At 59.9% G+C, this 56797-nt stretch carries 54 protein-coding genes and 2 pseudogenes (1 of these 56 cut by a window edge); 39 read left to right on the top strand and 17 right to left on the bottom strand.

Annotated elements, in window-relative coordinates; all coding sequences use genetic code 11:
• The 8 genes from ACODTZ_RS17430 to ACODTZ_RS17395 all read left to right on the top strand — a co-directional run.
• Positions 1-385: the 3' portion of a bifunctional transcriptional activator/DNA repair enzyme AdaA gene (locus ACODTZ_RS17430; RefSeq protein ID WP_489026975.1), read on the top strand. Its footprint begins 617 nt before the window's first position; 385 of the gene's 1002 nt are visible here — the last part of the coding sequence; the start codon falls outside the window, past its left edge; it ends in the stop codon at positions 383-385.
• Positions 386-579: 194 nt separating this feature from the next.
• The gene (locus ACODTZ_RS17425) at positions 580-927 is read left to right on the top strand and encodes a hypothetical protein (RefSeq protein WP_489026974.1); all 348 of its coding nucleotides are present in this window, start codon (positions 580-582) and stop codon (positions 925-927) included.
• The gene (locus ACODTZ_RS17420) at positions 887-1924 is read left to right on the top strand and encodes a LacI family DNA-binding transcriptional regulator (protein WP_489026973.1); all 1038 of its coding nucleotides are present in this window, start codon (positions 887-889) and stop codon (positions 1922-1924) included. The genes ACODTZ_RS17425 and ACODTZ_RS17420 overlap by 41 nt, the downstream gene beginning before the upstream one ends.
• Before the next feature lie 21 nt (positions 1925-1945).
• A complete protein-coding gene (locus ACODTZ_RS17415; protein ID WP_489026972.1) occupies positions 1946-2893 on the top strand; it encodes an ABC transporter substrate-binding protein in 948 nt (315 codons plus the stop codon).
• Positions 2890-3708 carry an ATP-binding cassette domain-containing protein gene (locus ACODTZ_RS17410; protein ID WP_489026971.1) on the top strand — a complete coding sequence of 273 codons (819 nt, stop codon included), beginning with the start codon at positions 2890-2892 and terminating at the stop codon, positions 3706-3708. Before ACODTZ_RS17415 ends, ACODTZ_RS17410 begins: the two co-directional genes overlap by 4 nt.
• Positions 3705-4706 (top strand): ABC transporter permease, encoded by a 1002-nt coding sequence (locus ACODTZ_RS17405; RefSeq protein WP_489026970.1) that lies wholly within the window; start codon positions 3705-3707, stop codon positions 4704-4706. The genes ACODTZ_RS17410 and ACODTZ_RS17405 overlap by 4 nt, the downstream gene beginning before the upstream one ends.
• A 7-nt stretch (positions 4707-4713) precedes the next feature.
• The gene (locus ACODTZ_RS17400) at positions 4714-5778 is read left to right on the top strand and encodes a phosphotriesterase family protein (protein ID WP_489026969.1); all 1065 of its coding nucleotides are present in this window, start codon (positions 4714-4716) and stop codon (positions 5776-5778) included.
• Positions 5779-5808: 30 nt separating this feature from the next.
• Positions 5809-6579 (top strand): glutamine amidotransferase, encoded by a 771-nt coding sequence (locus tag ACODTZ_RS17395; RefSeq protein WP_489026968.1) that lies wholly within the window; start codon positions 5809-5811, stop codon positions 6577-6579.
• A gap of 24 nt (positions 6580-6603) precedes the next feature.
• Here the strand turns inward: ACODTZ_RS17395 and ACODTZ_RS17390 are convergent, their stop codons facing one another.
• Positions 6604-7515: a ribokinase gene (locus tag ACODTZ_RS17390; RefSeq protein ID WP_489026967.1), complete on the bottom strand. Its 912-nt coding sequence runs from the start codon at positions 7513-7515 to the stop codon at positions 6604-6606.
• Positions 7516-7540: 25 nt separating this feature from the next.
• Between ACODTZ_RS17390 and ACODTZ_RS17385 the strand changes: the two genes are divergently transcribed.
• The 10 genes from ACODTZ_RS17385 to ACODTZ_RS17340 all read left to right on the top strand — a co-directional run bounded on the left by ACODTZ_RS17385 (position 7541) and on the right by ACODTZ_RS17340 (position 17537).
• Positions 7541-8383, top strand: coding sequence for a BtpA/SgcQ family protein (locus ACODTZ_RS17385; RefSeq protein WP_489026966.1), 843 nt, complete (start codon positions 7541-7543; stop codon positions 8381-8383).
• A gap of 1 nt (position 8384) precedes the next feature.
• Positions 8385-9029 (top strand): TenA family protein, encoded by a 645-nt coding sequence (locus ACODTZ_RS17380; protein ID WP_489026965.1) that lies wholly within the window; start codon positions 8385-8387, stop codon positions 9027-9029.
• 13 nt (positions 9030-9042) lie between these two features.
• The gene (locus ACODTZ_RS17375; RefSeq protein WP_489026964.1) at positions 9043-10296 is read left to right on the top strand and encodes a Zn-dependent hydrolase; all 1254 of its coding nucleotides are present in this window, start codon (positions 9043-9045) and stop codon (positions 10294-10296) included.
• Positions 10297-10464: 168 nt separating this feature from the next.
• Positions 10465-11643: a carbohydrate kinase family protein gene (locus ACODTZ_RS17370; RefSeq protein ID WP_489026963.1), complete on the top strand. Its 1179-nt coding sequence runs from the start codon at positions 10465-10467 to the stop codon at positions 11641-11643.
• Positions 11644-11682: 39 nt separating this feature from the next.
• Positions 11683-12456: a glutamine amidotransferase gene (locus ACODTZ_RS17365; RefSeq protein ID WP_489026962.1), complete on the top strand. Its 774-nt coding sequence runs from the start codon at positions 11683-11685 to the stop codon at positions 12454-12456.
• A gap of 22 nt (positions 12457-12478) precedes the next feature.
• Positions 12479-13252, top strand: coding sequence for an ATP-binding cassette domain-containing protein (locus tag ACODTZ_RS17360; protein ID WP_489026961.1), 774 nt, complete (start codon positions 12479-12481; stop codon positions 13250-13252).
• Between the two features lie 30 nt (positions 13253-13282).
• Positions 13283-14269, top strand: coding sequence for an autoinducer 2 ABC transporter substrate-binding protein (locus ACODTZ_RS17355; RefSeq protein ID WP_489026960.1), 987 nt, complete (start codon positions 13283-13285; stop codon positions 14267-14269).
• 18 nt (positions 14270-14287) lie between these two features.
• Positions 14288-15262, top strand: coding sequence for an ABC transporter permease (locus tag ACODTZ_RS17350; RefSeq protein WP_489026959.1), 975 nt, complete (start codon positions 14288-14290; stop codon positions 15260-15262).
• Positions 15262-16218: an ABC transporter permease gene (locus ACODTZ_RS17345; protein ID WP_489026958.1), complete on the top strand. Its 957-nt coding sequence runs from the start codon at positions 15262-15264 to the stop codon at positions 16216-16218. The genes ACODTZ_RS17350 and ACODTZ_RS17345 overlap by 1 nt, the downstream gene beginning before the upstream one ends.
• Positions 16219-16220: 2 nt before the next feature.
• A complete protein-coding gene (locus ACODTZ_RS17340; RefSeq protein WP_489026957.1) occupies positions 16221-17537 on the top strand; it encodes a M20 family metallopeptidase in 1317 nt (438 codons plus the stop codon).
• Between the two features lie 339 nt (positions 17538-17876).
• Here the strand turns inward: ACODTZ_RS17340 and ACODTZ_RS17335 are convergent, their stop codons facing one another.
• The 12 genes and pseudogenes from ACODTZ_RS17335 to ACODTZ_RS17280 all read right to left on the bottom strand — a co-directional run bounded on the left by ACODTZ_RS17335 (position 17877) and on the right by ACODTZ_RS17280 (position 28111).
• On the bottom strand, positions 17877-18146 hold the full coding sequence (locus ACODTZ_RS17335) for a hypothetical protein (protein ID WP_489026956.1): 270 nt from the start codon (positions 18144-18146) through the stop codon (positions 17877-17879).
• 163 nt (positions 18147-18309) lie between these two features.
• Positions 18310-19620 carry an adenylate/guanylate cyclase domain-containing protein gene (locus ACODTZ_RS17330; protein WP_489026955.1) on the bottom strand — a complete coding sequence of 437 codons (1311 nt, stop codon included), beginning with the start codon at positions 19618-19620 and terminating at the stop codon, positions 18310-18312.
• Positions 19621-19764: 144 nt separating this feature from the next.
• Positions 19765-20916, bottom strand: a complete 1152-nt coding sequence (locus ACODTZ_RS17325) for an aldo/keto reductase (RefSeq protein WP_489026954.1) — start codon at positions 20914-20916, stop codon at positions 19765-19767.
• 44 nt (positions 20917-20960) lie between these two features.
• Entirely contained in the window at positions 20961-21956 is a 996-nt protein-coding gene (locus ACODTZ_RS17320) for an alpha/beta hydrolase (protein WP_489026953.1), read from the bottom strand.
• 27 nt (positions 21957-21983) lie between these two features.
• Positions 21984-22688 (bottom strand): DUF4405 domain-containing protein, encoded by a 705-nt coding sequence (locus tag ACODTZ_RS17315; RefSeq protein WP_489026952.1) that lies wholly within the window; start codon positions 22686-22688, stop codon positions 21984-21986.
• A 1-nt stretch (position 22689) separates the two neighbouring features.
• Positions 22690-23163, bottom strand: a complete 474-nt coding sequence (locus ACODTZ_RS17310; protein WP_489026951.1) for a cytochrome P460 family protein — start codon at positions 23161-23163, stop codon at positions 22690-22692.
• Entirely contained in the window at positions 23163-23660 is a 498-nt protein-coding gene (locus ACODTZ_RS17305) for a (R)-mandelonitrile lyase (protein ID WP_489026950.1), read from the bottom strand. Before ACODTZ_RS17305 ends, ACODTZ_RS17310 begins: the two co-directional genes overlap by 1 nt.
• Positions 23657-24073, bottom strand: coding sequence for a carboxymuconolactone decarboxylase family protein (locus ACODTZ_RS17300; RefSeq protein WP_489026949.1), 417 nt, complete (start codon positions 24071-24073; stop codon positions 23657-23659). Before ACODTZ_RS17300 ends, ACODTZ_RS17305 begins: the two co-directional genes overlap by 4 nt.
• Before the next feature lie 9 nt (positions 24074-24082).
• The gene (locus tag ACODTZ_RS17295) at positions 24083-25093 is read right to left on the bottom strand and encodes an alpha/beta hydrolase (protein ID WP_489026948.1); all 1011 of its coding nucleotides are present in this window, start codon (positions 25091-25093) and stop codon (positions 24083-24085) included.
• Positions 25094-25368: 275 nt separating this feature from the next.
• Positions 25369-25866 (bottom strand): GNAT family N-acetyltransferase, encoded by a 498-nt coding sequence (locus tag ACODTZ_RS17290; RefSeq protein ID WP_489026947.1) that lies wholly within the window; start codon positions 25864-25866, stop codon positions 25369-25371.
• A 160-nt stretch (positions 25867-26026) separates the two neighbouring features.
• Positions 26027-27102: pseudogene (locus ACODTZ_RS17285) on the bottom strand (alpha/beta hydrolase).
• A gap of 115 nt (positions 27103-27217) precedes the next feature.
• Positions 27218-28111: a LysR family transcriptional regulator gene (locus ACODTZ_RS17280; protein ID WP_489026946.1), complete on the bottom strand. Its 894-nt coding sequence runs from the start codon at positions 28109-28111 to the stop codon at positions 27218-27220.
• Positions 28112-28242: 131 nt separating this feature from the next.
• Between ACODTZ_RS17280 and ACODTZ_RS17275 the strand changes: the two genes are divergently transcribed.
• The 17 genes and pseudogenes from ACODTZ_RS17275 to ACODTZ_RS17195 form a co-directional block, all read left to right on the top strand.
• The gene (locus ACODTZ_RS17275) at positions 28243-29682 is read left to right on the top strand and encodes an MFS transporter (RefSeq protein ID WP_489026945.1); all 1440 of its coding nucleotides are present in this window, start codon (positions 28243-28245) and stop codon (positions 29680-29682) included.
• Positions 29683-29697: 15 nt separating this feature from the next.
• Complete coding sequence (locus ACODTZ_RS17270) at positions 29698-30681, top strand: aldo/keto reductase (RefSeq protein ID WP_489026944.1); 984 nt, start codon at positions 29698-29700, stop codon at positions 30679-30681.
• 40 nt (positions 30682-30721) lie between these two features.
• Positions 30722-31579 carry an aldo/keto reductase gene (locus tag ACODTZ_RS17265; protein WP_489026943.1) on the top strand — a complete coding sequence of 286 codons (858 nt, stop codon included), beginning with the start codon at positions 30722-30724 and terminating at the stop codon, positions 31577-31579.
• A gap of 304 nt (positions 31580-31883) precedes the next feature.
• Positions 31884-32720: an oxidoreductase gene (locus tag ACODTZ_RS17260; protein WP_489026942.1), complete on the top strand. Its 837-nt coding sequence runs from the start codon at positions 31884-31886 to the stop codon at positions 32718-32720.
• A 15-nt stretch (positions 32721-32735) separates the two neighbouring features.
• Positions 32736-33470 (top strand): SDR family oxidoreductase, encoded by a 735-nt coding sequence (locus ACODTZ_RS17255; RefSeq protein ID WP_489026941.1) that lies wholly within the window; start codon positions 32736-32738, stop codon positions 33468-33470.
• A 41-nt stretch (positions 33471-33511) separates the two neighbouring features.
• Positions 33512-34501, top strand: coding sequence for an aldo/keto reductase (locus ACODTZ_RS17250; protein WP_489026940.1), 990 nt, complete (start codon positions 33512-33514; stop codon positions 34499-34501).
• A gap of 48 nt (positions 34502-34549) precedes the next feature.
• On the top strand, positions 34550-35431 hold the full coding sequence (locus ACODTZ_RS17245; RefSeq protein ID WP_489026939.1) for an FAD:protein FMN transferase: 882 nt from the start codon (positions 34550-34552) through the stop codon (positions 35429-35431).
• A 13-nt stretch (positions 35432-35444) separates the two neighbouring features.
• Complete coding sequence (locus ACODTZ_RS17240) at positions 35445-35867, top strand: hypothetical protein (protein WP_489026938.1); 423 nt, start codon at positions 35445-35447, stop codon at positions 35865-35867.
• Positions 35868-35908: 41 nt separating this feature from the next.
• Entirely contained in the window at positions 35909-36631 is a 723-nt protein-coding gene (locus ACODTZ_RS17235) for an SDR family oxidoreductase (RefSeq protein WP_489026937.1), read from the top strand.
• Positions 36628-37458, top strand: a complete 831-nt coding sequence (locus ACODTZ_RS17230; protein WP_489026936.1) for an XdhC family protein — start codon at positions 36628-36630, stop codon at positions 37456-37458. Before ACODTZ_RS17235 ends, ACODTZ_RS17230 begins: the two co-directional genes overlap by 4 nt.
• Positions 37409-37699, top strand: coding sequence for an XdhC family protein (locus tag ACODTZ_RS17225; protein ID WP_489027028.1), 291 nt, complete (start codon positions 37409-37411; stop codon positions 37697-37699). The genes ACODTZ_RS17230 and ACODTZ_RS17225 overlap by 50 nt, the downstream gene beginning before the upstream one ends.
• The gene (locus tag ACODTZ_RS17220; protein ID WP_489026935.1) at positions 37696-38157 is read left to right on the top strand and encodes a (2Fe-2S)-binding protein; all 462 of its coding nucleotides are present in this window, start codon (positions 37696-37698) and stop codon (positions 38155-38157) included. Before ACODTZ_RS17225 ends, ACODTZ_RS17220 begins: the two co-directional genes overlap by 4 nt.
• Complete coding sequence (locus ACODTZ_RS17215; RefSeq protein ID WP_489026934.1) at positions 38154-40397, top strand: xanthine dehydrogenase family protein molybdopterin-binding subunit; 2244 nt, start codon at positions 38154-38156, stop codon at positions 40395-40397. The genes ACODTZ_RS17220 and ACODTZ_RS17215 overlap by 4 nt, the downstream gene beginning before the upstream one ends.
• Positions 40398-40639: 242 nt before the next feature.
• Positions 40640-41101 carry a (2Fe-2S)-binding protein gene (locus ACODTZ_RS17210; protein ID WP_489026933.1) on the top strand — a complete coding sequence of 154 codons (462 nt, stop codon included), beginning with the start codon at positions 40640-40642 and terminating at the stop codon, positions 41099-41101.
• Positions 41098-43326: a xanthine dehydrogenase family protein molybdopterin-binding subunit gene (locus tag ACODTZ_RS17205; protein ID WP_489026932.1), complete on the top strand. Its 2229-nt coding sequence runs from the start codon at positions 41098-41100 to the stop codon at positions 43324-43326. Before ACODTZ_RS17210 ends, ACODTZ_RS17205 begins: the two co-directional genes overlap by 4 nt.
• Positions 43327-43429: 103 nt before the next feature.
• Entirely contained in the window at positions 43430-44779 is a 1350-nt protein-coding gene (locus ACODTZ_RS17200) for a c-type cytochrome (RefSeq protein ID WP_489026931.1), read from the top strand.
• Positions 44780-44802: 23 nt separating this feature from the next.
• Positions 44803-44925: pseudogene (locus tag ACODTZ_RS17195) on the top strand (damage-inducible mutagenesis protein); the annotation flags it as partial.
• Positions 44926-45139: 214 nt separating this feature from the next.
• On the opposite strand, the gene ACODTZ_RS17190 reads toward ACODTZ_RS17195, so the two are convergent.
• Genes ACODTZ_RS17190 through ACODTZ_RS17180 form a run of 3 tightly spaced genes read right to left on the bottom strand, consistent with a single transcriptional unit; the run spans position 45140 to position 48800 of the window.
• Positions 45140-46591, bottom strand: a complete 1452-nt coding sequence (locus tag ACODTZ_RS17190; protein ID WP_489026930.1) for a c-type cytochrome — start codon at positions 46589-46591, stop codon at positions 45140-45142.
• 2 nt (positions 46592-46593) lie between these two features.
• A complete protein-coding gene (locus ACODTZ_RS17185) occupies positions 46594-48240 on the bottom strand; it encodes a GMC family oxidoreductase (protein ID WP_489026929.1) in 1647 nt (548 codons plus the stop codon).
• Positions 48241-48242: 2 nt separating this feature from the next.
• Complete coding sequence (locus ACODTZ_RS17180; RefSeq protein WP_489026928.1) at positions 48243-48800, bottom strand: sugar dehydrogenase complex small subunit; 558 nt, start codon at positions 48798-48800, stop codon at positions 48243-48245.
• A 234-nt stretch (positions 48801-49034) separates the two neighbouring features.
• On the opposite strand from ACODTZ_RS17180, the gene ACODTZ_RS17175 reads away from it, so the two are divergent.
• From ACODTZ_RS17175 to ACODTZ_RS17165, 3 genes are all read left to right on the top strand, one after another.
• Positions 49035-50123: a LacI family DNA-binding transcriptional regulator gene (locus tag ACODTZ_RS17175; RefSeq protein WP_489026927.1), complete on the top strand. Its 1089-nt coding sequence runs from the start codon at positions 49035-49037 to the stop codon at positions 50121-50123.
• A 361-nt stretch (positions 50124-50484) separates the two neighbouring features.
• The gene (locus tag ACODTZ_RS17170) at positions 50485-51498 is read left to right on the top strand and encodes an IS30 family transposase (RefSeq protein ID WP_112983333.1); all 1014 of its coding nucleotides are present in this window, start codon (positions 50485-50487) and stop codon (positions 51496-51498) included.
• 970 nt (positions 51499-52468) lie between these two features.
• Complete coding sequence (locus ACODTZ_RS17165; protein ID WP_489026926.1) at positions 52469-54202, top strand: ParB/RepB/Spo0J family partition protein; 1734 nt, start codon at positions 52469-52471, stop codon at positions 54200-54202.
• A gap of 1228 nt (positions 54203-55430) precedes the next feature.
• Here the strand turns inward: ACODTZ_RS17165 and ACODTZ_RS17160 are convergent.
• On the bottom strand, positions 55431-55859 hold the full coding sequence (locus ACODTZ_RS17160; RefSeq protein WP_489026925.1) for a hypothetical protein: 429 nt from the start codon (positions 55857-55859) through the stop codon (positions 55431-55433).
• Positions 55860-56356: 497 nt separating this feature from the next.
• Between ACODTZ_RS17160 and ACODTZ_RS17155 the strand changes: the two genes are divergently transcribed.
• Positions 56357-56560, top strand: a complete 204-nt coding sequence (locus tag ACODTZ_RS17155) for a cold-shock protein (RefSeq protein WP_209234277.1) — start codon at positions 56357-56359, stop codon at positions 56558-56560.
• The last annotated feature ends 237 nt before the right edge of the window (positions 56561-56797 follow it).

Here is a 56797-nt window from a genome sequence, read left to right as displayed (position 1 = left end):
CGATCCGGCCGCTCTTCTTATCGATCTGCAGGAGCGGTTTTCGAGAGCCATTCTAGTCGGAGGCGACAACGACTACGAGCAGATCGTTGCTCGGGTCGTCGGAATTGTGGAGGCGCCGCAGGTGGGACTCGACCTTCCGCTTGATCTGCGAGGGACCGCTTTTCAACGGAGGGTCTGGCTTGCACTTCGAGAAGTCCCGCCCGGCCAGACGGTGAGCTACGAGGAGCTTGCCCGAAGGATCGGGAGCGGGAAGCGAGGCAAGGCCGTCGCCAGCGCCTGCGCCAGCAATCCTCTTGCCGTCGCAATCCCTTGCCATCGCGTAACAAAGACCGACGGCTCCTTCTTCCGTTACACTTGGGTCTGGAACGCAAGGGTGAACTTTTGAACAGGGAAGAAGCTGCGGCTAGGTTGGAGAGGTGAGCGAGGGGGCACCTGACATATTTAAAACCGCGTCAAAGCCGCTGAACTTGTGCGTTTCCTTGAAATGCCAGCACGTGAAATTGGCAAACCTGTCGCGCTTTTCTGCCGACTTGAAGCTTCGCATCGGTCCAACAGAGCAGCAGACGCCGAGAATGTCGCATGCAATCACTGTTCGCCTTACTCAAGTTCGGCCACATCGCGTTAGATATCAGCGTGATGAAGGATTTGGAAATGTGCAGGTCGCTGGTTCGTATCCGCTCAAGGCGACCGTTTGTTAGAGCGTGGAACTATCGCGACGAGCGAAATTTCCCTTCTGCTAAACCAGAAGACAACCACACCGAGGAGTCGCCTATTTTTTCGTCGTGCTTAATTTTCAAGCTTGACACAGTAAGCAAGCGTGACATTGTAAAGCGGTTTAGTAAAGCGCTTTACAAGACGATGGCGATTAAGCTGTCACGGGAAAATGATGTCTGGCAATCGAGCTACAAGCCTGAAGGACGTTGCTGAAGCCGCCGGCGTGTCGGTCACGACAGTGTCGCGGCTTTTGAATGGTTCGCTTCAGCTTCCTCTCGACACCAAGGAGCGCATCGAGAAGGCAATAAGGGATCTTCGGTACCAGCCTAACCCGCATGCTCGCCGTCTGAGTCGCGGTCGTTCGGAGACGATCGGGCTTGTGGTGCCTGATATCGCCAATCCATTTTTCGCGACGTTCGTAGCTGCCGTAGAGCAAGAGGCGGATAGGCGCGGCCTTGCCCTGTCGCTGCACGTAACGTTGAACCGTCCCGGCCGCGAGGTCTCATACGTGACAGCGCTTGCGCGCAACCATGTCGATGGCCTTATATTCGTGACCAATCACCCGGACGACGGAGAGCTGGGTGCGTTGATCAACCAGACCGGCAAGGTGGTTATCGTCGACGAAGATGTGCCGAGCGCCATGGTGCCAAAGCTTTTTTGCGACAACGAGGAGGGCGGTTATCTTGCTGGCCGGCATCTTGCGGACCACGGGCATCGACGCGTGGTCTATATCGGCGGCCCGAAAGACATGATCAGTACCCGCCGCCGCTCCTCGGGCTTGGAGCGGGCACTTATGGAGCGGGGGGGGGCGTTCGAAGTGACCCGCTACGAAGGCAGCTTCACGGTGGAATTCGGTCGGCAAGCTGCACACCGGTTTATCGATGAGGGCAAGCAGGCAACGGGAATCTTCGCCAGTTCGGACGAAATAGCGATTGGCTTGATCGAGGTGCTGCTTGCCGAGGGCGTCTCCATTCCCGGCGAGGTCTCGGTGATCGGCTTCGATGACGTGAGCCCCTTGCATCTTTTCGCACCGCCGCTCACCGCCATCCGCCAGCCCGTTCGGGCGCTTGGCGAGCGGGCGCTGGCGCTGCTTCTCGAAACAAACTGGCAGGAGCCGGAGAGCTTGCACTCCGAGGAACTGCTGCCTGTCGAAATCGTCGTGCGGAACTCCGTTGCACCGCCGGCGAAAAATAAAAAGCAACGAAGATGAACCTAACCAGAGGAACTAGACATGAGTATTCTGACACGCAGGACGTTTACGACTGCACTCGCAACCACCGTCCTTGCCGGCATCTCGTTCGGAAGTGCATTTGCCGCTGAGAAGACCTTTGCGCTTGTCCAGATCAACCAGCAGGCGCTGTTCTTCAACCAGATGAACGAAGGCGCGCAGAAGGCGGCCGATGCCGCTGGCGCCAAGCTGGTGATCTTCAACGCGAACAACGATCCGGCCGCGCAGAACAGCGCGATCGAGACCTATATCCAGCAGAAGGTCGATGGCCTTGCGGTCGTTGCCATCGACGTCAACGGCATCATGCCGGCCGTGCAGCAGGCCGCTGCGGCGGGCATCCCGGTCGTCGCCATCGATGCGATCCTTCCAGAGGGGCCGCAGAAGGCGCAGATCGGTGTAGACAACGCCAAGGCCGGCGCCGACATGGGCAAGTTCTTCCTCGATTACGTGAAGAGCGACATGGGCGGCAAGGTGAAGTATGGCGTTGTCGGCGCGTTGAATTCCTTCATCCAGAACGTCCGCCAGGAAGGCTTCGAAAAGACCGTCAAGGGTGCCGAGGGTGTAACTATCGCCGACGTTGTCGATGGCCAGAATATCCAGGACAACGCACTTGCCGCCGCTGAAAACCTGATCACTGGCAACCCCGACATGACCGCCGTCTACGCCACCGGCGAACCGGCTTTGATGGGCGCCATTGCCGCTGTCGAAAGCCAGGGCAAGCAGTCTTCCGTCAAGGTCTTCGGTTGGGATCTGACGGCGCAGGCGATCGCCGGGATCGACGCGGGCTATGTCACCGCCGTCATCCAGCAGGATCCGTCCGCCATGGGTGCGGCCGCCGTTGATGCCCTGAAGAAGGTGTCGGACGGCGGAACCGTCGAGAAGACGATCTCGGTGCCGATCACCATTGTCACCAAGGCGAACGTCGAACCCTACCGGGCTGTTTTCAAATGATGTCTGACCGACAGCACCCAACCGCTGTCGCAGGAGCCGGGGGCGGAGAGATCCTCCCCCGGCAGTCCGGCGAAAGCGGCATTCGCCAGCCCCGCATTTCATTGAAGGGCATCCGCAAGAATTTCGGCTCGCATCAGGCGCTGCGCGGCGTCGATCTCGACATCTATCCCGGCGAATGCCTGGGACTGGTTGGTGATAACGCAGCCGGCAAGTCAACGCTGACCAAGGTCATCTCCGGCACCTATATCCCGGATGACGGCACGATCGCCGTCGATGGTGAGGCTGTTCGCTTCGGCGGACCGGCCGATGCGCGCGACCGCAATATCGAAATGGTGTTCCAGGATCTCAGCCTGTGTGACCATGTCGACGTGGTCGGCAATCTGTTTCTCGGCCGGGAACTGACAAAGGGGCCGTTCCTCGACAGGCCTCGCATGCTGACCGAGGCCCGCGCAATGCTCGATGCGCTCGAAATCCGCATTCCGCGTCTTGGCGCCAAGGTGGAAAAACTGTCGGGCGGCCAGCGGCAGGCGATCGCGATTGCGCGTGCCGCGTCCTTCAATCCGAAGGTGCTGATCATGGATGAGCCGACATCCGCTCTCGCCGTTGCGGAAGTCGAGGCCGTGCTCAACCTGATCAACCGGGTCAAGGCCAAGGGCGTCTCGGTTATCCTGATCACCCACCGCCTGCAGGATCTCTTCCGCGTCTGCGATCGCATTGCCGTCATGTATGAAGGCACCAAGGTTGCCGAGCGCGATATTGCCAAGACCGACCTGCAAGACCTCGTGCAGCTTATCGTCGGAGGGCAGAAGCATTGAGCGCCTATACCGAACGTTCCGCCGGATCGCCGGTCGCAGACTTCCTTTCCGAGCACGCGCAGGTGTTGTCCATCACTGCGTTCTTCCTCGCCTGCCTCGTGTTCTTCTCCGCCACCACCGACACGTTCTTGACGCTCGGCAATATCCTAAACGTCGTGCGCCAGGCGGCTCCCATCTTGGTCGTTGCGGTGGCGATGACGCTCGTCATCATCACCGGCGGAATCGACCTTTCGGTCGGTTCGCAGGTGGCGCTGGTCAATGCGGTAGCCGCGATCATCATGGCCATGGGCTATCCATGGCCGACAGTCGTGATCAGCATGATCGCCTTCGGCGCGCTGATGGGCATTGCCCAAGGCTGGTTCGTGGCCTATCAGCGCATCCCGGCCTTCATCGTCACGCTCGCGGGCCTCTCCATTCTGCGTGGTTTCGCGCTGTGGCTGACGCAGGGTTATTCTATCCCCATCAAGGATGCGCCCGGCTTCTTCTGGCTCGGCCGGGGAGAATTCCTCGGACTTCCGGTGCCGGCGCTGATCGCCGTGCTGGTGGCCGTGATCGGCTACGTTGTCATCGCCTACACGAAGTACGGCCGGCAGGTCGTGGCCGTCGGCTCCAATCTCGAGGCCGCCCGCCGTGTCGGCATGCCGGCGAAATGGATCGTGGCCTCGGTCTACATGGTGTCGGGCATTGCCTGCGCATTGGCTGGTCTTCTGATTGCCGCCCGCCTGGGCTCCGGCTCGTCGAACGCAGCCGTCGGCTTTGAACTGCAGGTCATCGCGGCCGTGGTGCTCGGCGGCACGTCACTGATGGGCGGCCGCGGCAGCATTCTCGGAACCGTTCTTGGAACACTGACCATCGCCGTCATCGGCAACGGGTTGATCCTGCTGCACATCTCGCCCTTCTTCACACAGATCGTGACGGGCGCGATCATCCTTGTGGCAATCTGGCTCAACACCAAGATCTTCACCACCAACTTCCGCTTCGGCGGAAAGAAGAAGTGAGGGCGATATGAGCGAACTCTCGCAAGCCCATGTACGCTCGGGCAAGGTGATGACGGTGGCGGGAGCTATTCCCGCTTCCTCTCTCGGCATCACGCTGATGCACGAGCATATCCTTAACGACTGCCGCTGCTGGTGGCACGCGCCGAAAACGCCGGAGCGCCAGTATCTTGCCGACAGCTTCGTCTGCATGGAGATCCTCAGCGAACTGCATCAGGATCCCTTCGTCAATAAACACAATATCACACTGGATGATGAGCCGTTGGCCGTCATCGAGCTTAAGGACTTTGCATCACACGGAGGCCATACGGTCGTCGAGCCGACCTGCCAGGGTATCGGCCGCGATCCCCTAGCGCTAAAGCGCATATCGCAGCGTTCGGGCCTCAACATCATCATGGGGGCCGGCTATTATCTGGGGTCGTCGCATCCGGCCAAGGTCGCCGGAATGACGATCGACCAAATCGCCGACGAGATCGTTCAGGAAGCGACTGTCGGTGTCGATGGGACTGATATCAAGGTCGGATTGATCGGTGAGATCGGCGTATCCTCGGATTTCACGGATCAGGAGGAGAAGTCGTTGCGCGCAGCGGCCCGGGCGCAGGCGCGCACCGGCCTTCCGCTGATGGTGCATCTGCCGGGGTGGTTCAGGCTCGGGCACAAGGTGCTCGACATCGCCGCTGAGGAGGGGGCGGAGCTTCGCCATACCGTGCTCTGCCACATGAACCCGTCGCACGACGATATCGCCTATCAGGGCGAACTCGCCTCGCGCGGCGCTTTCCTGGAATATGACATGATCGGCATGGATTTCTTCTACGCCGATCAGCAGGTCCAGTGCCCGAGCGACGAGGAAGCGGCGCGTGCCATCGTCAAGCTGGTGGAGCAGGGGCACATCGACCGCATCCTGCTCTCCCACGACGTCTTCCTGAAGATGATGCTGACGCGCTATGGCGGCAATGGATATGCCTACATACTCAAGCATTTTCTGCCACGGCTGAAGCGTCACGGGCTGACGGATCAACAGCTCGACATTCTCATGCGCGACAATCCGAGATCGGTATTCGAGGCCAAGGCCTGATCGCCAAATGACTATAGAAATGGAAAGACCATGACCAAGAAAGTCCTCCTCGTCGGCGAGAGCTGGGTCAGCTCCGCCACCCACTACAAAGGCTTCGACCAGTTCGGCAGCGTCACCTTCCATCTCGGCGCCGAGCCGCTGGTGAAAGCGCTCGAAGGCAGCGAGTACCAGCTGACCTACATGCCGGCCCACGAGGCTGTCGAGAAATTTCCCTTCGATATGGAGGGGCTCGACACATACGACGTGATCATCCTGTCGGATATCGGTGCCAATTCGCTGTTGTTACCGCCCGCCGTATGGCTGCATTCCAAGACCGTGCCGAACCGACTGAAGCTGATTAAGGCCTGGGTCGAAAAAGGCGGCGGCCTGTTGATGGTCGGTGGCTATTTCTCGTTCCAGGGCATCGACGGCAAGGCGCGCTGGCGCCGCACGGCCGTCGAGGATGTACTGCCCGTCACTTGCTTGCCTTATGACGACCGCGTCGAGATTCCAGAGGGCACCGGAGCCGTCATCATTAAGGCGAACCATCCGACGGTTGCCGGCATGGACGGTGAATGGCCGGTGCTGCTCGGTGTCAACGAGGTAGAGGTGCGCGATCGTCCCGATGTCGAAGTGATCGCCCGCCTGCCGGATGATCAGGGTGGCCATCCGCTGCTCGTCACGGGTACGTTCGGTAGGGGACGAAGCGCGGCCTGGACGTCCGATATCGGGCCGCACTGGCTATCGCCCGCTTTCTGCGAATGGGAAGGCTACGGCCGTCTTTGGAAGAACATTCTCGGCTGGCTGAGCGACAATCGCTGAGGCGTCGATGGCATCCGGCGCGCTTCAGCGCGCCAGGATCGCCCGAAGTTCCTCGCTGGTCGGGAAAGCCGAACGGGTGCCGCGGCGGCTGACGGTCAGAGCGGAGGCGGATGCGGCATGGCCGATGGCGCGGGTGTCGAGTTTGACGCCGCGCAAAGCGGCTGACGCCAGCGCCACGGCCATGAAAGTGTCGCCGGCGCCTGTGGTGTCGATCGCCCTGGTGGCTATGGCCGGGATGGTGGCAATCGCCGCCGAACGGCTTGCCAGCAGCGCTCCGTCGCTGCCAAGCGTCAGAACAACGTGGCGGACCCCTGACTGCAGCAGCTTTTCGGTCGCTGCTGTGTCGGACGAACCGGTGAGGCTTTCCGCCTCGCCTCGGTTCAGGAAGGCGATGTCGACCAGCGGCCAGAAGTCGCCGAAATAGGGCCTTAGAGGCGAGGGGTTAAAGGCTGTGACGAGGCCACGGCGGCGGGCTTCCTGAAGCAGGCCGAGCGTGGTTGCCGCGTTCAGATTGCCCTGCAGGACCATGAGGTCGCCGGCAGCGGCGGTGTCGAGCGCGGCGATGGCTTCTTCCGGCGTCAGCGAGCCGGCTGAATCGGTGGTGGTGACGATGGCGTTTTCGCCATCGGGCGTGGTGAAAATGATGGAGAAGTCGCTGGAACGTCCGGCAAGCGCGATCAGCTTGGCCTCAACCGGTTCCGGCGCCATTTGATTGCGAATGGTCTGGGCGCGGAAATCCTCGCCCACGGCCGCGACGAGGGTGGTGGGGAGGCCGGTGCGCGCCATGACCACCGCCTGGTTCGCACCCTTGCCGCCAAGGTCGCGCGTTTCTTCGCGGCCGAGGATCGAAGCTCCGGCTTCCGGCATTGTTGACACGGATATGGTTTCGTCGACAGCGACGTTACCGATGACATGAGCACGAACATTGGCAGGCATGGCTGGCCTTCGAAAGGAAATGAAAATGCAGACGATTTCGGATAATAATTCAAGCGCCATAAGGGAAATATTCGGCACTGACAAGGCACTGATCGGGATGATCCATTGCTCGCCCTTTCCCGGCGCCCCTCGCTATCGAGGCACGAGTGTCGACGCGATCTACGACGTGGCGATGCGCGATGCGGAGGCGCTGGTTGAAGGCGGGCTGCACGGTCTGATCATTGAGAACCATGGCGATATTCCCTTCTCCAAGCCCGACGATATCGGCCCCGAGACATCCGCCTTCATGTCTGTTGTCACCGACCGGATCGGTCGCGCCACGGGCATTCCGATGGGCATCAACGTGCTTGCCAACGCGCCGATTCCGGCGTTTGCCATCGCCATGGCTGGCGGCGCCAAGTTCATTCGCGTCAACCAGTGGGCCAACGCCTATGTCGCCAACGAAGGCTTCATGGAAGGCCGTGCGGCCGAGGCGATGCGCTATCGTTCGGCCCTGCGTGCCGAGCACATCAAGGTCTTCGCAGACAGCCATGTGAAGCATGGCGCGCATGCGATCACCGCCGACCGGACGATCGAGGAACTGACCCGCGATCTCGCCTTCTTCGACGCCGACGTGGTGATTGCCACCGGCCAGCGCACCGGCAATTCTGCGACCGTGGAAGAGATCGATACCATCGGTGCGGCGACCCACCTGCCGCTGCTCGTCGGTTCCGGCGTTACCAAGGACAACATCGTCGAAATCCTGAAGCGCACCAACGGCGTCATCGTCGCCTCATCGCTGAAGGAAGGCGGCGTCTGGTGGAATCCAGTGGAACTCGCCCGCGTCAAAGCCTTCGTCGAAGCGGCGCGTCCGGGTCTGGAGGCCTGATATGAGCGAGACCCTCTCCGAGCAAATCCTGCGTGAAAATGCCGCCGTCCTAGATGCGATGGTCAACCATCGCTTCGTAGAGGACATCAAGGCCAACCGACTTTCGAAGGAGGTTTTCGAGCGCTACCTCGTGTTCGAGGGCGCCTTCGTGGATACCGCAATTTCGATCTTCGCCTTTGCCGCCGCCAAGGCAGAGACGATCGTCCAGAAGCGGTGGCTGATCGGCGTTCTGGATGCGCTGGCCAACCAACAGATCGCCTATTTCGAAAAGACCTTTGCCGAGCGCGGCATCGATCCTGCGGCCTATAACACGGCGATGCCCGAAGTGGCGGCGTTCCGCGACGGTATGCTGACGATCTGCCGCGATGGCGGCTACCTTGATACCGTCGCGGCGATGTTCGCCGCCGAGTGGATGTACTGGACGTGGTCGAAGGAGGCTGCCCGTTGCACGATGAGCGATCCGCTGCTCAAGGCGTGGGTGGACCTGCACGCGCACGAAGACTTCGCCGCCCAAGCGCTGTGGCTGAAGGCGGAGCTCGATATGGCCGGCGAGGGCATGAGCACGGTGAAGCGGTCTCGCCTCAGTGCCATCTTCGGCCGCGCGCAGGCACTGGAAATCGCCTTCCACGACGCTCCCTATCTCTGAGGTAATCCATCCCATGCTCGATATCGACGGCGATCGTCTCAATGCCCGGCTCGCAGCTTTTGCCGCCATCGGCGGAACGGCTAATGGCGGCGTCAATCGGCAAGCGTTGACGGAAGGCGACCGTCGCGCGCGGCGGCTTCTGGGCGAGCTTGCGCAGGCGAGGGGGTTCCTCGTTTTCCAGGACCCGATGGCAAACCTTTTCATTCGGCGCAAAGGCCGGGACGACACGGCGGCGCCTGTTGTCATCGGCAGTCACCTCGACAGCCAGCCGGCCGGCGGCCGGTTCGACGGCGCGTTGGGGACGCTGTCCGCCTTCGAAGTGCTGGAGAGCCTGGAAGATGCCGGCATCGAGACGGAACGCCCCGTTGTTGTGGTCTCATGGACCAACGAGGAGGGGTGCCGCTTCGCGCCGGGTTGCATGGGCTCCATGGCCTTTTCTGCCGGCGAGATCCCCGCCGCCTGGCAGGGCAAGGTCGCCACCGATGGCGCCAGTTTTGCCGAGGAGTTGGCGTTGACGATCGCGAGCTTGCCGGAGGCCGAGATGCGTCCGCTCGGTTTTTCGGTTCACGCCTATATCGAAGTCCATATCGAGCAGGGGCCTTCGCTCGAGGCAAACGAAATTCCGATCGGCGTGGTCAAGGGCATTCAGGGCACGCGTTGGCTGGATGTGGCGGTCACGGGCCAGACGGCGCATGCCGGTACGACGGGATTGTCCTATCGCCGTGACCCGCTGCGGGCGCTGACTGACGCCTTGTCGAGCCTATACGAGACGGTGATGCCTGATGATCCGGACGCAAGATTCACAGTCGGACGCATTTCGGCCGGACCGGGTTCGGTCAACGCGATCCCGGATCGGGCCCGCTGCACAATCGACATGCGCCATCCAGAACAATCGCGGCTGGATGATATCGAATGGCTTGTGACCTCGTGCATCACCGAGGAGGCGAGGCGGCAGCGCTGCAACGCCGAAATCACGCGATCCTTCGATATGGCACCCTGTATTTTTTCAGATGCGCTGCAGCAGGCGATCGAGCGGGCCGCCGCCGCGCGCAAGGTCAAAAGCGCGGCGATGCTGTCAGGGGCTTTCCATGACGCGTTGTTCGTCAATCGCGTCGCACCGGCCGCTATGATTTTCGTTCCGTGCCGCGATGGGCTCAGTCATAACGAAGCCGAATATGTCGAGCCCGCGCATGCCGGCATCGGCTGCGAAGTGCTGGCACAGGCGACGCTTGAGATTGCCGGCGAGAGCGAAAGCGGACAGCCGTAAATCTGGATTGAAATATTTTCAATTCGGACAATTCGAAGGGAATATTTCCAATTATTCGTCCAATTGCCGGTATTTAGGCAGGGCTTTCGATAGATATTGGAATATCGTTTCTTTGACGATCGCCAAACTCGCCCATACGCTTGAAGCGCTTCAATTGGCAGGAAAACAATGAAAAAAGGCCGTCCCACTATTACGGATGTTGCGCGCTCCGCCGGAGTTTCGGTCGGCACCGTGTCCAATTTCCTCAACGGGACGGTGCCGGTCAAAGCGGAGACCGCCGACAAAATTCAGGCAACTATTCAGAAGCTTGCCTATCGCCCAAGCGTGTTTGCGCGGTCGCTGCCGATGATGTCGGCGCGCAAGGTCAAGGCGGCGGAGGGCAATCCTCGCCTGCTCGTCGTCGGCCATATCTGCGTCGATTATCTCTGCCGCGTGCAGGTCCTGCCGCACCGTGACGACCGCGTCGCCGCAAGCCATATCGACAAGGCGCTCGGCGGCCCGGCTGCCAACCTTGCCGTCGCTGCCGCGGCCGTCGGCACGCCTTACGGGCTTCAGGTCGATCTTGCGACGGCCGTTGGCGACGATGCCGACAGCGAGTGGGCGATGGCCGAACTGATGGCGCATGGCGTCAACGTGCTGCCAATCCGTCGGCCGGGCAAGAACCGCCTGCCGCGCGCCATGGTCATCATCGAGGCCAATGGCAGCCGCACGATCATTCACGAGACCTTCGAGCTCAGCGAGATCGATCTTACCGCCAACATGGATATTACCCCCGGCCGGGTTCGCTCCTGCGTCCATATCGAGGGCTTCCACTACGAACGCATGATGCCGTCTATCGCCCGGTTCCACGAGGCAGGCTGGAATGTCAGCCTTCACACTGCCGGCTTGCCGGAGGGGTCGCGCAATCCGGAGGCCTTCGAGCACATGATCGGCCAGGTCGACCTGACCTTCATCAATGACGATACGCTGCGCGAGATCTACGCCATCCGCACGCCGCTTGCTTCGATGATCGAGGAAGCAGCGCGCACCATCGCTCGGGTAAAGCGGCGCGGCGACGTCGTGTTGACCCTCGGCGAATTCGGCGCCGTGGTTTTCCGCAAGATCGGTGGCCCGCCAATTGAGGTGCCGGCGCTGCCGGTGAGCCGGATCGATGCGACCGGCGCGGGCGATGCTTTCGCCGGAATTTTCCTCAGCCTCTGGCTGCACGGACGGCCGCTGGTCGATGCCGCGCGCCACGCCGCCGTCGGCGCCAGCCTGACGACGACGGCCGAAGGCGCGCAGGGTCGTACGGCGAGCGCCGGGGAACTCGAGGCACTGCTGTCGGCCGTAGAGGCCAAGGCTGGATAATTTTCGAAACGACATGACTGAAAAGACAAGGAGATGGACATGGTAACGAAGGTTTTGCTGGTTGGGGAGAGCTGGGTCAGCTCGGCGACCCATTACAAGGGGTTCGACCAGTTCGGCAGCGTGACCTTCCATCTGGGCGCCGAACCGCTGGTCGCCGCCCTTCAGGGCGACGAGTTCGAGATTACCTACCTGACGGCGCATGATTGCGTCGAGAAATTCCCCTTCACGCTGGAGGGGCTGTCGGAATACCAGGTTATCCTCCTGTCCGATATCGGCGCCAACTCGCTGCTCCTGCCGCCGGCCGTATGGCTGCACGGCAAGCCCGTTCCCAATCGGCTGAAGCTCATCCGCGAATGGACGAAGGCCGGTGGCGGCCTCGTCATGGCTGGCGGCTACTTCTCCTTCCAGGGCATTGATGGCAAGGCGCGCTGGCGCCGCACGCCGGTCGAGGAAGCGCTGCCCGTCACCTGCTTGCCCTACGACGACCGTCTGGAGATACCTGAGGGCTTCAAGGCCGTCGTCGCCGGCGTTGCAACCCATCCGATCCTCGAAGGCGTCGAAGGCGAATGGCCGCTGCTCCTTGGCGCCAACGAGGTTGTCGTCAAGGACGGCAATGGCATCGAGGTTCTGGCCACTCTGCCCGAGGAAGAAGGCGGTCATCCGCTTCTCGTCACCGGTAGCTATGGCAAGGGTCGCACCGTCGCCTGGACGTCGGATATCGGTCCGCACTGGGTTCCGAACGAGTTCGTTGCCTGGCCCGGCTACGCGACGATCTGGAAGAACATCTTGCGCTGGGCGAGCCAGGCCAAGTGATCAGCCGCGAAGGACAAGCACCATGAATGTTCCATTTCTGCGCGCGACCGGGATCACCAAACGCTTCGGCGCGCTCACCGCGCTAAGGGGCGTTGATCTCGAGATCAACGGCGGCGAGGTTCTGGCCCTGCTCGGCGACAACGGAGCTGGCAAGTCCACCTTCATCAAGATCCTGGCCGGCGCTCATCCGCAGAGCGATGGCGACTTGCTGGTCGAAGGCGAGCCCGTCCATTTCTCCTCGCCCAAGGACGCGGCAAGCTCCGGCATCGCGACGATTTTCCAGGAGCTCGCGCTGTCGGAAAACCTGTCGATCTCGGAAAACGTCTTTCTAGGGCGAGAGCTCAAGCGCTCGGTTCTCGGGGTTCCGTTCCTGCGGCGCAAGGCGATGCGCGAGCGGGTCGATGGCCTGCTGCACGAGCTGGACGCCCACATCTCCGACCCGCAGGCGCCTGTCGGCAGTCTCTCGGGCGGGCAGCGCCAGGCCGTTGCGATCTGCCGGGCGCTCAACCTCAACGCCAAGCTCGTCATCATGGACGAACCGACGGCCGCACTTGCCGTTGCCGAGACCCGCAAGGTGCTGCAGCTCACCCGCAAGCTTGCAGAACGCGGCTGCGCGGTCGTGTTGATCAGCCACAACATTGCCGATGTCTTCGAGGTCGCCGACCGCATGGTCGTCTTCCGCCGCGGCCGAAAGGTCGCCGAGCGGCGGAAGGAAGAGACCAACCCCGAAGAAATCGTCTCCCTCATCACAGGCGCTCATCCCGACGTGCGGGCGCTTGAACAAAACAACCAATAAAGCGCGTCAAACCGTTCCAGAGAGGATCCCATGTTTCCGAAGTTCAAAACAGTTCTCGCCGTATCCGCACTGACGCTCGCGCTTGCTTCCTCCGCTTTTGCGCAGGACAAGCCGAAGGTGGCCTTTGTGCCGCAGCTGATCGGCATTCCCTATTTCAACGCCATGGAAGCCGGTGGCAAGCGCGCGGCGCAAGAACTCGGCGTCGATTTCATCTATTCGGGCCCGGTCGATACCAATCCGGTCGACCAGCTGCAGATCGTCCAGAACCTTATCGACCAAGGCGTCAGCGCCGTCTCCGTCAGCGTGCTCGACGCTTCCGCCATTGCCCCGGTCGTCGAAGCCGCCAAGGCGAAGGGCGTTAAGCTCTTCACCAGCGACAGCGATGCCCCCGACAGCGGCCGCGCTGTCTATGTCGCGCAGGCGACCGACGAAGGCCTCGGCAATTCGATCATTGACGAAATGGTCAAGCGCGTCGGCGAGGACGCCAAGATCGGGATCGTTTCGGGCGAGGCGACGGCGTCCAACCTCAACGCCTGGATCGACTTCATGCAGAAGCGGGCGAAGGAAAAGTATCCAAAGCTGACGTTGCTCGAACCGCAGTTCGCTGGCGGCACCGCCCAGCGCGCCGCGCAGATATCAGGCGACCTGATGACCGCGAACCCCGATATCAAGGGCATCATCGCGGTTGCCTCCTCGACTTGCCCGGGTGTGGCCCAGGCGATCGAGACGGCAGGCAAGATCGGCTCCGTCATCGGTACCGGCTATTGCAGCCCGAACACGGCCCGCGCCTATATCAAGAGCGGCTCCTTCGGCTTCTCGGTCCTGTGGGATCCGGCACAGCTTGGCTACCTGACGGTCTGGGCCGGAAAGCAGCTGATCGACGGCAAGCCTTTCGCGGCTGAAAACACCGTTCCGGGCTTCACCTCGCCGGTCACCTACAATGCCGACAGCGGCATCCTGCTGCTCGGCCCTCCGGCCGCCTTTACCGCCGAAAACGTCGACAAGTTCGACTTCTAAGGCCAGGTAAAATCCGTGATGCGACAGTCAAGTCCACGTCTTCTCGCCATTGGCGGACGTGAATGGGCGCTGCTTGGCGCCGCCATTCTCGCTTCGATCGTATTTTCTGTCGCGTCACCATATTTCGCGACGGCAGGCAATGCGGCGACCATCGCCCGCAACAGCACGGAGTTGATTCTGGCCGGTCTCGGCATGACCCTGCTGCTGGCGATGGGCAGCATCGACGTTTCGATCGGCATCCTCATGGGGCTTGCCGCCATCGCCGTCGCCCATGGCCTGCTGGCGTCGGTGGCACCGGTGCTTGGCCTTTTGATCGGCCCGGCGGCCGGTGCGGTTCTCGGTCTGGTGACGGCGCTCGTCGTCGTTCTTGGCCGGGTGCCGGCGATCGTCGGCACGCTCGGTCTCCTCGGCGTCTATCGCATGGGGATCTTCGCGCTGCTTGGCGGGCAATGGCTTTCGGGCCTGCCCGTCGGGCTGACTCAACTCCTGTCCAGCACCATTTTCGGCCTGCCGCTATCGGTTATCGTCATCGCGCTCGCCTATCTCGTCGTCTGGCTCGCGCTTCGCCACACGCCCTACGGACCGCATCTGCTGTCGATCGGCAATGCTGAGGAGAAGGCGCGGCTTTCGGGCGTGCCGGTGGCCAAGGTCAGGATCGCGACCTTCGTCATCAGCGGTACGCTGACCGGATTGGCCGCGAGCTTCTACGTGGCGAATTATCGCAACGTAGAAATGGCGATCGGCAGCACGCTGGCGCTCGATGCCATCGCCGCAGTGGTCCTTGGCGGCACCAGCATCATGGGCGGCCGCTGCAGCCTTCTCGGCACGGCGCTCGGCGTCATCCTGCTCCGCATCCTGCAGAACGGCCTGCTTCTGATCGGCGTACCGTCGCTCTGGCAGCCAGTTGTCACGGGCGTGCTTCTGATCGGCGTGCTCGCGTTCGAGATGCCGGCCTCGCGCATCGGTGAATTCAAGGCGAAGTGGATGTCGTGATGAGAAACCTTCTAAAGCTCTTGGGCTCCAACCGCATCCTCGTGCTGCTCGCCCTGTTGTGGATTGTCGTCATCCTGCTCTTCGCGGCCCTTCGACCGACCATGTTCAGTGCGTCGACGGTCACGACCGTGCTGCAATTCTCGACGATTCTGGCGCTGGTCTCGCTCGGGCAGTGCCTCGTCATCCTGGCCGGCGGCGCCGGTATCGATCTGTCGGTCGGCGGCACCATGTCGCTGTCGGTGGTGCTCGCCATGCTCGCCGTCAAGGCCGGCCTGCAGCCGAGCCTGCTGCCGCTCGCCTGTGTCTTTGCCGGGCTGCTGCTGGGGCTCTTCAATGGCCTGCTGGTGACCCGGTTGAAGATCCTGCCGTTGATCGCGACACTCGGCACGCTCTTCATCTATTCCGGCCTTGCGCTGGCATTGACCGGTGGTGCGGCGCAGTCCGGCGTGCCGGGTTGGCTGCTACCGTGGGGCCGTGGCGCGGTGCTTTCCCTGCCGATGCCCTTCGTGACCCTTGTCGTGCCGGTCTTCGCCGTTGCCGCCGTGCTGCTTCTCTGCAGCGCCTGGGGGCGGTGGCTGTTCGCTATGGGTTTCAACGAGCGCTCGGCGCGGCTGGTCGGTATTCCGGTCGATCGCGCCCGGCTTCTTGTCTACGGCCTGAGCGGCCTTCTTGCCGGTGTGGCGGGGCTAGTGTCTCTTGCCTGGCTCGGAAGCGGCAGGCCCAATATCGGGCAGAACCTGGAGCTTGAATCGTTGACGGCTGTCATGCTCGGCGGTGTCGCCATCACGGGCGGCGTCGGTGGGGTGGGCGGCGTCATCGCCGCCGTGATCCTGCTCGTCACGTTGAAGACCGGGCTTCTGCAACTCAACGTCAACACCGTATGGCAGGTCGGCATCGTCGGTGCACTGCTGATCGCCGTCCTCCTCATCGAACGCCTTTCAAAACGCTGGAGTTAAGCATGCCATCCTTAGAAGAACAGATTGCCGAACGCGTCGAGGCGGCGCAGGACCGGATCGTAGGGACGTTGAGCGACCTCGTGTCCTTCCCGTCAATCGTCAAGTCGAACCCGAAGGAAGCCGGCCCCGGCGAGCGTGACTGCCAGCTCTATCTGCAGAAGCGGCTGGAAGCACTCGGCTTCACCACCGACCTCTGGGATCCGGATGGTCCAGCACTTTATGCCAAGTACGAGGGTCGCCCTGGCGCCAACAAGGGCCGCACCTTCGAGGGGCGCCCTAATCTCGGCGGCACGCTGAAGGGCACCGGCGAGGGCCGCTCGATCATGCTGACCGGCCATATCGACGTGGTTCCGCCGGGAGCGGTCGAGCACTGGACGACCGACCCATTCGTGCCGGTGCTGAAGGACGGTTTTCTGCATGGCCGCGGCACGGTCGACATGAAGGGTGGCGTCGCCTGCATGCTGATGGCGGTCGAAATCCTCAAGGAGATGGGCGTCGAACTGAAGGGCGATGTCGTTTTCACCACCGTTGTCGACGAGGAGATCGGCGGCATGGGCTCGCTCGCCATGGTCGACCGCGGCTTCAAGGCTGATGCCGGCATCATGACGGAGCCGACCGCGAACCGCATCGCACCACTCTGCCACGGCATCCTCTGGGGCAGGATCATCATCGATGGGATCGGCGGCCACGCGGAGCTGACGCCGAACTCTTGGTATACGAGCGGCCCGGTCGATGCGGTGCAACTCTGCCGCCAGATGCTTGATGGTATCGATATCCTCAACCGGCGCTGGATGTTCGATCCGCAGAAGAACCATCCGCTGATGGACCTGCCGAACCAGATCATCGTTACCCAGATGACCGCCGGGGAGCATCCGTCCTCGATGGCCGGCCGTGCTGAAATCATCATCGACGCGCAATATCTGCCGAGCGAAAAGGACGAGTTTGCGCTCGGCGGTAATGTTAAGCGCGAGATCGAAGAGCACGTTCGAAACGTCTGCCAGGCAGATCCCTATCTGCGAGAGCATCCTGCCCGCGTCCAGTGGATTCTCGACGCCGATTGCGCCGAAATCCCGGCAGATAGTCCCTTCGTGTCCGTCTTCCAGCAGGCAGCGGAGACGGCCGGCCTGTCGCCGGCATTGTCGGGATTCGGCGCTCATAGCGATATCGGCCTGCCGACCGGACTCGGCAACACGCCGACCGTCAATTTCGGTCCGGGCGATCCTGCGCAAGCGCATCAGCCTAACGAGCGGGTCTCCGTGCGTGATTTGATCGACTGCACAAAGGCCATTGCGCTTGCCGTGCAGAAATGGTGTGGCTGAGAGAAGGTCCCGACGATCACCGATCGCTTTCTGTTAGGAGGCGATCGGTAGCCTAAAGCCGACTGCCAGCAAAATCAAAAAGTGAGCTCGGTTGGCCGTAACGAAAAGCGAGAGTTTTCTTCGTTCGAGGCGAGACCCAGAACATCGGCGTGTACGCTATATAATTGCATTACCTTCGCGGATCGATGGTTCGCGTCCCTTTAAGAACTGCAAATTCTTGATTTCTTCGTCATTGCGACGTCGGCGGTCGGCCTCTTTTGGAGGGCGATTTCCCTAACAACGATTCAGAGCCTTCTGGGGCTTTGCCGGAGTTTCCGCTGGCTGTTTCCCTCAACAGCTTTACAGCGTTTTGTGAATTCTAGGCCGGCCGTTGTCGAAACTCATTCTGCCATTCTTCCAGCCGGCGGTCGGACGGGCGATCTCGCGTATTGCGTCGATCGAGCTTGGCGTATCCAGAAGGACGAAGATCGGGTCGTCACCAACGGAAATGCCATATGGCGCGTCAAGTTGCCGAGCGGCTGGATGCTCGATCATTTCGAATGCCGATGCAATGTCCTCATCCCGCGAGAGCTGTGCGATGTTGGCGTAGAGATTGCCCATACGCGCCAACGATGCATCGCCGTGCTTGTGCCGTCAGGTGCTCAATGAGGAAGGGCTAAATATAGCTGCCGCGACCGTGGTGCTGTACCGTTCTCGGCTGGCGTTGTAAGGAATTTGAATTGCATAAAAACGATGTTCCGGAAGAAGGTGAATACTTAACGCGGAAATTGGATCAATCTGTCAGCACGTACAGATCAATCTCCTTGTGTCTGTTCCGGACACAAGTCGACCCGAAGTATTTGAGCCTGGCAGCGTTGCCGGCTGCGGCTGCTGTTTCGCCGCTCAGAAGACAGCTTGTACCGTACTCTTTGTTCAGCGCTTCGAGCCTCTGCGCGATGTTCACGGTGTCGCCGTAGAGAGTATAGGATAGCCTCTCGTCGCTCCCCACCGTACCAGCGGCAACTGGCCCGCTTGCGACGCCGATGCGCAGGCCGAGTTTATGGCCGCCGAATTCTCGCTCATCCGCGAGTGTGAGGATATCACGTGCCGAGAGAATTGCCCGCTCCGCATGGTTCTCGACAGGAAGTGGCGCGTTGAAGGACGCGACGAAGGCATCTCCCATATAGTTTACAACCAAGCCGCCATTTCTGGCGATCACCGCCCCCGTGGCCGAAAACAGCTCATTCAAGACGGAAATTAGCGCCTCCGGAGGTAGTCTTTCTGCAATCGAGGTAAAGCCTTTCACGTCGACGAACAGCAGGGTGGCGTCGCGCATCTGTGGTCGCAGATAGCCCTCGTTCAACGCGAGTTCCTGGACAACATGGGAGGGAACATACTTTCCGAAAATCCGCTGCATGCTTCGGCGGCCGCTCTCCGCGACAGCTCTCGCTGCTGCGACATGCCTTGCTCGATGAACCGCCAGCGCTGCGATTCCGGTGACCGCGCCGATTATGAGAATCTCTTGTAGCCGGGAGGCTATGCCTAGGAACCTAGGGCTGAGGACAATAGAATAGAAGGCATCCCTGTTGGGGGCAACAGGAAGGTCTTCATAGCTCAGAAAGTCCGGGATGTTGGAAATTATCCAGGCGATCGACGCTACGAGGCCGGCAACTGACCAGGCGCCTGTCCATATCACAAGACGCGGTGACAAGGTCAGCACCGAGGCGATTATCACGATATAGTAGAAGTGAACCCTGCTCGTCAGGAAGACCAAGTTCTGCGGGACATTGTCACCGCTGCTCAGTGGCGCGAACGATATCACGATAGAGATGATCACTGCATCCATTGCGAAGAACGCGAAGCGAGCTGGTATCTCACTTTTGGTGCCCACCGCCGCCAGTGGGGCGAGGCCGATGGCGGCAAATACGACGAACAAGCCAGCGATCCAAAGATTGTTCGGAAAGTAGTAACCCCAGAGTGCAGCCCCCGCCATCATCATCGCGGCCGCCGTTCGACCGTACACGGCAAGCTTGAATCCTCTCCGTTCGGCCGAGGCGAGGGCACTGTCGATAGGCCCGTCCAGATTTGAGGTTGCAATCTCCAAGTCTGTCTCCGAGGCGATAAGAGGATCAGCCCTAGTTTGCTAACGTACTACGGGAAAGGAGGACCTCAAACCTATGTCGTGCACGCCAAGGCGTCGTCGGGAAGGAGCTCGCGGTCGGGTCGCCGCGAGCCTCCTGGTCGTCGGTTACGACTTAGCGGGTGCTTCGACGTCCGAAAACGCTTGAACGACATCTGGGAGTCTTGCCCCCTTGATTTCAATGGCGGTTACCGCTGAATTCAGTTCGGCGATCTCCGTTGCCGAGAAAGAAATACTTGGGGCTCCAATGTTCTCGAGCATGTGGGCCATCTGCGTGGTGCCGGGGATTGGTACAATCCAAGGTTTTTGAGCGAGCAACCATGCCAAGGCGACCTGACCAAGTCTCGCTTGCTTGCGTTCTGCCCACGTCTTGAGAAGTTCGACGAGCGCCAGATTGTTTGGCAGGTTGTCCGGCGCGAAGCGTCCTTCGACGCCACGGATGTCACCACTAGCGAATGTAGTCCGGGCGTCGATTGCACCATTGAGGAATCCAACGCCCAACGGGCTCCACGGCACGAACCCGACGCCAAGTTCTTCGCAGACGGGAATCGCTTTCTTTTCCGGGCCACGCCATAGCATTGAGTATTCGCACTGTACCGCCGTCAGAGGAACGGCCGCATGCGCGCGACGCATGGTATTCAGGCCCATTTCCGAAAGGCCCCAGTGCAATACCTTCCCTTGGTCCATAAGGTCTTTCACCGCACCGGCGACATCTTCGATCGGAACCTGAGGATCGACGCGATGTTGGTACAGAAGATCGATGCGGTCTGTTCGAAGTCGCTTCAGCATGGCATCGACGGCTACTTTGATGTGATCTGGGCGGCTATTCAATCCGGGTTTGCGCTCACCGGTCTCCGGGTCAATATTCCAGCCAAACTTGGTGGCGATCACGACCTGATTGCGGAACGGTTCGACGCCTTCACCAAGAATTCGTTCGACCTCGAGCGGACCGTAGGCTTCGGCCGCATCGTAGAATGTCAGGCCCTGGTCAAAAGCAGTGCGGATGATGTTATGCATCTCCGCGCGGGTTGGGATCGTCTGTTGATAAGTGCGGCTCATGTTCTGAACCCCGAGTCCTATGCTCGATACCTCCAGCGAACCGAGTTTGCGTCGGCCAATCGCTGCCGCCGGCGTCGCAACGGGCGATGCGGTTGTAGCCGATGATTGAGCCAACGCGGTGCCGACCTGTGATGCCGCTGCGAGGCCGCCGGCTGCGAGCAATAGCCCTCGACGGTTGAGAGTTCCCGACTTCTCTGTCATCTGCTTCCCTTTCGTTGTCCGTGATGTTGATGTATTTCCGCGGTTCATCGTGACGCTTCCCAGAAACTGGCGGCATCGTCGATCCAGCCTTCGGCGCTCGTTCCGACGCCGGCTCCGAATCCATGAGCTATCGATGGGTATTTCCGATATTGGAATGGAGTGCCGTGCCGCCGGAGCGCATCCACCCGTCTCTCCATCGAGGAGGGAGGCGCGATATCATCGTCCGAGCCAACGACGACGAACGTCGGCGGCTCTACTTCGGCAACGTCGGAATGGGCCGTATACGCCATGACAACGGTCGCCGGCTTGGGGAGTTCGCCACTGCCATAGCGTGCAGTTCCGTGGGAACCGATCGCTGCCGCCATGCGTGCGCCCGCCGAGCTGCCCCAAAGCGAGTAACCGGCTGTAGTCACCTCAAGCTCGGCGCTTCTCTCAAATACAAAGGAGATCGCCGCTGCCAGATCCTGTGTCGCGACCACACCTCCCTGACCGACCCGGTACTTTAGCACGAACGCGTTGTAGCCATGGCGATTGATATCCACGGCGTATGGGAATCCCTCATGGACGGAGCCCACGTACGCAAAGCCCCCGCCGGGCGCGACCAGTGCGAAAGGCGCACCTGGGTTGCCTCGGAAGAAGAGCAGACCGGTATTTCTCTTGCTAGGATCGGCCGATTTTTCTGCATCCGAGTAGATGTCGTAGAGCACCTGCCTTCCGTCGGCGAGATCGTTGATGATCCGGTTTAGTCCTGCGACGACAGTGGGGACGTCGACGTTGCTATGGTACGGAAGCAAGTCCCCTATATCGTGAAGCTTGATTGCCTCGTCGTAGTGTCGATCGTCCCACGGCAGGATGATACGAGCAAATTCGGAAAGGGCCGGGTGGCGCAGGATATCACCGATCGTGCTGTCGGCGGACAATTCGCTCCGATCTTCGGTGGCCCGAAGTTCAATTTGTAGCGGCGCGGCGTCCGCTCTTGCTGCGCCGGGATCGAGTAGTATCGGAAGCGACGCAAGTATGGCGGTCTTGAGATAGTTCATTGCTGACTAACCCCTTGATGCGGACGATTATGTTCGGGTTGATGCGCTGGTATCTCGATCGTCGTGCGCCCTACGACGACGGCGAACCATCACCAGGGCGTAGTGCGTGATCGCGGCGTACAGACCAACGATCGACCCGTAGTTCACAAAAAAGCCCAGCGTGGACTCGTTGAAGTCCCACATGTCCAGTGTGTAGGTAAGCATGAGCTTTTGCCCAAAGCCCATTTCCAGGGAGCTGCGGATGCCCCAGACGACGACAACCAGGGTTACAATTCGGAGCGCGCTCGAACGAAGGGCGTTGGGCGTGACGATGTGCAAGGCTCCTCGGCAGATGTTCATCACAACCATCCAACGCGTGCCGAGGTGCACTGCCAGGATCATGAGCAACCAGTAGGCAGCAAACATGTGGATCTCGCGCACAGCGAATGCCCCGCTCAACGCGAAGTATGGGAACAGATCGCGGGAGATCAAAATGCTGGTTATCAACATGATTGCCATCGCCACAGCAAGGCAGGCAATCGTAACAATGTTCAACACCCGTGCGGCGTCCCAGACGTTTCTCCGCACGCCTGCGTACCATCGTCGGTTAAAGACGTTATGGACTATGACGAGCCCGAATAGGGTCGTGCCAAACGCTTCGTGCGACAAGTTCCCAAGCCACCAGTAGGCGAGACACAGGACGACAAGCGCGACAGCGACGAAGTCAAGCAAGAGGCGGATCGACAACGTCATCTCAGTCGAACTCGAACCGTCGGATGTCGTTGAAGGTGTAAAGGAACTCCCGGTCGGCGCGTGAACTGTGGCAGGCTTGGCATCGAGCCGTGTTCTCTGCTGTGTTGATCGTGCCGTCGGGCTTGTACCACTGGAATTGCCAGTCGCCGGTGCGGCGGTTCTCGTCGTAGTCGGCACCCCATCCGGAGCCCTTCTCCATGATGAAGTAGCGGTAAACTTTTCCATCACGGCAATCCACCAGAGCGAAATGGGTGCCGTCTGGGACCGGCTTTCCCGCTTTGACTGCCTCGATCGCTTCGCGGGTCGTCATGATGTGCTCTGTAACCTCGCCGCGCGTGACCGTAGTGTAGTGGACCAGCTTGCTGATGTCGGGCATCGTCGCCCGTGTCGGCTCGGCGTCAACCTGCCACCCGATCAGGGAGACGGTACATGCAAAGGCGGCGAGGACGGGCAGTCTGCTAAAACGACGGCGCATCATGGCTGACCTTTCGCTTCTCGAGAGGGGTATTGATCACTACTGACCTGCTCCATCCAATCCACCGACTTTCCGTCGACCGCCTCGGAAAAGGCAATGTGTGTCATGCCGTTGTCGGGAGAGGCTCCATGCCAATGCTTCACGCCCGGTGGGATCCACACCGTATCTCCCGATCGGATCGTCTGGATCGGCTCACCCCATGTCTGAACAAGGCCGACGCCGCTCGTGACAATTAGGGTTTGGCCGAGCGGATGGCTATGCCAGGCAGTTCGAGCGCTTGGTTCGAATATTACGGTCGCGCCGCCGATTGTCGCGGGCGCCGTTGCCTTGAAGCTGTCTTCGACTCTCACTGAACCGACGAACTTGTCCGGGGCACCGATCGAGGCAGGTTGAGAGCCGGCCGGGGTGACCGTGATCGCGCCCGCCAGCGCTGGCGATGATGATGCGATCGCAGCCGCCGTCAATGCGGATGCGACGATGGATCTAGTGTCGCTCATTCCGCGAAGACCTCCTTGGCGATTGCAACGGACGACACTGCGCTTGGCCAACCGGAATAGAACGCCATATGGGTGATGGTTTCGACGATCTCTTCCTTTGTGAGCCCATTCTGCAAGCCAAGGCGGATGTGCGAGCGGAGTTGGTCCGGACGGTTCAGAGCGATCAGTGCGGTGATGGTCACAAGGCTCCGATCGCGTTTTGACAGTTCTGGCCGCTCCCAGATGTCCTTGTAGAGAACGTCGTCCGTCAGGTCCGCCAGTTTGGGAGCGGTCTCGCCCATCAGTTGTTGCGCTCTCGATGTCACAGGGTTGGCCTTAGCTTCGCTATTTGACTGGGCACAGACGGCGCCAGGAAGCGCCGCCACGACGATGCCGATCGTGAGAACTGAATTGAGAAGAAAACGCGTCTTCATGGCGGTGCCTCAAACTAGAGTGCGGCCGAAGAACGGCGTCAATTTTTCCAATGCCGCATCGACGTACTCGGGAACCCAATAGGTCTCGATGTGCTTGGCGCCGTCGATTTTGACGAGTTCCTTGTCCTTGGTGCCCGTGGCCTTGGGGAAGGCGTCTTCAGCCATGTAGAGGGTGTCCGCGTCGCTGCCTGCGATCATCAGAAGCGGTACGTCGATAAGGCCGATTTCATCGGTTGCGTCCCAGCGCATCAGATCCATCAAGCTGCTCATGGTGTACTTGAAGGTCGAGCCGGGATGCGCGTTCGTGCGCCAGTAATAGTGATAGCCCTGACGATAGAGGTCGAAGGGCAGCGCATCGATCTGTGCGTCCGTCAGATTGGCGTCGCCGGCGTAGAGGACTTCGCCTCCAGCGGCTTCCTGTGCACGGGCCGCCGAGGCTTGCTGAAGCCGCTTCTGGATCGTGTCCATCTGCGAATCCTGGAAGCCGTTGCGCCGGACGCGACCGGAATTGAACATGCTCAACGTTGCGATCGCCTTGAAGCGTTTGTCGGTCTTAGCCGCGGCCAGCGAATAGCCGCCACCGCCGCAGATGCCGAAAAGGCCTAGGCGAGCGGTATCGACACCAGGGAAACTGCTGATGAAATCCGCCATCCCATGGATGTCCTCGATGCGATACTGAGGCTTGTCGGTGCTGCGCGGCGCTCCGCCGCTTCCGCCTTGATAGGCGGCGTCGGCGGTTATCGTGATGAAGCCGCGCTCCGCAAGTCGCTGCGCATAGAGACCAGTTGTCTGCTCCTTCACGCCACCGTTAGGGTGGGCAAGCACGATCGTCGGATATTTCTTGCTGGGCTCGTAGTTGTCCGGTGTATAGACATTGGCGACGATATCGAGGCCGTTGAGCTTGTAGTTGGTAGGGTGGATGTTCACTTTGCCGGGCTCGTTCTTAGTGATCGCGCCGTCGTATACCAATGTGAACGGGTTCTGCTTGTAGTCGGCTGCGACAGCTTTTTTCGTTGTCATTGCTGGAACTCCTATGATGGCACCTGAGATGATCAGCGCGGTCGCGCTCAGAAACTCGCGTCGTCTGCTGTCGATGACTTCCGTCATGCCGGCTCCTAACGTTCGGTGTGCGATAATGTCGAATAAAATATAGCTGCTCGCAGCACGGGCGATTAGACGGCTTGTGCCGCTAGAGCCTATTAGTTCTCCTTCTTAATAACGTTGACTTGATAAGCTGTGATGGAATAAAATCTCGCGACATTCCGCCGGATGACCGAGAAGGCGGTGAGGTGCTGTCACAAGAAATCCTTCGTCATTTCGACCATCGTCGCTCTGAAACCCATTTGGTCGAATAGAGCTTGAGCGCCCTTGTTCTTGTGAGCGGTCGACAGGACAATCCGCGGAGCGCCTTTTTCTGCCAGCATCGTGACGGCTTGTTCGAGCAACCGTCTGCCGACACCTTCTCTCCGCCGCTGCGGATCAACGAAGATGTCGTGAAGAATTCCCGCTGGACCTCTGAGAGCCATGTAGTCGGCGCCCTCGAGCGCACCGTAGGCATAACCGATGATGGAATTCCGATCCTCCGCTACGAGGACGACGACATCCTCGCGCACGATCTGGCTCGCGAGCCACGAAGCGTATTTGTCTGGGGTGGTTGGCCCGGCGGGGATGAACCGGGCTGGATCCCACTTGTTGTGAAGCGACATCAGCGCGGCGCCGTAGGATCCGAGGACTGTGGCATCGGCTCGTACTGCGGGTCTTATAATGATCGATTCAAGGTGCTGGTCGGACATGTTGATACCGCGAGATAGGTCCTGCAGGCCCCGTGATGGTCTTCGAGCCTTCATAACGTATTCGCCGGGGTATCGTTCGAAATTTCGTGCGCATGCAGACGTGACGCCGGACGACGCGACGAGCGTCGTTCGTCGCGGCAACCACGGGCGTCTCGATCTATCAGTCCAGCTTCTTTTCTGCCAGGAACTTGGAGATCTGGTCGGCGATCTCGACGTTGTTGAGGTCTGACATCAGGAAGTGCGTGCCGCCCTTGATGCCAAAGTCAGGCAAGTGAATGAGCGTGGCGTCGCCGCCGTGCTTGTTCACCGCATCGACCCAAAGCTTCGCCATCGCGAGCCGCACACGCCAGTTGTCCTGGCCGCGTTCGGCCGTCGGATCGGTCGGGAAATTGTCACCGTAGTAGATGACGATGGGCAGCTTGGTCAGCTTCTCGAAATCGGCGACGGGCACCGCTTCGCCCTTGAGGGTACCGGCGGCGCTCGGCATGTCGGCTGGAACCTCGCCTTCCCGGAAGATGAAACCGCTTCCTGGCTCAAGTGCGACGATGGCCTTCACGTTCGGATTCTTGATCGCCGTCAGCCAGCCGGGGCCGCCAGCCTGCGAATGGGTGAACAGGATCCCCGGACCGGTCTTGTCGAACAACGCGGACATGGCGTCCGAGATCACGTTGGCATCGAAAGGTCCGGTGTTGGGCGTCACGGAGCGGAAGAACTGATCAAGTGCCGCAGGGTCGCGGGAGAACTGGACGTTTCCGAAGTAGTTCGGCCACTTGCCGATACGGAACTGATCGAAGAAAAGCTGGTCGTATGGTGTCGGCTCGATCGTCGTCGCGACGGTGCTGTTGCCTGCGCGGCCGCGGCGCGGCTGGTCGACGAGGTAGACCGGGTAACCGCGGCGAAGGAAGATGTTCTGGAAGCCTTCGCGCCCATCGGGCGTCGTCTCCCAGCTTCGGGCCGACTGGAAGGCGCCGTGGAGCATCACGATCGGCAGGGGCTTGGGGTTCGGCGGGATTTGATAGGACACATAGGCATGATCGCCATGCAGGTTTGCCCTGCTGCCGTGGGAGCGTTGTTGTCGAAGGTTCCAGGCGTGCTCGACACGGTGCCGCCAATGGCGAAGCTTCCTTGCTCCTGAATTGTCAGCGGCTCCTGCTTCGAAGCGACCTGGGCGCCGGCTGCCCCCGATGAGAGTAGCAGCACGGAAAGCGAGACAGCGGATAGTGCTCTGGCAAACATGTTCGGTACCTGCCTTCTAACATTGGACTGGCAAGAGATTACCGGAGCACCATTCAGATGATTAGGGATGCATTTCCGATTGAGGGTATTAGCCCTCCTTATCAATTTTACCTTCTCAAGCTCTGTACCTAAGCGCGTCTACGACGAGCTGGAATGCGGGGGAAGCGTGGCGACGGTTCGGATAGTAAAGGTGATATCCGGGAAACGGTGCGCACCAGTCTTCGAGAACACGGATCAAAGTGCCCTTGGCGAGATCCTGGGCCACCAGATCGTCTGGCATGTAGGCAAGGCCAAGACCGCGCCGGACAGCGTCGAGACGCATCGCGATGTTGTTGAACACCATTTGTCCTTCGACGCGGACGTTCAGTTCATGGCCGTCCTTCTCGAATTCCCACTGCAGGATATTGCCATGCGTCGGCATGCGTATCTGAATGCAGTTGTGGGCCGTGAGATCCTGGGGGACTTCCGGCCACGGGTGCTGGCGGAAATAGGACGGAGCGCCGACCACAGCCATGCGCATCTCTGGTCCGATCTTGATCGCGATCATGTCCTTGGCAAGTTGCTCACCGAGCCGGACGCCCGCATCGTAGCGCTCCGCAACGATATCGGTCAGGCCGTAGTCAACGGTGATCTCGACATTGACGTCCGGATTGTCGGGCAGGAACTTGTCGAGCGCGGGCGCGAGAACCGAGATTGCAGCGTGCTCTCCCGCCGTGATCCTGACCGTTCCTGCTGGCTTGTCACGCATCTCGGTGAGGGCAGCAAGCTCCGCCTGTATCTCCTCGAAGCGCGGCCCAGCCGTCTGGAGGAGACGCTCGCCCGCCGCCGTTGGAGACACGCGGCGGGTCGTCCGTGTCAGAAGGCGGAGGCCCAGCCGCTCTTCCAGTCCCCGGACGGTCTGGCTAAGCGCCGACTGCGACACCCCGAGCTTCACCGCGGCCCGCGTAAAACTCTCTTCGCGGGCGACCGTCACGAAGGCGAGCAGATCATTGAAGTTTTCATGCGGCATTCATTAGGCTTCCTAATAGCTTCATCCCGATTACTGCCCCTAATCGCCATGGTGAGCAAGAGCTATCTTTCCGTCATCGCAACGCAGCTTGCCGCGGAGGACGGCCAAGCAAGCAAGTCAATGGGACTGCAATGTCTGACGCAAACACAGCCACCTCGCCATCGAACAAGACAGCGATCCTTGCGATCATCCTCATCAGCTACGTGATGATCGTGCTCGACATCTCGGTGGTCCTGACGGGCCTGCCGAAGATCCACAACGAACTCGGCTTCACGGACGCCGGCCTTGCCTGGGTGCAGAGCGCCTACACGCTGACCTTCGGTGGCTTCCTTCTCCTCGGCGCACGTGCCGGGGACATACTCGGCCGCCGTCGGATGTTCGTGGTCGGCATGACGATCTTCACCGTCGCCTCCGTTGCCATCGGAGCCTCGCAAACGTCGGCGTGGATGCTGTCGTGGCGTGCCGTCCAGGGACTGGGATCCGCGATCCTCGCGCCAACGACGCTCGCCCTCCTGCAGACCACGTTCGACGAAGGCGAAGAGCGTGTCCGGGCCGTTTCGCTTTATAGCGCCGCAGCGGGCGTATCCGCGACAGTGGGTCTCGTCGTTGGCGGACTTCTGGCCGACTGGCTCTCCTGGCGCGTCGGTTTCCTGATCAATCTCCCGATTGGCGTTGCCACAGTTATCGCTGCCCGCAGCTACATCCGTGAGACAAATAAACGGCCGGGAGCGTTCGATCTGCCAGGCGCAGTGGCCTCGACGCTTGGGATGGCCGCTTTCGTCTACGGATTCATCCGCTCCGCACAGGCCGGATGGGACGTCGTAACGCTCGCAACGCTGGTCGCCGCATTCATTATGCTTGGAGCATTCGTGTTGATCGAGCGTGGTGCGAAGCAGCCGATCCTGCCGCTTCGCCTGTTCTCTGACATCGAGCGCTCGGGCGCCTATGGTGCCCGCATGCTCTACATCAGTGCCATGGTCGGCTTCTTCTTCTTCACGACGCTGTATCTGCAGCAGGTCGCTGGTCTGCGCCCAGCACTGGCGGGCCTTGCCTTCGTCCCCGCCACGATGCTGCATGTCCCGGTCGCGGTTATCGTACCACGCCTCATCAGTCGCTTCGGCCGCAGTGCTGTCCTTATCGTGGGGATGCTGATCGGCATCGTCGCCATGGCATGGCTCAGCCGTGCGGGAGTAGTTTCCAACTACTGGACAGCGGTGGCGCTACCGATGGTTTTGATCGGCATCAGCCAGGGCCTGACACTGAGTCCATTGACATCATCAGGCGTCGCACGGGTTGATCGTGCGGATGCGGGAGCAGCATCCGGCGCGGTGAACGTCGCCCACCAGATCGGCAGCTCGGTTGGTCTCGGCGTTCTCATCGCCATTGGTGCCATCGGATCAAATGGCCTCAGCGGAGCCGAACTGACGGCGTATCGTGTTTCCCACGCGTTCGACGCAGGAACCGTCATGCTGATTGCGACACTGGTGATCTCGCTTCTGACCATCGTTCCTGCCGCTCGGCGGCAGTCTCAGTCCCAGGAAGACGTCGCGCCGACCGAATGCGCGGCCTGATCAAGGAAAATGACCATGAAGAAACGAACTATCGGAACGCTTGAGGTATCGACGCTGGGCCTCGGATGCATGGGTCTGAGCCACGGCTATGGAGCGGCGACCGACACGAAGGATGCCGTTGCGCTCATTCGGGCGGCGCATGACCACGGCGTGACCTTCTTCGACACAGCACAGGTCTACGGCCCGTTCACAAACGAGGACGTCGTCGGAGAAGCTCTCCAGCCGATCCGGGACAAGGTCGTGATCGCCACCAAATTCGGGTTCGAACTCCCGAGCCCGGATGGCGGCCAGCATATGAACAGCAAGCCCGCCTACATCCGCCAGTCCGTCGAGGGATCGCTGAAGCGGTTGCGAACGGATGTGATCGATCTTCTATACCAGCACCGCGTTGATCCGAACGTGCCGATCGAGGACGTCGCCGGAACGGTCAAAGACCTGATCGCGGAGGGCAAGGTCAAGCACTTCGGCTTGTCTGAAGCTGGCGCTCAGACGATCCGCAAGGCTCACGCTGTGCAGCCGGTGACCGCGCTCCAGAGCGAGTACTCGCTGTTCTGGCGCGAGCCTGAGAAGGAGATCATCTCAACGCTCGAGGAACTCGGTATTGGGTTCGTGCCATTCAGCCCACTCGGCAAAGGATTCCTGACGGGCAAGATCGACGAAACGGCGACCTTTGGTCCCGGCGATTTCCGCAGCGTGGTTCCGCGCTTCCAGGCAGAGAACCTCAAGGCGAACCAGGCGCTCGTTGTAGCTCTGACCCAGATCGCAGAATCCAAGGGCGTCACGCCAGCCCAGATCGCGCTCGCATGGCTGTTGGCGCAGAAGGAATGGATCGTGCCGATCCCCGGCACCACCAAGCTGCACCGCCTGGAAGAAAACCTCGGCGCAGCCTCGGTCGAACTCACCGCCGGCGATGCTTCCGAAATCGCCGACGCCCTCGCGAAGATCGACATCGTCGGCGACAGATACCCCGCGCACCTTCAGGCACGCGTTGGAAAATAAGGCTGGCGCGCGCGCTTTAGTCCATACAAAGGATGTGAGAATGACCACCACGGTACCCACCGTCACCCTGAACAACGGGCTCCAGATGCCAATCCTGGGATTCGGCGTCTTTCAGGTTCCCGATCCCGCCGAGTGCGAGCTCAGTGTTCGGGATGCGATCGACGTCGGCTACCGCCTGCTCGATACCGCGACCTCTTACGGCAACGAAGAGGCTGTGGGCAATGCCATCCGCAACCACGGCATTGATCGAAAAGAGCTGTTCGTTACCACCAAGCTCTGGATCGAGGATGCGAGTTACGAGGGGGCCAAGGCCGCTTTCGAGCGTTCGCTGAACAAGCTGCAGTTCGACTATCTCGATCTCTGGCTCATTCATCAGCCCTACGGCGACGTCTACGGCGCCTGGCGCGCCATGGAGGAGTTGTACGAGGCCGGCCGCATCCGTGCGATTGGGGTCAGCAACTTCTATCCCGACCGGCTGGTGGACTTCGCTCTACACAACAAGGTCGTCCCCGCAGTCAATCGGATCGAGATTCATCCATTCCATCAACAGGACGACGCACAAAAGATCCTTCAGGAATACGGTGTGCAGCCCGAGGCGTGGGGTCCATTCGCGGAAGGGAAGAACGGCCTGTTTGCGAACGAGCTTCTGCAGTCGATCGGGACGAAGCACGGGAAGAGCGTTGCACAGGTCGTGCTTCGCTGGCTGATCCAGCGCAACATCGTCGCGATCCCGAAGTCCGTGCGGAAAGAACGCATGGCCGAGAACTTCTCGGTCTTCGACTTCGAACTCGACGGCGACGATGTCGCCTTGATTAGCGCGCTCGACCAGAAGACCTCCAGTTTCTTCGATCATCGCGATCCGGAGAAGGTGAAATGGCTCGGCACCCGCAAGCTTTAAGTTAGGGTCGGGGTATCGGCATATCGACCCCCGTTTCGATTTCAAAGCCCTACGCCGTCGAGGGAGGTCGACACGACCTCCATCACTCGACGCGGGGATCCGACGGCGGTCCGTCCATCGTCCCGGACGAAATCGGGCGGGACCTTACGGCCTGTCGAGTGTCTACAGCGTTCGATGGGGGGACCGTGATGCTGGTTTTCGTCTTCGTGATCGGAACTACAACGATCGTTCGAAAAAGCGTGCTGACGAAGAGCGTCAGATCGCCAAACCCGTCGCCGATGCGGCGTAAGTACGGAGCAATTTGATGACAACCTGGCTTATTACCGGATGTTCAACAGGTCTCGGACGAGCTTTGGCGCTTGCCGCGCTAAAGAACGGCGACAACGTCGTCGTCACCGCTAGGGACCCTTCAACCGTCGCAGACATCGTCGCTGCCTACCCATCGACGGCAGTCGCCGCCGGCCTCGATGTTACCGACCCGGTCGAGGTCGACAACGCAGTCGCACTTGCACAGACACATTTCGGCGCGATCGACGTTCTCGTGAACAACGCGGGCTATGGGTATCGCTCCGCAGTGGAGGAAGGAGACGAGGCCGAGGTGGCAGCTCTCTTCGACACAAACTTCTTCGGCACGGTGTCCATGATCAAGGCCGTCCTTCCGGGCATGCGTGCGCGTCGGAGTGGTGTCATCTTCAATGTGTCATCGATCGCCGCGCGCAGAGCGATGCCCGGTTCCGCTTACTACTCTGCGACAAAATTTGCGATGGAAGGCATGTCCGATGCATTGAAGCGCGAGGTCGAGCCGCTCGGCATTCGTGTCATGGTCGTCGAGCCGGGACCGTTCCGAACGGATTTCGCAGGGCGGTCGCTCAAAGGCGCGACACAGGCTATCGCAGACTATGAAGGCACTGTCGGTCCTCGTCGCAAAGTGAATGACAAGACGAGTGGGACCCAAAAGGGCGATCCCGAACGGGCAGCCTGCGTGCTCGTCGACATCCTCAAACGCCCCAAGCTTCCGCTGCGACTGCTGCTTGGCAGCGAAGCGGTGAGCATGGTGCGGGACGAGCTCGCGACCCAGATCAAGGAACTCGAGGATTGGGCCGAGCTCGGCAACAGCACGGACTTTCCGCAGGTTTCTTAGGCAAGAGGCGATGAAATGAAAATGCAGGATCTAAACGGCAAAGTTGCCGTAATCACAGGCGCATCGAGTGGCATTGGGGAGGCAGCCGCAAGGCTCCTCGTTTCGGAGGGCGTTCGGGTCGTACTCGTTGGCCGAAGAGCAGACAAGATCGAGGCCCTGGCTGAAGAACTCGGTCAAGAAACCGTTGCCGCGGTCGCCGACGTCTCGGACAGGGATCAAGTCGCAAGTCTGTTCGATCGAGTGCGCAATCAGTTCGGTGGTCTCGATCTCCTTTTCAATAATGCCGGGCTTGGCGTGTACGGTGCTTTTATGGACAGCACTCCGGAAGACTGGGACCAGATGTTCCAGACGAATGTGATCGGCATGCTGAATTGCACCCAACAGGCACTACCGCTGATGAAAAACCGCCCCGGCGCCATGATTGCGTCCGTATCCAGCACCGGTGGTCGCTACGGCGTCGAGGGATGGTCGGTCTACTGTGCGACCAAGTACGCTGTTGTTGGATTCCACGAAACACTGCGCAAGGAGGTCGGGGCTGAAGGAATTCGCGTGACCGTCATCGAGCCGGGCGCCGTGTGGACTGAGTTCGGGCACAATGTGGCTGCTGAAGCGTTGCACCAACGACGATCGGTCCTCGACGCGTTGACCCCTGACGACGTCGCACAGTCGCTCGTTTACGCCTTTGCCCAACATCCACGCGTGCTGGTGCAAGAGATCCTAGTGCGGCCGGTCAAACAGACTGCCCCCTAGGGTAAACCAAGCTTCCACTTGCCCCCAGAATGGAGAAGAAAATGAAAACCCGCAAACTTGGAGATCTTGAGGTCTCCGCTCTTGGTCTTGGCTGCATGAGCATGAGCTCGGCGTATGGGCCGCCCGCTGACAAGCAGGAAATGATCGCCTTGATGCGCTTCGCACATGAGCGAGGCGTCACGCTGTTCGACACCGCTGAGGCTTATGGTCCCTTCGTGAACGAGGAGCTGGTTGGCGAGGCACTTGCGCCCATTCGTGACAGCGTCGTAATCGCTACCAAGTTCGGTTTCGATATCGATCTTGAAACTGGCGAACGTTACGGCGGTACAAACAGCCGTCCCGAACACATCAAGGCTGTGGCGGAAGCCAGCCTTAAACGCCTGAAGACTGATCGAATCGATCTGTTCTATCAGCATCGCGTCGATCCCAATGTTCCCATCGAGGACGTGGCTGGTGCATTGAAGGACCTGATCACGGAGGGCAAGGTGAAGCACTTTGGTCTGTCCGAAGCCGGTGTAAGCACGATCCGCCGCGCACACGCGGTGCAAAAGGTGACCGCTGTCCAGAGCGAGTACTCGATGTTCTGGCGTGGTCCGGAAACGGAACTTCTGCCCGTGCTCGATGAACTTGAGATTGGCTTCGTGCCATTCAGCCCGCTGGGTGCAGGCTTCCTGACAGGAAAGATCGACGAAAACACAAAGTTCGACGCAACGGACTTTCGCAACCATGTGCCACGTTTTTCGCCAGAGGCTCGCAAGGCGAATTTCGTCCTCGTCGAAGCCGTCAAGGCGATCGCCGACGGCAAGGGCGTGACGCCCGCTCAAGTGGCTCTTGCCTGGCTTCTTTGCCAAAAGCCGTTCATCGTTCCAATCCCTGGTACGACGAAGAAGCATCGTTTGGAAGAGAACCTCGGCGGCACTGAGATTGAACTTTCCGGCGCTGATCTCAGGTCGATTGGTGACGTTCTCGCAACGGTCGAGGTTCAGGGTGACCGGCTTCCAGAAGCGTTGATGAAGATGACGGGTCTCTAGGAGGATTGGCGGCTTCCCCGCGCCAAGCTGGGAGGCCGCCTGGATGCTATGGACGAGTTCAGCTTCGAAGCGATTGGTACGAGTTGGCAGATCGACACCGAGGGGGTGATCGATGCCACTTTGCGGACCCGCCTCCTCGATCGAGTTGAAGCCTTCGACCGGACCTACTCGCGCTTCCGGAAGGATTCGATTGTCGCCAAGATGTCTGCTGCTGCTCATGGTGGTAGTTTTGTGTTTCCTGACGAGGCGGAGCAGTTATTCGATCTCTACGACATGCTCTATCGGGCGTCAGTCGGCGCGGTCGATCCGCTGGTTGGCAGAGATATGGAATTGCTTGGATACGATCGGACGTATTCGCTCCAAGTCGATACGATCGGGATTGCGCGTCATTCTCAAGAGCGCCCGAGTTGGATGAGGGACGTCGATCGATCGGGCGCCGATCTTCGAACAGCGCGCTCGCTCGTGCTCGACGTGGGGGCTGTCGGGAAGGGGTTCCTGGTCGACATTCTCTCGGAACTCCTGCGAGAAGATGGGCATCGATCCTATGTTGTCGACGGAAGCGGCGACATTCGCCATGCGGGGCCCGAACCGCTTGTCGTGGGGCTGGAGCATCCGATTGATCCGAACCTGGTCATCGGAACGGCTCGCATCGCGAACCAAGCACTATGTGCGTCCAGTACGAGCCGGCGGGCGTGGGGTGACGGTCTTCACCACATACTAGACGCCAGGACTGGTGTGCCAGTTCGCGATGTCATCGCGACATGGGTTGTCGCGGAAGACGCTGCCGTTGCGGATGGCTTGGCCACGGCACTGTTCGTCGCCGAGCCCACACGGTTGGCGGCCCGTTTCGACTTCCAGTTTGTCAGGATGTTTGCTGATGGACGAGCTGACGTGTCAGCGGGATTTGCTGGCGAGATATTCACATCATGAAAGGGAGTGGCCGATGAAACTGTACTCGATCACGAGATTGCTCGGTGTGCTGCCGGTGGCAACGCTTCTCCAGACCTTGCCTTTAAACGAGTCCTTCGCCGCGGAGACGGGGCAACCTTTGACGGACGAGGTTCAAAGGAATCGATACGTCGATGGTACCTTTACCGCGACTGGAAAATACGGCGGCCAACCGTCTTTCTTGACGGTGACCGTGACACTTAAAGACGACATCATCACGAGTGTGAAGGTTGGCACGCATGCGTACGTGCCTCGATCGCTGGAGCTGCAGCGGGCGTTTGCGGCCGCAGTGCCTCAGGTCGTCGTCGGAAGGCGCATCGACCAAGTGAAGGTCGGCAAGCTTGCGGGATCGAGCGGAACGCCCGTCGGTTTCAACAACGCAATAACACAGATCAAAAAGCAGGCCGCGCGCCCCTAATCGGTACGCTAGGTCGCGTTCGAAATGGAAGGAAGAACCGCATGACGAAGAAGCTAAGATTGCTCGCTGTTGGCGGCACGGGAAGCGTCGGGATGGGCGTCGTTGAAGAGGCGCGGGAACACGGATACGACGTTCGAGTGTTAGCACGTAGGCCTGCCGACCAGAGATTCACTCGCGACGTCGAGGTGGTCGCGGGCGACCTTAGTCGTCGAGACACCTTGGTTGCCGCTGTCCGTGACATCGACGCCATCGTCTTCACACATGGCACCTACGGCAGCCTGACTGCGGCTGAAGCAATCGATTTTGGAGGCGTTCGCAACATTCTCGATGCAATTGCAGGACGGTCCGTACGCATCGCCTTGATGTCTACGATCGGGGTTACAGATCGAAAGGGCGCACATGATTGGAAGCGCCGGGCTGAGCGGTTGGTTCGCGCGAGCGGTCATCCCTACACGATCGTCCGTCCTGGCTGGTTCGATTACAACGCCGCAGATCAGCTAAAGCTGGTCATGCTCCAGGGCGACAAACGCCAATCGGGAACCCCGCGCGACGGTGTCGTTTCGAGAGCGCAACTTGCCGAAGTGCTCGTTCACAGTCTCTGCTCTCCCTACGCCGTCAACAAGACCGTCGAATTGGTCGCCGAGCGGGGGCAACGAACGACTGACATCGATCGCCTCTTTTCGGCTTGCGCCAGCGATGTTCCCGGACGGCCCGATGGCGTCCTGGATGCGGCGAACATGCCGGAGGAGGTCGAAACTGCATGACGGCGGAACGCGGCAGTTCTTTCTCTATTCCGGAGTTTCGTGCGGGGTCCACTGCCGCCTCTGGAGGAGTGGCATTTGCGCATGATGCGGCCGGGTCGCTCTTCGTACCGTGGAAGGCGTTGTCGACCGATGACCCCGCTCTTGTTTTGAACTTTGCCGTCGAATCCTTTCTCGGCGGCAGTCCTGTTGCTCTCGCGACGCTTGTAGAAGTGCGTGGCGGATCTGCACGCGCCATCGGATCGCAGATGGCGATCCGGAGCGATGGGGGCTGGTGCGGTTTCGTTTCAGGCGGTTGCACCGAGGCGGTGGTCGCTGCCGAGGCGCTCACGGCAATTACGGAAGGCCGCGACAGATTTTTGCTCCTAGGGCAAGGATCGGCGATCTTCGACGTCCAACTGCCTTGTGGCGGCGGTATTACGATAGCCATTCACGTCCTCACGTCGGTAGATCCGCTTCAGGTGATATTGCGCAATCTTCGATATCGTCGCCGATCGGCTCTCGTTTACGATCCCACCGCCCAGAGGCTCCAAGAAGCCGATTGGAGAGGTGCGTCTGAATGGTGCGGCGAGCGCTTCGTGCATTCCTATCTGCCCCGGCCGAAAATCCTTGTCTCCGGACGGTCGATCGAGGCCGAGGTGACGTTAGCTGTCGCCCAGCAGGCAGGCTTCGACAGCATCGGCGTCGATCCGAGCGGAGCCGCAAAAAACTTCAACGACATTTCGACGAAGATACTGCGGTTGTCCTGCTTCATCATGATCTCGATGTCGAGTTGCCGAACTGCTCTCCGCGCTCAAGGGACGACCTTTCTATATCGGCGCACTCGGTAGCGCGCGAACACACGCGAACCGGACTCGGCGCCTCCTTGGCCTGGGAATTTCACCAAGCGACGTTGCAAGGATAAAGGCGCCTATAGGCGTTTTTCCCAAGGCTCGGGATGCAGGATCGCTTGCGCTTTCCATCCTTGCAGACGTTGCCGAGCACCGGACCAAACTCGTCACTTCGATTCCAGCGCGGGAAAACGACATTCCCGTTGCAGCCAACGTTCAGGAAGCAAGGCAACGCCCATGAAGATTATCGTGAATGAACAAGCCTTCGAGGTCGCCTCCGAGGGTGACACTCCGCTGCTGTGGGTCCTTCGCGACGAACTCGGCCTAACGGGAACCAAGTACGGATGTGGACTGGCTCAATGCGGCGCCTGTTCAGTTTTTATCGACGGAAAGCTTGTTCGGTCCTGCGTCACTCCCTTGGATAGCGTGGTAGCGCGATCAGTCAACACGATTGAATCGATCGAGAGCGACCCGATTGGCAAGCGGGTCGTTGAAGCATGGGTCGCCCACCAGGTTCCGCAGTGCGGATACTGTCAGTCGGGACAAGTCCTCGCGGCCACCGCGCTTTTGACGAGTAGCACCCGCCCGACGGAAGATGAGATTGCCACCGCTATGGTCAATCTGTGCAGGTGCGGAACCTACAACTTCATCAAGGCTGCCATTCACGATATCGCCGGTACTGCAGGAGAGACGCTATGAGCCGTATTCTAAGCGAAGCTGATTTTCAAACACCCCAACCCGTTAATATCTCTCGGAGAAGTTTTTTGTTTGGTGCGGCGGGCGGCGCTCTCGTCCTCGGCATCGGACTTCCTTTGTCCGCTGCCCGCGCTCAGGAGTCACAAAAGCTGGCACCGGGCACACGGGTTCCAGCATTTCTGGAAATCAGACCCGACAACACGGCTCGGCTCATGAGCCCCTTTGTGGAGGGGGGCCAAGGTATCTTCACCGCGATGGCGCAAATTGTGGGCGAGGAACTGGATCTGGCGCCGGAGTCATTCGTCGTTGAGAGCGCGCCGGCCGGGCCGGACTATCTCGTGATGGGCGGGAAGATGCGCCTGACCGGGGGAAGCCAATCTGTCCGCTCAAGCTATGATACAATGCGTAAATTGGGTGCCTTGGCCCGCCAAATGCTGATTCAGGCAGCCTCGAAGCGTTGGGATGTCTCCGAAGCTGACTTGACGAGCGAGCCGGGGCAGGTGTTTCACGGGGCGACTGGACGACGAGTTTCTTATGGCGAGATCGCTGAGTACGTTCTCGCGCTTCCGGTGCCGCCAGTCGATAGCGTCAAACTTCGCGACCCAAGTCAGTTTCGCTGGATCGGCAAGCCAGTGTCTCGCGTCGACGTGCTGGAAAAGTCTACGGGCAGGGCAGTATACGCCATCGACTGCAAGGTCGATGGGATGCTGCATGCAGCGGTTCAACACGCACCGCGCCTTGGAATGTCCATCGCCTCCATCAGGAACGAGCAGTCCGTAAGAACCATGAGAGGGGTTCATTCGGTACATCAGCTTCCTGGCGCGGTGGCGGTGGTGGCCGAGCGCTGGTGGGATGCAAGGATGGCAGTTGAAGCGTTGCAGGTTGAATGGAACGAGGCCGGACAGGAACCGATCATCGCGGGTATCCATGTAATGCCGCGCGACTTTTCGACTGCCGAGTTCAGCGAAAAACTGGCGAAAGAACCGGGACCAGGTAAGGACGCTGAAAAGGAAGGCGACGTCGGCGGTGCGTTTGATCGCGCAAAGACGATCGTATCTGCAACCTACCACAGCCAGTACGTCCACCATGCTCAGCTCGAGCCGCCCTCCACGCTGGCAAGGTTTAACGACGATGGCTCTTTGGACGTCTGGCTTCCAAACCAGGCGCCAGAGCAATTTCGGGCTGACATTGCCAAGACCACAGGCTTAGACGCCTCGAAGATAAATATCCATAGCCCCTTGCTAGGTGGTTTCTTTGGTCGGCACTTTCTCTATCGCGCCGCCAATCCTTATCCGCAGGCGATCCAGCTTGCGAAGGAGACCGGTCGGCCGATCAAGCTGATCTGGAGCCGTGAAGAAGAGTTTTTGCGCGACCCTCTCCGGCCGATGGCCGCAGTTCGCTTCAAGGGCGGGCTAGATGAGGACGGTATGCCGATAGCCCTTGAGGCGGTCAGCATTTGCGAAGGACCGCGCGAGGGTATCGGAGGTCATAGCGACGAGAAGATGGATCCCACCGCAGTGGAGGGGCTTACCGGCAAGTCATATGCGATCCCGAACCGGCGAATAGCGCAGGTCTACGTCCCCAATCCGACCATGCTGGCTTTCTGGCGATCGGTTGGGAATTCGATGAACGACTTCCTCTACGAGACATTCCTGGACGAACTTGCCGACAAGGGCGGCAAGGACCCCTTTGAAATGCGAATGAAGCTTCTGAAGGACAATCCGCGGTTACAGACTCTTCTGGCAGCCGCAGGGGAGTTATCAGGAGGGTGGAAGCGCGGGCCGTTCGTGGCCGCAGACGGAAGTCGTCGCGCACGGGGTATAGCGATGGCCTCGCCATTCGGCAGCTTCACCGCAGCGATCGCCGAGGTGTCGATCAGCGATGGTCAGGTCAAGGTCCACGACGTTTGGGAGGCGATCGATCCCGGAGTTGTCGTCAATCCTGCGATTGTGGAAGCGCAGATCAATTCTGCAACTGCGTTGGGCGTGTCGCAGGTCCTCATTGAGGAGGCCGTTTACGAGCATGGCATGCCGGTCGCCCGAAACTATGATCTCTATCCCATCCTGCCGCCGGGTCGGATGCCGCGCGTTCATGTCCGGATTATCGAAAGCGGCGAGAAGATGGGTGGGATCGGCGAGCCGGGATTGCCGGCGGTTTCGCCCGCTGTCGCGAATGCAGTTTCCACCCTCACTGGACAACGCTTCCGGAGCATGCCCCTGTCTCGCTACACGTTCAACACATAGAGTTGCCAGAGAGAGGGTGGTCAGGACGAGTCCTTGGCGTCAACTCCGGCAGCGCATTGATAAGGTCTACTAATAGCCCCTATTAATTCGAGCCGACTAAACTTTCTGAAGCCTGAGGTTCATTGTCTTCGCGACAAGCTGTCGCACACCGCGTTCGTATTCTGACAGAGCGCCCTGACGTGACGGGAGCGGACTTTGGTATCGCGCCGCTCCCCTCCATAAACTCTCAAAGGGATGACGAGATGGATCTCCAGATCAACAAAAAACAATACAAGGTAGATTCGTCTGCTGACACTCCGCTGCTTTGGGTCATACGCGATGAGCTTGGCCTAACCGGAACGAAATACGGCTGCGGCTTGGCTCAATGTGGTGCTTGCTCGGTGCTGATTGACGGCCAGATCGTACGGTCCTGCGTGACACCGGTTGAAAGTGCCGTTGGTCGCCAGATCACGACAATCGAAGCGATCGAGGAAGACCCGATTGGCAAGCAGATCGTCGCCAAATGGGTCGAACATCAAGTTCCCCAATGTGGTTACTGCCAATCCGGGCAGGTGATGGCCGCCACCGCATTGCTCAAGGAAAACCCCAAACCGACCTACGAGGACGTCGCTGCTGCGATGGTCAATCTCTGTCGCTGCGGCACATACAATTTCATCAACGCCGCAATCAGGGACGTTGCTGGTCTGAAAGAGGACGCAGCATGAACGACCTCCCGAAAATCACCAACCTCTCGCGGCGCGGATTTCTGGGAGCCGTCGGAGGCTTTACGCTGACGGTGGCACTTCGTCCCGAGCCAGCCGCGGCACAAGCAGCCATCACGCCGGAGTCAGCCGCGGTGGCACCTCCGGGTGCTCCGTTCAATCCGTTTACTGCACTCCTGCAGATTCGTCCTGATAGCTCCGCCTTCCTGCAAGTCCCGGTGACGGAAGGGGGCCAGGGAATCTTCACGGGTCTTGCACAGGTCGTAGGCGAAGAGCTTGATCTCGATCCGGCGCGCTTCTTGGTTCAGGTTGCTGTTCCTGGTCCCGAGATCAAGGCGCTAGGATCGCGGCTCAGTACCGGCGGCAGCAGCTCCATGTGGCGAAACTTCCTTCCAATGCGGCGAATGGGTGCCACGAGCAGGGCGATGCTGATGCAAGCCGCCGCCTTGCGCCTCGACGTCGATGTCGAAACGCTGTCGACTGGCGGCGGGAAGGTTATCCATGTCCCTTCCGGCCGCAGCTTTGATTACGGTGATCTAGCAGCAGAAGCCGCCGCACTTCCAATTCCTACCGACGTTCCACTGCGCTCCGACGATAGTTTCCGCTGGATTGGAAAATCAGTTCCGCGGATCGATATGCACGATAAATCCACGGGCAGGGTGGTCTACAACATCGACAAGACCGTCGAGGGTATGCTTCAGGCAGCCGTAAAGCATGCTCCGCGCCTCGGCATGCAGCCTCGACATTTGTTGAACGAGAGTGCGGTCCGGGCGATGGCCGGCGTTCATTCCGTGCATATGCTGCCGGGATGCGTTGCCGTCGTCGCGGATCGTTGGTGGCATGCGCGTCGTGCCGTCGAGTCGCTCGTCGTAGAATGGAAAGAGGCGGAAAGCGACACGCCACGTCCAATGCCCGCTGATTTCTCAACGGAGAAGTTGAGAGACGACATGCTCAACGCACCCGGTCCCGGCTTTGTAGCGGAGACGGCGGGAGATGCGGCTGCGGCTTTGTCCTCGGCGTCTAAAACCCTTGAGGCAGTCTATGACGCGCCATTCCTTGCACATGCGCAGTTGGAGCCACCTTCGGCGATTGCTTCGTGGAATGAGGCAGACGGGTCTCTCGAACTATGGTTGTCAAACCAGGCGCAATTGTTGTTTCAGGAGGCTGCGGCGAAGGTTGCCGGGATAGAGCCAGAGAAGGTCACACTGCATTCACCTATGCTCGGTGGCTTCTTCGGACGCTACTTCTTTTACGATGAGAGCAACCCATATCCTCAGGCAATCCTGCTGTCCAAGGCAGTCGGTCGTCCGGTGAAAGTGATCTGGACCCGCGAGGAGGAATTTTTGCGTGACGCGTTCAGGCCGGCCGCGCTTGTACGCTTCAAGGCCGGGCTGGACGTAGCGGGAATGCCGGTCGCCCTCCATTCAGAATCGGTTTCCGACGGACTTTACGCACGAATGTATGGCGCGTCCTACGATAAGTTCGATCCAACAGTGGTCGAGGGCATTGCCAAGAAAGTCTACAACTTTCCGAACCGCAGCATTTCGCACGTCATGCATCGGTATCCTCCGATGATCGGTGCGTGGCGATCGGTTGGCCACTCCTTCAATGACTTCTTCATGGAGAGCTTCACCGACGAGATGGCTGACGCAGGGGGTATAGATCCCTTCGAGTTGCGCCGACGGCTTGTTGCGCACAGTCCGCGGCATGCTGCTCTGCTCGAGGCGGTCGGAGACTTGTCGGGGGGGTGGCGCCGCGGGCCGTTCACGGCTGACGACGGTAGCCAGCGGGCTCGTGGCGTTGCGATGGCTTCGCCATTCGGCACGGAGATGGCGACGATCGCCGAGGTCTCCATCGTTGAAGAAAGCGTCAAGGTCCACGATATCTGGGTGGCGATCGATCCCGGCCGTGTGATCAACCCGGCCATTGTCGAAGCGCAGATGAATTCTGCTGTCGCCTTGGGTCTTTCTTCGGCGCTCCTCGAGGAGGTCGTTTACGAAAACGGCGAGCCACGAGCACGCAATTACGATCTTTATCCGATCCTCCCCCCGAACCGCATGCCGCGAGTGCACGTACGCATAGTCGAGAGCAACGCCCCCATGACCGGGGTGGGAGAGCCGGGCGTGCCCGGTGTGCCGCCGGCGGTCGTCAATGCGGTCGCAGCGCTCACTGGGCGCCGCGTTCGTCGCCTGCCGTTGTCGCGCTCTAGCTTCGGCTGGAAAGCATAGCTCGGCGCCGTGGGCTTCTGATCATCATTCACATTGAGACCGCGCCTGCTGATCACTCGACCGGTCAGCAGGCCGGGCATTTTCCAATAAGGCGGATTTCCCGTTGAGAAAAATTGTCATCATCGTCGCATTCCTCATCGTCATTGTTGCGGCGGTACTAGCGTGGTTCGTGTCACGTCTGCCTTCGTCGCCGTTTGACACCGTCGCGGACGCCGTCGCGCCTTCGGAAGAAGTGCTGCTGCATGGAGAGTACGTGGCGCGCCAAGGGGATTGCGTCGCCTGTCATAGCACGCCGCAATCCAAGCCGTTCGCGGGCGGTCTGGAAATGGGCACGCCGCTTGGCTCGATCTTCGCGACGAACATCACGCCCGATAAGACGACCGGAATCGGAAACTACACGCTGGCGGACTTCGATCGGGCTGTGCGCCACGGGGTCTCACCGGACGGCGCGAGACTATATCCGGCCATGCCTTATCCGTCCTACGTGAAAATGAGTGACGACGATATCCGTGCGCTCTATGCCTACTTCATGAACAAAGTGCCCCCGGTACAGCAGGTCAACCGAGAGTCGGAGATCAAATGGCCGCTAAACATGCGATGGCCACTGGCGCTTTGGAACGTTGTATTTACGGACAAGGGTACTTACGCGGCCAAGTCGTCGGAGGACGAGATGTGGAACCGCGGCGCCTATCTGGTTCAGGGTGCGGGACATTGTGGGAGCTGTCACACCCCCCGAGGTCTCGCGATGAACGAACTGGCACTTGATGACAGCAGTGGTCGTTTCCTCTCTGGTGCGCTGCTTGACGGATGGTATGCACCCAGCTTGCGAAACGATCCTAATACGGGGCTCGGGCGCTGGAGCGAGGACGACGTCTTCACTTTCCTGAAGACTGGCCGCAATCAGCACGCTGTCGTGTTCGGATCGATGGCAGAGGCATTCAATAATTCCACGCAGTTCATGACGGACGTGGATCTTAGGTCGATCGCTCACTATCTGAAGTCGCTGCCGGGCGATCCGCAGCGCGATGGAACGCCTTGGAAGTACGACGATGCCAGCGTTGCAAAACTCTCCGTCAGCAGTCGCGGAGCCGTTCCTGGTGCACAGACCTTCGCTGCAAAGTGTGGTTTCTGCCACGGCGTCGACGGACGGGGCCAAAACCAGTGGATCCCACCCTTGGCCGGCTCGGCTTCGTCTTTGATCAACGAGACCGACTCCCAGATCAATGTGACGCTAAACGGTTCCAGCCGCGTAGTGGCCAATGGAATTCCAGACAGCTATCGGATGCCGTCGTACCGCAATCAGTTAAGGGATGGCGAGATCGCCGATGTGCTGTCGTTTGTCCGCTCCTCCTGGGGTAACAACGGCGGAAAAGTTACCGCTGATGAGGTGAGAGCTCTTCGCGAGCACACTGATCCCGCGAGCAGCAACCCGATCGTGCTTCAGATGCGGTAGCGCTTCGAGCGCTCGTCGAGCCCGGCTGTCTTGCCTTCGGCGTTCCCGAGATCGATGCGATTCCGGCCGGCGTTGGCTTGGTTTACGGCGCATTGCATGAGTTCGCAGGCGGCGGGGCAGGGACTGTTGATGGCGCCGCCGCAGCAAGGGGCATCCATTGGAAGCGATGGTATAAAGGTCGAAAGGGAAAGCAATCGCAGCATCCGAAAACGCGAAAATGATAAATTCAAATGTTAGCTGGCGACAGCTGGTGATTTGCCGACACATGTGGGACCTTGTTCGGACAGATTGTCAGTCCTGTGTAACGCGATCAACAGCCGGCTTCTGGTCGCAGAACCTGCGACCAGAAGAGTTGGATTGTCAGGTAGCCGATGCCGACGGGCGTCGCCTCGAAGTGATAAACCCAAGAAAGATGACGAGAACGATCCCCGCTCCCACCGCAGTTGCGGGCAGGATGTAGGGCTGCATTTTCGCGAGCATTGGCACGGGGCCACCGGCGCGTGCAACGGCGACATCGTCTATTGTCACTTGTGCCTTCGGATTGCCGAAGCGCTTGAGCACATAGTTTGAGATATCGGCGATTTGCTTGTCGCTCAGCGAGGTGACATAGGAGCCCGGGCCAAAGCTCGGCATGAGCACCTCGTGTTCGCCTGTCGTCCGCTCGACGCCATTGAGAATGGCCGCGACGAGATTGGCGGGCTCGCCGGCTCCGGTCGCCGTATTGTGGAACAGCGATGGATAAGCCTGGTTATCGCTTCCTGTGCCGTCCGGCTGATGGCAGCTTGCGCAATAGCCGCTATAGAGTTCCTCGCCGTTGCGAAGGCTGTTGTGCTCGTTTGGTCCGTATACGCCCCGGATATTCGCTTCATCGCTATGGGCGGTGCCAAACGCATGGGCCGGCTGGGCGTCGGCCTGATCACGAATGGCTGGCACCGTTTTCAGATACTTCGCAAGAGAGCCGAGATCGCTTTCGGGGAGGTATTGCAGGCTGTTCTGAATGGCTTCGGCCATCCCGCCCGCTGCCTGGTTCTTCCCATCGGCGTGGCCGGTGCGGAAATACTGGACGAGTTCGTCGTCGCTCCATCCGCCGATACCGCTTATGGGATCAGAGGTGATGTTCGGCGCATACCAGGGACCAACGAAGCCGCCGCCGAGGAAGGCACTGCCGTCTTCGCCCATCAGCAGGCCGCGCGGCGTGTGGCACGAGCTGCAGTGGCCGAGCGCGCCGGCGATGTAGGCGCCGCGGTTGATCTCGGCGCTCTTCGTCGTGTCTTCGACATAGGGCTGCTTGTGTGCGTAGAGCAGATTCCATCCCGCCATCGACAAGCGGATGTTGAACGGGAAGGGCAGGGCCGTTTCCTGCTTTGGCGCGGTATCGACGGGCTCCACGCCGTTCATGAAATAGGTATAGAGCGCGTGGATATCGTCGTCCGTCATCTCCGCATAGGCGCTATAGGGCATGGCCGGATAGAGGTGAGCTCCATCCTTGCGGATACCGAGGCGCACGGCCCTCGAGAAATCCGCTTCGCTATAGTTGCCGATACCGGCAGTCTTCGAGGGCGTGATGTTGGTCGAGAAGATCGTGCCGAGTGGCGAGACGATCCCGTATCCGCCGGCGAAAGGCTTGCCGGTTTTCGGGACTGTATGGCATGCCATGCAATCCGCGCCGGTCGCGACCATGCGACCCTTTTCGATCAGCGCGGCCTGAGGCTCAGAAGCGGATTGAGCGAAGGCTTGGCTCGCGCCCCCCGCGACAGTGCCGAGCAGCAGTGCGGCCAGCGCGGCATTCTTCATCTTGTGTCGTGTCGGCATCGTCATGCTCCCAGCGCGTGAGAGATGTCGTCGGCCGCCTTTATGCCGAGCGCCGCCATTGTCAGTGTGCTGTTGACCACGCTGGCCGAGGGAATGGCCGAACCGCCGGCGATCCAGAGGTTGGCGTGGTCGTGTGCACGGCAGTTTCCATCGACGACCGAGGAAGCCTTGTCGCTGCCCATGATCGCGCCGCCCATGATGTGGTTGTTGGCGTTGAGCGATTTGGTGATGTTGACCTCGGTCGCATTGAAGAGCGAGGCGATGTGCTGCAATTGCAGGACAGCCGCGTCATAGCCTTTGCGGACATAGTCACCGACATCGTAGTAGACATCGGGGCAAGGAATGCCGTGCGGATCCACGCGCGTCTTGCTCAGCGTGACGCGGTTCTTGGGATCCGGGAGAGGCTCAAGACTGATCGACAAATCGACACCGTGGATCGTGCGCTTGCGAATTTCAGCATCGAGTTCGGCGCCAACCAGCCCCTGCTTGAGCGCCGCGCTTGTCGCTCCTGTCACCTGCGTGATGTTGTTCAGGATCATCTTGTTGGCGGAGTATTCCGAACGGAACGCGCCGTCGCGCGGGCCAACCAGACAGCTGCTTTGAGCAGGGCCGCGGCCGATCCAAAGCGGTTCTTCCGCCTGGAAGAAGCAATGGAAACCGGAATGGTCCATCATGTTGCGACCAACTTGATCGGACGAGTTGGCGATACCGGCTGGATTGCGCTCATTGGCGGCTGCCAGCAGCAAACGTGGCGATTCCATCGAGTTGCAGGCGATGACAAAGGCTTCGCCCGTCGCCTTGTGGGAACGATGCTCGTTGTCGTACCAGTGGACGGCGGTAACCCGATTGTTCTCGTCCGTATCGATCTTGTAGACGACGGACTCGGCAAGCACGACCGCGCCCTTGGCTTCAGCCGATTGGACCGAATGGATGCCGTTATACATGGCGCCGATCGGACAGATGGGCTGGCAGTTGTTGTTACCGCAGCAGGTCGGTCGGCCGTTCCACGGACGCGTGCTGCGGCCCTGCGGGATCGGCACCGAACGGTAGCCATGAGCATTGACGATTTCCGCGAAGCGCTTGTCGCCATAGCTCCACGGCACCATGTCCATCGGGTAGGGCCGACTGCGCTCGGCGGGTGATTGCAGCGCCGGGTCGTTTGGTCCAGCGACCCCCATGGCCTCTTCGGCGCGACAGTAATACGGCTCGAGTTCGTCGTAGGAGATCGGCCAGTCGATGCCGACGCCGTAGGTGGAGCGCATCTTCAGGTCGACGGGCAGGTGCCGCCAGCTGGAGGCCGCCCAATGCCAGGTCGTGCCGCCGACGGTCTTCAGATACCCCTGCTTGAAGCCTTTGCCGTCAGGGCCGGACAGTTCCACATAGTTGTTCTCTGGCCAATAGAGAGGCGCGGGTGCCCATTTCGACTGTGGGTAGAGGCCCTGGAAGTCAGAGCCGGCGCGGTTCTTGAACGGCATGTTTCGCCAGTTCTCGACTGCCTGGGCGCGCTCGATGCGAAGCCCTGCATCCAGAACCAGAACACTTTTTCCCTCGCCGGCCAGTTGATCCGCGATCAGAGCGCCGACAACGCCGGAGCCGACAATCACGACGTCGGCCGTCGCATCGCCGTTCGAAAAGACGGGAGATTTCATGATCAAAGCACTTTCGGATTGTTGATTGGCATGCGGGTTATTTCCGGCGGCAGGCCGGTCCACCACATCGGACCCTTGTTGCAGTAGGTCGGCACGGTGAGCCCATCTTCGACGGGGCGATACATCAGCGCGTCCTTGTAGGCGACGACCACGGGCCCCTTCTTCGTATCGACGGTGCCGGTGTACCAAGCGGTCAGAATGGCAAGCAGAAGATCGCCGTGACCTGCGTGCTCGGCGGCCTGCTTGAAGGCGCTGGCATCCGGCTGTGCGCCGGCGAGAACGGCTAGGGCAGCTACCTGTTCTGCAAGATCGGGATGATCGGACAACAGCGCCTCGTAAATCCGGTCCGATGTGGTTCCCGACAGCAAAGGCTTTGCGGTGATCGCCGTGGAGACGGCGTAGAATTGCGGGCTCTTGGCCGGGGCTACTTCCTGCGCCCACGGCGCGGACGGCAATGCGGCGGACAGAACCAGCGCGGCCGTGCCTGAAAGCAAGGATCGTCGGCTTACTTGTGGAGCCAGATGCCAGCTGTCGGCCGGCGTTTCAGAGAGACTGTTCATAGTGTATCGCTCCAGAAGGCATGCGGGATTGCGCCCGCAATGCCATCGGCAAGGTGGTTGTGATCGAGGAATCGATTTCGGCGCGACGTCCATTTCACAGGGAGGCGAGGGTCGAAATGACGCAGCTCTTTTCGTATTTAGATCGATCTAAGTCAATGCATCATTGTTGCATGTGCGAAATGCGCGCGCTGCAATGCAGCGAGGTCGAACGGCTTTCCTATTTCGGTGGACCGCATGGGTGAAGGTCGTATAGGCAAGGACACGCTCGACCCGGAGGAGTGCTGTGTGGCAAAAAATCCTGAAATCCATCGCCAGGTTACGCTGATTGATGTCGCCAGTGAAGCGGGCGTCTCGCGTGCAACGGCTTCGCTTGTCATCCGGGAAAGCCCGCTGGTCTCATCCGAGACCCGCAAAAAGGTCGAGGCGGCGATCGAGAAGCTTGGCTATATTCGCAACCTGACTGCGGCCCGGTTGAGGGCAGGTCAGAGCCGGGTGGTCGGCCTCGTCGTCCCCAATCTTTCCAACCCATTCTTCTCCAGGCTGCTGGCCGGCATCGAAGAGATCCTTGATGAGGCTGGTCTCGCGGTGCTTCTTGCCAACAGCCATGACGATCTCGGCAGGCAGCACGACGTGCTGCGCCGGATGCGCGAGCATGGCGTGAATGGTGTCATTGTCTGCCCCGCCGCCGGCACGCAGGAGAATTGGCTGGCGCAAAACGCGCTCGGGCCGATGCCGATCGTTCAGGTGCTGCGCCACGTCACTGATCAGCTTGATTATGTCGGGGTCGACTACGGCCTAGGGGTGCGGCAAGCCGTCAATTACCTCGTGGGCCTGGGGCATTTTCAGATTGTCTTTGCGGTTCACGGCGCCATGCATTCTGCGTATCGGGAACGCGTGGCCGGTTTTTCGGCGGCGATGGAAGAGCATTCACTGAGCGGTGATTCGCTGCTGGTCATGCCCATGCGGTTGACCGACATTCCGGCCGCCACGAAGTCCATCTTCGAGTTCAGCCCAAGTTGCACGGCGACATTATGCTTCAATGATGTCATCGCGATCGGCCTATCGGCCGGCCTTTATGATCTCGGCCTTGCGGTCGGTCGTGATCACTCGCTCGTGGGTTTCGACGACGTGCATAACGGCGAAATCATCCGGCCGCCCATCACTTCCGTTGCCACGCACCCGAACGAGATTGGCCGTATGGCGGGAATAAGGATGCTGGAGCGGCTGAAAGATCTAGCCCAGCCCTCACAACGGGCAGTGTTGGATCCAGACCTGATGGTTCGACAATCATGCGGCCGCCCACGCCAAACGGTTATTGATTAGGTTTATGGGATTAGACTGCAAAAAAACTGCTAGAGCACGAGCATGCACACGGACCTTGCAGTAGCGCGCGACGCTAGGACCGATCGACATTTAGCGCAATGCCCGAAGTGCTCATCTGGTTGACGCATCGCTCGACGTATTGCGCTGTTTGTAGACGGTTCATACGTGTGGGACTATGATTTTGCACGAACGATTTGACGGGATAACAGCTTCGTCTCCCATTTTTGCGATGGTTTCCCGAATACCCGTTCCGCATCTAGGTTCCATAATTCTGGTTATGCCACAAATGTGGTATACAGGGGGCAGATTCCATTTTCAAATGCAACGAGGACAATAATGGCCATGGTTTCAGGAGGATGGAATGGCCCGCTCTTTTGTGCAGTTGAGTTTGGATGAACGCCGCATCATCGCGCGGATGCATGAGAAGAAGATCAGTCAAGCGGAGATCGCGCGCGCCCTTCGCCGCGATCGCTCAACGATCTGCCGGGAACTGCGACGCAATTTCTGGCGTGATCGTGACGTTCCGATTGCCGAAGGATACTGGCACGTCACTGCACATGGGATGGCGGTCGACCGGCGCCGCAAATACCGTAAGCTGCTGCGCGATCCTGGTCTGTGTGCTGCCGTGATAGATCGCTTGAAGGATGGCTGGTCTCCGGAACAGATTTCCGGGCGGCTGCGGCTTGCCGGTGGTGCCGCCACCCGGCTGAGCCATGAGACAATTTATCAGTACGTCTATTCGCAGGAAGGCCAGGATCAGCAATTGGCGCGTCACCTGCCTGAACGACGCCGCAGACGGCGGCCGAGATATGCACGCAAGCCAAGAAACCTCGTATTTCCAATGGAATGCGCCATTCGCAACAGACCTGACATCATCAATTCCCGAAGTGAATTCGGTCACTGGGAAGCGGATCTGATGATCTTCAGAAAGGAGCATGGCGCCGCAAACATCGCCACCGTCGTGGAGCGCAAGAGCCGTTACACTCTGCTGTTTCGCAACAATGACCGGCGCTCGAAGCCGATCATGAACCAGTTGATCCGGCATCTCGCACCCCTGCCCGTCCAAGCCAGGCAAAGCCTGACATTCGATCGAGGACTGGAGTTCGTGTCATGGCGCGAGCTCGAGCACGGCATGGGAACGACCGCCTGGTTCTGCGACCCCCAGGCTCCCTGGCAGAAGGGCACGGTCGAGAACACAAACAAGCGTGTTCGACGATACCTGCCGCCAGAAACGGTCGTGCTGGATGTCAGCAATCAGGAGATCCGTTCCCTGTGTAACAGGCTGAATGACACGCCGCGCAAGTGCCTAGGATTTCAAACGCCAAGGGAGATGTTCAGCAGACATCTATTGGCTCTGGAAAGGCAATGCGTGTAGGTTTCGAAGTAGCGTTGCATTCAAGTTGGAACCAGCACAGATACCGCTACCGCGCCCCCTCCCTGCTCCCGACTACGATTTCATCTCCGGTGCACATCCTCGTCCTCAACGCGCGTACCGCGCGTTGGCCTTTCTGGAGGTCTCTAGTCAAACAGGTCCCCGTTCGGCACGGAAGTTTTAAATCGGTTTTAAAAAAAAGATGACCTTCAAGCTAATCGATTTTAATTTGTTTACTAAAAATTTCTTGTTGCAATGCGGAATAAATATCCAGCTAATCCTTCCCACAATAGGCACAAGGAGGTTTAGTCTTGGTCGTAAGTTTCCCACTAAGCGAAAAGCGGAATGCCGAGGAATTGCTCAAACACCTGGCTGCATACAAGCTCACCTGCCCAGGTAATTGCGCCGTGTCCGTCAAGACGCTCGTTGCACATGTGAGTTCTTCGCATCCATACGCACTAGGAACTGCACGAACCGCATGGTGATGGGCGATCAACAGTTTAACATCAATCACAGTGGACTTTGAGCTGACTGGAGCACGACATGTGGCCCGCCTTTCACCGGCTCCTAGGCTACGTGGTTAGTCGCTGTTTTCTTTCTGGAACTAGGAGCGACTAGAACGATCGCGATGTTCGGAATACGTCTGCGGCGTCGTCCAAGCTATCTAAGGGCAAAGGCCTCACGGGCGGATTCCACGTTGCGCCTGTTCCCCGATCTCTGAGAAGAAGAGAACACAGGTTACTCCATCGCAGATCGGTCCTCCTGTCGTCGCTTTCGCTCAATCGCCGCCTGCGCGATTCCGGCTGTTCGTCCTTCGCAGGGCAGTTGCCCCGCTTGTCCTGCCCAGCAGGGATGCTCGGCCGCAGTTGCGGCAGTCCGGCCGCGCCGCGGTCCGGGGGGTGTCTTCGAGAAAAATGAAGACAGGAAGGGTCGGCATGGCGCCGGCCCGAAAATCTCCCGAAAGGACAGTCCCATGCAGATCAAGACGATCGATCCTCGCGCTCTGAAGGAAAATCCCGACCGCATGCGTCAGACCAAATCGTCGCCGCAGGCCGATGCGCTGATGCTGGCGACGATCAAGGCCGTCGGTATCGTCCAGCCGCCCGTGGTTGCGCCCGAGGTGGATGGTAGCAATGGCTACATCATTGATGCCGGGCATCGTCGCGTACGCCTCGCGATCGAAGCCGGCCTCGAGGAGATAGAGATACTCGTCGCGGATGCCTCAGATGACAACGGCGCCATGCGCTCGATGGTCGAAAACAGCGTCCGTGAAGCGCTAAATCCGGTCGACCAATGGCGCGGCATCGAGCGGCTGGTCGCACTCGGCTGGACCGAAGAAGCGATCGCTGTCGCGCTGGCACTGCCTGTGCGCCAGATCCGCAAACTGCGGCTTCTAGCGAACGTCTTGCCGGCGATACTGGAACAGATGGCGCTGGGCGACATGCCGTCCGAGCAGCAACTTCGGATCATCGCAGCTGCCGGCGAGGCCGAGCAAAAGGAGGTCTGGAAGGCGAATAAGCCGAAGAAGGGCGACACTGCAGCCTGGTGGACGATCGCCAATGCGCTGAGCAAAAAGCGCATGTACGCCAAGGATGCGAGCTTCGGCGACGATCTGCGCGAGGCCTACGGCATCGAGTGGGCAGAGGATCTGTTCGCGCCGGCTGATCAGGACAGCCGCTACACCACTAACGTCGAGGGCTTTCTCGGCGCCCAACATGAATGGATGACCAACAATCTCCCGAAGCGCGGTGCGATCGTCGAGGTCAACAACTGGGGCCAGCCGGAACTGCGGAAGAAGGCCAGCCAGGTCTACGGCAAGCCCTCGAAATCCGATCAAACCGGCCTCTATCTCGATCGCGACGGCAAGGTTCAGACAGTCCACTTTCGCATGCCCGAGGCGGTCAAGCCGAAAGGCAGCGGTGCGAATGGTGCCAACGGTGTTGTCGACAGTGAAAATGGCTCGACTCCGAAGGTGCGTCCCGATGTCACTCAGAAGGGTCAGGACATGATTGGCGACTTCCGCACTGACGCCCTGCACGATGCCCTCGGTCGTGCTCCAATCGAGGATGATATGCTGATGGCACTGCTTGTGCTAGCATTCTCCGGCCAGAACGTCCGCGTCGACTCCGGCGCAGAAGGTGGTCTTTGTGGCGGTGCGCGCTTCGGCCGCCATGCGGCTCGCCTCCTCGCCGAGGACGGCAGGCTGTCCTTCGACATGGATACGGTTCACGTCGCAGCGCGCGGGGCCCTGATCGATGTACTCTCGTGCCGGCGCGGCATGTCGAATAGTGGCGTCGTGTCGCGTATCGCCGGCGAGGCAATCGGTGCGGACGGCTACCTGTCGAACATGGGAAGCGAGGAGTTCCTCACATCCCTCTCGCGTCAGGCGCTTGAAAGCGTCGCCAAGGATACCGGCCTGGAGCCGGGAGCACGCGTCCGCGAGACCCGCTCAGCTCTCGTCACCCACTTCGAAGGCGATGCGAACCTCGTCCATCCCTCTGCTCGGTTCGCGCCGGAGCGGACGGAGGTCTTCACCCTCCTCAAGCACCTTGATCACGACACCAGCCAGCAAGACGAAGTCGAGACCGAGGAGGCCGTTGCTGATGACGCGCATGCCGAGGTCGACGCCTCCGATGTCGTCGGGTCCGATGAGGAGCCCGGCACGCTCGACGTTCACGAAGCGGTTTACGGTATCGCGGCCGAATAATTGCAGCAATCCCTTCCAGCTTTTCAGAACCGCCGCCGGTTATCCCGGCGGCGGTTTGCTATCCAACACCGACCGATGGTGAAGGCAGGCACAATGCTGTATGCGTTGGGGCGGTCAACGACGTCTTTTGCGATGAGAGATACGCTATGATTTACAGAACCGGCTCCATTGCCACTGTCTGCCCACGATGCGGCAAACCTGCCTGACAATCTCCAAGCAAGGGAATCTGGTGTGGTCATTGCAAGAACGGATTGAAGAAGTAGACAGCGGCTTGTCAACGATGAAGCGGTAACTTCCGGCTTTGGCATCGACACGCAAATCGCTGTCAGTCACCCCGTGAGCGCCCGCCGCTGGGTACCGCTTCCAAGAAATCAGTTGCTCTAACTTGATAATCGGCGTGTCTGTCAGGCGGGCAAGAACTTCGGCACGCCAAGCTTACGATCGAAGTCGTTGAGCTTTGCCTCAGGACCAGTGTAGCCATAAAGACGGCGCGATCTGTGCCGCTCCATTATTGAGCGTCTAGCTGTCTCGATTGATTTTAGTCGTCGTAGCGGTCGAGCATTATCCGTAGTTGCTCGTTCTGCTCGAGCAGCTTCTGAGCGAGCCGTGATCGGAGGTCATTGATCTCAGCGTCAAGTTCTGCGGCTTGATCTCGATCTGACAACGGCGCTTGTGGCGCAGGAAGCTGCGCGGGCGGCACTGACCGAGTATCTCGGATTGCCGGCAACTGCTCTTTCGTCCGCTGCGTCTTTACCTGTCGCGCGAGTGGCTTCTGGGCTTTCGCATTGATTGTCGCGCGCCCGTCAATCACGTTCTCAACTGCAGCTACGGGATCCGTCGGCTCGGCGGGAGGCGGCGATGAGCCTCCCGGCGCTGGCTTTGTTCGCACAGGATCGGCGTCGGAAACACGCACTTGCTCTTCCGTTGCACCCACCGAGACTTGAGAGATTTGTGTATCAGGCGCTGTCAATTCCGCCGGCGGCTCAGTCGCAGTCGCGTTGTCACTAGGCTCGGAGGCGCCTGAGACGTCATCTGGTAGTGTCTGGACGTCTTCTGGCTTTCCGCGTGATGCGAAGCTCTTCAAAACCTGCCATGGCGATCTCATCGACCCAACTCCCGACTCGCTATCGTTACGAATTGTACCGAGCCGACGGCAGGGCTTGCAATGCGAGCCCTGCCTTTTGGTGTCGTTGGCCTCAGCTATTCATCTGGACTGCACGAAAGCGGTTCAGGCCTTTCCAAGCTTTTTGCGAAGTTCGGCATTTTCGGCGCGGAGCTTTTCCGACAGCGCCTTACGAAGCTTCTGGTTTTCTTCCTCAAGCTTCAGCAGTTCCGCAAAACCATCGATCGCGGCTGGTGCTGTCTCGACCTTGCGCGCACCAGGCTTGGCTGGCGGAGCTTTCGTGGCAGCTGCTGGCTTCTTCGGAGCGGCAGGCGTCTTGGCGACCGGTGCGCTGACAGCGGCTTCAGTTGCGGCTGCCTTCTTCTTGCCCGGGCCACGGGTTTTCTTCGCGGCCGTGCTCACCGAAGCGCCGACAGCGGCCTCCGCGGCGACCTTGGGCTTGCGCGGCGCGCGGGTCTTCTTTTCCTTGGACGCCGCAGGCGCTTCCGCAGGCGGGGTCTCGACTGTAGGGGACATGCTGGTTTCGTCAGCCATCGGTGTAATCCTTGAGATCGATAGATAGTTAGCGACCATGGTTAGTCACAGTAAGTATGCGTGAGATATGGTTTCCAACTTATTGACGAGAAAAGTGGGTCTCTTTTGCGGAATTCCTAGGGGCGGCTTTGCAGGTAGACCGAGCGGCCGGACGGGGGCAGTCGGTCCCGCCTTCCGCTGCAGCGGCGCTATGCTAAGGCTCCTGCGGCTGCCCTCGTTCCGTCCGCCCGCGGCGAGAATTCCCGAAATCCCGCCAAGGCGGCGCTATGCTGATTTCTCCGATACTCTTCATCGTCTCGTTCCGGCTCCCGGCGGACGCCGCTCGCCAGGATGGCCGGCTTATTTGCATTCTGGATTGGTTCGCCGGCCATGGAAAAAATGGTTCCATATATGCGTCTCGCGGCGCACGGTTTAATTCTGAGCGCTCATACTGTATCGATCATAGCGTATCTCGCGAGACAGTCGCGATCTGGAAAGTGCAAAAAGGGGATGATCTAATGGCTACCGGCACGGTAAAATTCTTTAACGACGAAAAGGGCTTCGGCTTCATCACTCCGGACGATGGCGGGGTGGATGTGTTTGTCCATGTGTCGGCCCTTTCGCGTGGCGGATCGCTTAGCCAGGGCGACAAGGTCGATTATGACATTGGGCAGGATCGAAAGACTGGGAAGTCGAAAGCTGAAAACGTCTCTGTCGTATAGCGGTTGACGGCGCTGGCACCAGCGGTGACAGCGCTCGTTTGGAAAGTTTGGCTGGCCCGGAACGCGATACGTTTGTCTTCCCGGCCAGCTTAGGGTGTTCTCCGCGAGAGCCTGGCGAACTCCTGCCTATCCCATCTCGGCGGGGGGACTGGATGGTTTGCGCAGGGTCCACTGTCGTGCGTGGCGCTAGCGTGCGACGCTATCGAAACACGCATGTTGGAGGCTGCGGATCAGCGA

It is taken from the genome of Rhizobium sp. FG113 (assembly GCF_057809895.1).
This window is presented reverse-complemented; position numbering and strand designations above follow the sequence as displayed.

Excerpts from the sequence above, each read along its gene's own strand:
- ACODTZ_RS17300 (WP_489026949.1), bottom strand. The coding sequence starts at position 24,073 with ATGAAGACGCGTTTTCTTCTCAATTCAGTTCTCACGATCGGCATCGTC.
- ACODTZ_RS17215 (WP_489026934.1), top strand. The coding sequence starts at position 38,154 with ATGAGCCGTATTCTAAGCGAAGCTGATTTTCAAACACCCCAACCCGTT.
- ACODTZ_RS17210 (WP_489026933.1), top strand. The coding sequence starts at position 40,640 with ATGGATCTCCAGATCAACAAAAAACAATACAAGGTAGATTCGTCTGCT.
- ACODTZ_RS17275 (WP_489026945.1), top strand. The coding sequence starts at position 28,243 with ATGTCTGACGCAAACACAGCCACCTCGCCATCGAACAAGACAGCGATC.
- ACODTZ_RS17420 (WP_489026973.1), top strand. The coding sequence starts at position 887 with ATGTCTGGCAATCGAGCTACAAGCCTGAAGGACGTTGCTGAAGCCGCC.
- ACODTZ_RS17410 (WP_489026971.1), top strand. The coding sequence starts at position 2,890 with ATGATGTCTGACCGACAGCACCCAACCGCTGTCGCAGGAGCCGGGGGC.
- ACODTZ_RS17185 (WP_489026929.1), bottom strand. The coding sequence starts at position 48,240 with ATGAAATCTCCCGTCTTTTCGAACGGCGATGCGACGGCCGACGTCGTG.
- ACODTZ_RS17290 (WP_489026947.1), bottom strand. The coding sequence starts at position 25,866 with ATGTCCGACCAGCACCTTGAATCGATCATTATAAGACCCGCAGTACGA.
- ACODTZ_RS17165 (WP_489026926.1), top strand. The coding sequence starts at position 52,469 with ATGCAGATCAAGACGATCGATCCTCGCGCTCTGAAGGAAAATCCCGAC.
- ACODTZ_RS17375 (WP_489026964.1), top strand. The coding sequence starts at position 9,043 with ATGCTCGATATCGACGGCGATCGTCTCAATGCCCGGCTCGCAGCTTTT.
- ACODTZ_RS17270 (WP_489026944.1), top strand. The coding sequence starts at position 29,698 with ATGAAGAAACGAACTATCGGAACGCTTGAGGTATCGACGCTGGGCCTC.
- ACODTZ_RS17230 (WP_489026936.1), top strand. The coding sequence starts at position 36,628 with ATGACGGCGGAACGCGGCAGTTCTTTCTCTATTCCGGAGTTTCGTGCG.
- ACODTZ_RS17205 (WP_489026932.1), top strand. The coding sequence starts at position 41,098 with ATGAACGACCTCCCGAAAATCACCAACCTCTCGCGGCGCGGATTTCTG.
- ACODTZ_RS17175 (WP_489026927.1), top strand. The coding sequence starts at position 49,035 with ATGGGTGAAGGTCGTATAGGCAAGGACACGCTCGACCCGGAGGAGTGC.
- ACODTZ_RS17235 (WP_489026937.1), top strand. The coding sequence starts at position 35,909 with ATGACGAAGAAGCTAAGATTGCTCGCTGTTGGCGGCACGGGAAGCGTC.
- ACODTZ_RS17265 (WP_489026943.1), top strand. The coding sequence starts at position 30,722 with ATGACCACCACGGTACCCACCGTCACCCTGAACAACGGGCTCCAGATG.
- ACODTZ_RS17350 (WP_489026959.1), top strand. The coding sequence starts at position 14,288 with ATGCGACAGTCAAGTCCACGTCTTCTCGCCATTGGCGGACGTGAATGG.
- ACODTZ_RS17190 (WP_489026930.1), bottom strand. The coding sequence starts at position 46,591 with ATGCCGACACGACACAAGATGAAGAATGCCGCGCTGGCCGCACTGCTG.
- ACODTZ_RS17325 (WP_489026954.1), bottom strand. The coding sequence starts at position 20,916 with ATGACAGAGAAGTCGGGAACTCTCAACCGTCGAGGGCTATTGCTCGCA.
- ACODTZ_RS17320 (WP_489026953.1), bottom strand. The coding sequence starts at position 21,956 with ATGAACTATCTCAAGACCGCCATACTTGCGTCGCTTCCGATACTACTC.
- ACODTZ_RS17240 (WP_489026938.1), top strand. The coding sequence starts at position 35,445 with ATGAAACTGTACTCGATCACGAGATTGCTCGGTGTGCTGCCGGTGGCA.
- ACODTZ_RS17400 (WP_489026969.1), top strand. The coding sequence starts at position 4,714 with ATGAGCGAACTCTCGCAAGCCCATGTACGCTCGGGCAAGGTGATGACG.
- ACODTZ_RS17245 (WP_489026939.1), top strand. The coding sequence starts at position 34,550 with ATGGACGAGTTCAGCTTCGAAGCGATTGGTACGAGTTGGCAGATCGAC.
- ACODTZ_RS17310 (WP_489026951.1), bottom strand. The coding sequence starts at position 23,163 with ATGCGCCGTCGTTTTAGCAGACTGCCCGTCCTCGCCGCCTTTGCATGT.
- ACODTZ_RS17360 (WP_489026961.1), top strand. The coding sequence starts at position 12,479 with ATGAATGTTCCATTTCTGCGCGCGACCGGGATCACCAAACGCTTCGGC.
- ACODTZ_RS17380 (WP_489026965.1), top strand. The coding sequence starts at position 8,385 with ATGAGCGAGACCCTCTCCGAGCAAATCCTGCGTGAAAATGCCGCCGTC.
- ACODTZ_RS17160 (WP_489026925.1), bottom strand. The coding sequence starts at position 55,859 with ATGGCTGACGAAACCAGCATGTCCCCTACAGTCGAGACCCCGCCTGCG.
- ACODTZ_RS17390 (WP_489026967.1), bottom strand. The coding sequence starts at position 7,515 with ATGCCTGCCAATGTTCGTGCTCATGTCATCGGTAACGTCGCTGTCGAC.
- ACODTZ_RS17250 (WP_489026940.1), top strand. The coding sequence starts at position 33,512 with ATGAAAACCCGCAAACTTGGAGATCTTGAGGTCTCCGCTCTTGGTCTT.
- ACODTZ_RS17220 (WP_489026935.1), top strand. The coding sequence starts at position 37,696 with ATGAAGATTATCGTGAATGAACAAGCCTTCGAGGTCGCCTCCGAGGGT.
- ACODTZ_RS17425 (WP_489026974.1), top strand. The coding sequence starts at position 580 with ATGCAATCACTGTTCGCCTTACTCAAGTTCGGCCACATCGCGTTAGAT.
- ACODTZ_RS17255 (WP_489026941.1), top strand. The coding sequence starts at position 32,736 with ATGAAAATGCAGGATCTAAACGGCAAAGTTGCCGTAATCACAGGCGCA.
- ACODTZ_RS17345 (WP_489026958.1), top strand. The coding sequence starts at position 15,262 with ATGAGAAACCTTCTAAAGCTCTTGGGCTCCAACCGCATCCTCGTGCTG.
- ACODTZ_RS17385 (WP_489026966.1), top strand. The coding sequence starts at position 7,541 with ATGCAGACGATTTCGGATAATAATTCAAGCGCCATAAGGGAAATATTC.
- ACODTZ_RS17340 (WP_489026957.1), top strand. The coding sequence starts at position 16,221 with ATGCCATCCTTAGAAGAACAGATTGCCGAACGCGTCGAGGCGGCGCAG.
- ACODTZ_RS17305 (WP_489026950.1), bottom strand. The coding sequence starts at position 23,660 with ATGAGCGACACTAGATCCATCGTCGCATCCGCATTGACGGCGGCTGCG.
- ACODTZ_RS17170 (WP_112983333.1), top strand. The coding sequence starts at position 50,485 with ATGGCCCGCTCTTTTGTGCAGTTGAGTTTGGATGAACGCCGCATCATC.
- ACODTZ_RS17295 (WP_489026948.1), bottom strand. The coding sequence starts at position 25,093 with ATGACAACGAAAAAAGCTGTCGCAGCCGACTACAAGCAGAACCCGTTC.
- ACODTZ_RS17395 (WP_489026968.1), top strand. The coding sequence starts at position 5,809 with ATGACCAAGAAAGTCCTCCTCGTCGGCGAGAGCTGGGTCAGCTCCGCC.
- ACODTZ_RS17370 (WP_489026963.1), top strand. The coding sequence starts at position 10,465 with ATGAAAAAAGGCCGTCCCACTATTACGGATGTTGCGCGCTCCGCCGGA.
- ACODTZ_RS17280 (WP_489026946.1), bottom strand. The coding sequence starts at position 28,111 with ATGCCGCATGAAAACTTCAATGATCTGCTCGCCTTCGTGACGGTCGCC.
- ACODTZ_RS17415 (WP_489026972.1), top strand. The coding sequence starts at position 1,946 with ATGAGTATTCTGACACGCAGGACGTTTACGACTGCACTCGCAACCACC.
- ACODTZ_RS17180 (WP_489026928.1), bottom strand. The coding sequence starts at position 48,800 with ATGAACAGTCTCTCTGAAACGCCGGCCGACAGCTGGCATCTGGCTCCA.
- ACODTZ_RS17260 (WP_489026942.1), top strand. The coding sequence starts at position 31,884 with ATGACAACCTGGCTTATTACCGGATGTTCAACAGGTCTCGGACGAGCT.
- ACODTZ_RS17355 (WP_489026960.1), top strand. The coding sequence starts at position 13,283 with ATGTTTCCGAAGTTCAAAACAGTTCTCGCCGTATCCGCACTGACGCTC.
- ACODTZ_RS17365 (WP_489026962.1), top strand. The coding sequence starts at position 11,683 with ATGGTAACGAAGGTTTTGCTGGTTGGGGAGAGCTGGGTCAGCTCGGCG.
- ACODTZ_RS17315 (WP_489026952.1), bottom strand. The coding sequence starts at position 22,688 with ATGACGTTGTCGATCCGCCTCTTGCTTGACTTCGTCGCTGTCGCGCTT.
- ACODTZ_RS17155 (WP_209234277.1), top strand. The coding sequence starts at position 56,357 with ATGGCTACCGGCACGGTAAAATTCTTTAACGACGAAAAGGGCTTCGGC.